The 45,201-nt window shown below is 62.9% G+C and carries 30 protein-coding genes, 1 tRNA gene and 1 rRNA gene; 8 read left to right on the top strand and 24 right to left on the bottom strand.

The genetic code is table 11. The features are described from left to right. The 8 genes from VF629_RS04475 to VF629_RS04440 all read right to left on the bottom strand — a co-directional run. A 16S ribosomal RNA gene (locus VF629_RS04475) occupies positions 1–97 on the bottom strand; the annotation flags it as partial. A gap of 1,019 nt (positions 98–1,116) precedes the next feature. Continuing rightward, positions 1,117–2,385, bottom strand: coding sequence for an adenylosuccinate synthase (locus tag VF629_RS04470; RefSeq protein ID WP_331057252.1), 1,269 nt, complete (start codon positions 2,383–2,385; stop codon positions 1,117–1,119). 75 nt (positions 2,386–2,460) lie between these two features. Beyond that, complete coding sequence (locus VF629_RS04465) at positions 2,461–2,811, bottom strand: STAS domain-containing protein (RefSeq protein WP_331057251.1); 351 nt, start codon at positions 2,809–2,811, stop codon at positions 2,461–2,463. Then, the gene (locus VF629_RS04460) at positions 2,808–3,386 is read right to left on the bottom strand and encodes a Fur family transcriptional regulator (protein ID WP_414653848.1); all 579 of its coding nucleotides are present in this window, start codon (positions 3,384–3,386) and stop codon (positions 2,808–2,810) included. Before VF629_RS04460 ends, VF629_RS04465 begins: the two co-directional genes overlap by 4 nt. Positions 3,387–3,491: 105 nt before the next feature. Then, the gene (locus VF629_RS04455; RefSeq protein WP_331057249.1) at positions 3,492–3,830 is read right to left on the bottom strand and encodes a CHY zinc finger protein; all 339 of its coding nucleotides are present in this window, start codon (positions 3,828–3,830) and stop codon (positions 3,492–3,494) included. Continuing rightward, complete coding sequence (locus VF629_RS04450) at positions 3,827–6,025, bottom strand: RelA/SpoT family protein (RefSeq protein WP_331057248.1); 2,199 nt, start codon at positions 6,023–6,025, stop codon at positions 3,827–3,829. The genes VF629_RS04455 and VF629_RS04450 overlap by 4 nt, the downstream gene beginning before the upstream one ends. Positions 6,026–6,210: 185 nt before the next feature. Next, positions 6,211–8,139: a prolipoprotein diacylglyceryl transferase family protein gene (locus VF629_RS04445; RefSeq protein ID WP_331057247.1), complete on the bottom strand. Its 1,929-nt coding sequence runs from the start codon at positions 8,137–8,139 to the stop codon at positions 6,211–6,213. A gap of 9 nt (positions 8,140–8,148) precedes the next feature. Beyond that, positions 8,149–8,937, bottom strand: a complete 789-nt coding sequence (locus tag VF629_RS04440; RefSeq protein ID WP_331057246.1) for a hypothetical protein — start codon at positions 8,935–8,937, stop codon at positions 8,149–8,151. 256 nt (positions 8,938–9,193) lie between these two features. Between VF629_RS04440 and VF629_RS04435 the strand changes: the two genes are divergently transcribed. The 3 genes from VF629_RS04435 to VF629_RS04425 all read left to right on the top strand — a co-directional run bounded on the left by VF629_RS04435 (position 9,194) and on the right by VF629_RS04425 (position 11,646). Further along, positions 9,194–9,275: transfer RNA gene (locus VF629_RS04435), tRNA-Leu, on the top strand. 89 nt (positions 9,276–9,364) lie between these two features. Further along, positions 9,365–10,690, top strand: a complete 1,326-nt coding sequence (gene tig, locus VF629_RS04430) for a trigger factor (protein WP_331057245.1) — start codon at positions 9,365–9,367, stop codon at positions 10,688–10,690. Positions 10,691–10,938: 248 nt separating this feature from the next. Further along, the gene (locus VF629_RS04425; RefSeq protein ID WP_196291698.1) at positions 10,939–11,646 is read left to right on the top strand and encodes a ClpP family protease; all 708 of its coding nucleotides are present in this window, start codon (positions 10,939–10,941) and stop codon (positions 11,644–11,646) included. Positions 11,647–11,770: 124 nt separating this feature from the next. Here VF629_RS04425 and VF629_RS04420 read toward each other — a convergent pair whose 3' ends face one another. From VF629_RS04420 to VF629_RS04385, 8 genes are all read right to left on the bottom strand, one after another. Beyond that, on the bottom strand, positions 11,771–13,408 hold the full coding sequence (locus tag VF629_RS04420) for a hypothetical protein (protein WP_331057244.1): 1,638 nt from the start codon (positions 13,406–13,408) through the stop codon (positions 11,771–11,773). 109 nt (positions 13,409–13,517) lie between these two features. Next, positions 13,518–15,683 carry a prolyl oligopeptidase family serine peptidase gene (locus tag VF629_RS04415; protein WP_331057243.1) on the bottom strand — a complete coding sequence of 722 codons (2,166 nt, stop codon included), beginning with the start codon at positions 15,681–15,683 and terminating at the stop codon, positions 13,518–13,520. 35 nt (positions 15,684–15,718) lie between these two features. Next, positions 15,719–16,801 carry an OmpA family protein gene (locus tag VF629_RS04410; protein WP_331057242.1) on the bottom strand — a complete coding sequence of 361 codons (1,083 nt, stop codon included), beginning with the start codon at positions 16,799–16,801 and terminating at the stop codon, positions 15,719–15,721. A gap of 62 nt (positions 16,802–16,863) precedes the next feature. Continuing rightward, positions 16,864–18,990, bottom strand: a complete 2,127-nt coding sequence (locus tag VF629_RS04405) for a prolyl oligopeptidase family serine peptidase (RefSeq protein ID WP_331057241.1) — start codon at positions 18,988–18,990, stop codon at positions 16,864–16,866. 246 nt (positions 18,991–19,236) lie between these two features. Beyond that, positions 19,237–20,676, bottom strand: a complete 1,440-nt coding sequence (locus VF629_RS04400; protein ID WP_331057240.1) for a T9SS type A sorting domain-containing protein — start codon at positions 20,674–20,676, stop codon at positions 19,237–19,239. Positions 20,677–20,706: 30 nt separating this feature from the next. Further along, positions 20,707–21,552 carry a YqiA/YcfP family alpha/beta fold hydrolase gene (locus VF629_RS04395; RefSeq protein WP_331057239.1) on the bottom strand — a complete coding sequence of 282 codons (846 nt, stop codon included), beginning with the start codon at positions 21,550–21,552 and terminating at the stop codon, positions 20,707–20,709. Positions 21,553–21,608: 56 nt separating this feature from the next. After that, entirely contained in the window at positions 21,609–22,139 is a 531-nt protein-coding gene (locus VF629_RS04390; protein WP_331057238.1) for a DUF6252 family protein, read from the bottom strand. Positions 22,140–22,194: 55 nt separating this feature from the next. Beyond that, positions 22,195–25,248 carry a tail fiber domain-containing protein gene (locus VF629_RS04385; RefSeq protein ID WP_331057237.1) on the bottom strand — a complete coding sequence of 1,018 codons (3,054 nt, stop codon included), beginning with the start codon at positions 25,246–25,248 and terminating at the stop codon, positions 22,195–22,197. A 161-nt stretch (positions 25,249–25,409) separates the two neighbouring features. Between VF629_RS04385 and VF629_RS04380 the strand changes: the two genes are divergently transcribed. Then, on the top strand, positions 25,410–26,177 hold the full coding sequence (locus VF629_RS04380) for a helix-turn-helix transcriptional regulator (RefSeq protein WP_331057236.1): 768 nt from the start codon (positions 25,410–25,412) through the stop codon (positions 26,175–26,177). 106 nt (positions 26,178–26,283) lie between these two features. On the opposite strand, the gene VF629_RS04375 is transcribed toward VF629_RS04380, so the two are convergent. From VF629_RS04375 to VF629_RS04360, 4 genes are all read right to left on the bottom strand, one after another. After that, entirely contained in the window at positions 26,284–26,448 is a 165-nt protein-coding gene (locus VF629_RS04375) for a hypothetical protein (RefSeq protein ID WP_331057235.1), read from the bottom strand. A gap of 54 nt (positions 26,449–26,502) precedes the next feature. Next, positions 26,503–27,261, bottom strand: coding sequence for a hypothetical protein (locus VF629_RS04370; protein WP_331057234.1), 759 nt, complete (start codon positions 27,259–27,261; stop codon positions 26,503–26,505). Positions 27,262–27,296: 35 nt separating this feature from the next. Continuing rightward, on the bottom strand, positions 27,297–27,932 hold the full coding sequence (locus VF629_RS04365; protein ID WP_331057233.1) for a GNAT family N-acetyltransferase: 636 nt from the start codon (positions 27,930–27,932) through the stop codon (positions 27,297–27,299). 483 nt (positions 27,933–28,415) lie between these two features. Then, positions 28,416–32,462, bottom strand: coding sequence for a two-component regulator propeller domain-containing protein (locus VF629_RS04360; protein ID WP_331057232.1), 4,047 nt, complete (start codon positions 32,460–32,462; stop codon positions 28,416–28,418). 208 nt (positions 32,463–32,670) lie between these two features. On the opposite strand from VF629_RS04360, the gene clpX reads away from it, so the two are divergent. The 4 genes from clpX to VF629_RS04340 all read left to right on the top strand — a co-directional run bounded on the left by clpX (position 32,671) and on the right by VF629_RS04340 (position 38,718). Beyond that, entirely contained in the window at positions 32,671–33,894 is a 1,224-nt protein-coding gene (clpX, locus tag VF629_RS04355) for an ATP-dependent Clp protease ATP-binding subunit ClpX (RefSeq protein ID WP_331057231.1), read from the top strand. A 98-nt stretch (positions 33,895–33,992) separates the two neighbouring features. Then, positions 33,993–34,457, top strand: coding sequence for a hypothetical protein (locus VF629_RS04350; RefSeq protein WP_331057230.1), 465 nt, complete (start codon positions 33,993–33,995; stop codon positions 34,455–34,457). A gap of 147 nt (positions 34,458–34,604) precedes the next feature. Continuing rightward, on the top strand, positions 34,605–36,152 hold the full coding sequence (locus VF629_RS04345; protein ID WP_331057229.1) for a CapA family protein: 1,548 nt from the start codon (positions 34,605–34,607) through the stop codon (positions 36,150–36,152). 25 nt (positions 36,153–36,177) lie between these two features. Further along, positions 36,178–38,718 (top strand): DUF3160 domain-containing protein, encoded by a 2,541-nt coding sequence (locus VF629_RS04340; protein ID WP_331057228.1) that lies wholly within the window; start codon positions 36,178–36,180, stop codon positions 38,716–38,718. Between the two features lie 96 nt (positions 38,719–38,814). Here VF629_RS04340 and VF629_RS04335 read toward each other — a convergent pair whose 3' ends face one another. The 4 genes from VF629_RS04335 to VF629_RS04320 form a co-directional block, all read right to left on the bottom strand. Further along, positions 38,815–42,306, bottom strand: a complete 3,492-nt coding sequence (locus tag VF629_RS04335) for a reprolysin-like metallopeptidase (RefSeq protein ID WP_331057227.1) — start codon at positions 42,304–42,306, stop codon at positions 38,815–38,817. A gap of 111 nt (positions 42,307–42,417) precedes the next feature. Then, positions 42,418–43,530 (bottom strand): lipid-A-disaccharide synthase, encoded by a 1,113-nt coding sequence (lpxB, locus tag VF629_RS04330; RefSeq protein WP_331057226.1) that lies wholly within the window; start codon positions 43,528–43,530, stop codon positions 42,418–42,420. 117 nt (positions 43,531–43,647) lie between these two features. Beyond that, positions 43,648–44,064, bottom strand: coding sequence for a 6-pyruvoyl trahydropterin synthase family protein (locus tag VF629_RS04325; RefSeq protein WP_331057225.1), 417 nt, complete (start codon positions 44,062–44,064; stop codon positions 43,648–43,650). An 86-nt stretch (positions 44,065–44,150) separates the two neighbouring features. Continuing rightward, the coding region (locus tag VF629_RS04320) for an iron ABC transporter permease (protein WP_331057224.1) at positions 44,151–45,201 on the bottom strand (1,051 nt) is incomplete at its 5' end.

The following is a 45,201-nucleotide window of genomic DNA, read 5'->3' as shown; positions in this document are numbered from 1 at the left end:
CCCGTGCGCCACTATCGTATTGCTACGACCGTTCGACTTGCATGTATTAGGCCTGCCGCTAGCGTTCATCCTGAGCCAAGATCAAACTCTCCATTGTAAAAATTCCTACACTCACCCGAAGATGAGCTGATGTCGAGTGCTGACCTTGCTCACATATTGACGTTATGTCAAATTCGTTTCGCTTGGTTTGTTTCACTGTGTTTTCCCGAAGGAAAAGCAGCAAGTAAAACACTTACTATTTTGTCTGTTTCCGTCATTCAAAGAACGTTTGCTACTTCCATTTGAAGTAACAGTGCGGGTTGCTTTTAAACCCTTTATCGTTGCAGTTGCAGTGTTCTGTTCGTTTTGGGAGTGCAAATGTAACAACTTTATTTGACTTATCAAGCTTTAGGCGAAAAATTTTTTATTTTTTCTCATTTTGCTTTTCAAGTTGTCCGCCTCCGGTTGAAGCGGGGTGCAAAGGTACGGTGGCTTTTTTCAGCTTTGCAAGCGGTTTGAAAAAATATTTTTCTCGCTGCTTTGCTACTGGCGCAGTGGATAGACATTCTACCGGCTGCTGAAGTTCCTAACCTTTCAAGATTTATAGCGGAGTGTAATTCCCCATTTGCTGCTTGAAGACCGTTGCAGTGGATAGACAAGCTAGCTACTGCGGGAGTTCCGGGCCTTTCAAGATTTTTTTCGGGGTGTTTTCCGAGTGCCCCGTAGTCCGTTTGACGATTTGGGACTGCAAAGGTAGGAGGACTTTTTGGCGGGGCAAGGGGTGTTTTACGAAAAACCTGCGAGTGGGTTGTAAGTGGCTGATTGACGCGGAGAAAAATTTTGCTAGATAGGTGCAGGTGGCGAGGCTGAGTGGGGTTAGCTAATCGAAGTTGGGCGTAAAAAGACTCGAATTGGTGAGCGAGGGGCATTTATTGATAGTGTTAGAGTTGAGAATTCCCTTTTACAAACTTCGCTTCTGCATCCGACTTACAGTATCAAACTGCTCTTTAAACTAGAATCAAGAGGAAAGAAAGCGGGGCGAATGCGCCGTGTACCTATTCGGTACAGCTGCATTCGCCCCGCTGCTTTCAGCTTACCTCTACCCTATTTGTTAAGGTTGCTTGGCTGAGCTGGAGGTTAGCGGTGAAGGGTGCTTACTCTATCGGGGCCGACGCTTACGATGCTGATAGGGACTTGGAGCTCTTTTTCCAGGAAATTGAGGTAGTCGATGAGTTTGGTGGGGAGCTGGGTGGCGTCAGTGATGGTGGTGAGGTCGGTGTGCCAGCCGGGGAGGGTGAGGTATTCGGGGGTGATGGTGGTGAGCTCGCCGGGGTCGGGAAGCTGGGGAGCGCTTTCGCCGGTGACGGTGCGGTAATGGGTGCAGGCCTGGATTTCGGTGAAGCCGTCGAGCACGTCGGCTTTCATGAGGTGGAGCTCGGTGACGCCGTTTAGCATGATGGCGTAGCGGAGGGCGGGCAGGTCTATCCAGCCGGTGCGGCGGGGCCGGCCAGTGGTGGAGCCAAATTCGCGGCCGGCTTGGCGGATTTGCTCGCCGACTTCGTCGTGGAGCTCAGTGGGGAATGGGCCGCTGCCGACGCGGGTGCTGTAGGCTTTGATGATGCCGTAGACTTTGCCGATGTGCCGGGGGGCGATGCCGAGGCCGGTGCAGGCACCAGCAGCGATGGTACTGGAGGAGGTGACGTAGGGATAGGAGCCGAAGTCGATATCTAATAGAGAGCCTTGGGCACCTTCGGCGAGGATGCGCTTGCCTTGGGCGAGGAGGTCGTTGAGAAGGTACTCGGTATCGATGAGCTGTAGGGTGCGTAGAAACTCGACAGCGGAGAAGAAATCGGCTTCGAGGGCTTCGATTTCGAGTTCTTTGTGGTTGTGGGCAGCAATGGCGGCATGTTGAGCTACGGCTTCTTTGTAGCGCTGCTCGAAATCGGGGAGCAGGATGTGGCCGACGCGGAGGCCGACGCGGCCAATTTTGTCAGAATAAGTGGGGCCGATGCCTTTGAGGGTACTGCCGATTTTGGTGTTGCCGCGGGCTTCTTCGCTGATGCGGTCGAGGGCACGGTGCGAGGGCAGGATGAGTTGGGCCTTCTTGGAGACGTAGAGGTTTTTAGCCCAGTCTACTCTCCTATCGGTGAGCTTTTGGAGTTCTTGGCGGAAAACGATGGGGTCGAGGACAACGCCGTTGCCAACAATGTTGAGGATGTGGGGGTGAAAAATGCCGCTGGGCACCTGGTGCAGGACGTGCTTGATGCCGTCGAAGGTGAGGGTGTGGCCGGCGTTGGGGCCGCCTTGGAAGCGGGCTACGGCATCGTAGGTGGGGGCGAGTACGTCTACAATTTTGCCTTTGCCTTCATCGCCCCACTGGAGGCCTACTAATACGTCTACTGGCATGTGTTCTAGGTGTTCGGCAATCAGCGGGCGCTGTTACCTTATGGTATTTAATGTGTTGTCAAAAAAACAGCCGCCCTACTGGGCGGCTGGGGTAAGCTGTTGGCGAGCGGCGGCTTCGTCGGAGGCAACCCCGAAAATGTTGGTTAGCTTGGTAAGGGCCAACATTTTCTTGGGGTGCTCGGCGGGGTTGATGAGAACCATTTCGCCGCCGCGGCTGCGGAATTTCGTGAGGAGCGACACCAGTACGCCAATGCCGGTGCTGTTGATGTAGCGGATTTCGGACAAATCGACGGCGCACTGGTTGAGTTCTTCGCCGAGGTGGTTGTTGATGGATTGGATGAGCTGGTCGGTATCGGGGCTGCCGATGAGGTCGCCGGTGAGGCGGACGAAAAGAATGCCGTTCTCGACGGTGCTGGTGGAGGTCATGCGGGAGGATTGGAAGTACGAGCGGCAGCCTGGGCGCGACAATCGCCGCAGATGCCGTAAAGATTTAAAGAATGGTGCAAGATATGGAAGTTCAAGAGGTCGCCGACCATGGTCTGGATGCCGTGGATGCGGGGGTCGCAGAATTCCACCACTTTATGGCATTCAGTACAAATGACGTGGTCGTGCTGACGGTAGCCGTAGCTCTTCTCGTACTGCGCAAGGTTGCGGCCGAACTGGTGCTTGCTGACAAGACCTTGCTCCACCAATAAGTCGAGGGTGTTGTACACGGTGGCCCGGCTGACTTGCAGGCCGCGCTCTTTCATGCCGGCGTAGAGCTCGTCGACATCGAAATGACCGGAGCGGGCATAAATTTCTTCCAGGATGGCATACCGCTCGCCGGTTTTGCGCAAGCCTTTGTTTTCAAGATGGGCCGTGAAAAGCTTGCGGACTTCTTCGAGCTTGTCGGTATTGAGGGTGGCTTGGGAGGCGGCGCTGGGCGTATGCTTGGCCGCGTAGCCCGTTTCGGAGGAGCCACCGGTTTCGTGCCCCGGCGCTTTCGCGGGGTCGGCGGGCAGGTGCGGAGGCGTTGCTAGAGGAGAATGCACTGTATATATAAGGTATACTGAAGCAAAGGTAAAAACGCGGGCCTGCTAGCTAAGCTGCAAGGGTCGCTTTAGGTTTCACCGTTCGAAGTAAAGGTGGTAGTGGTTGGCGCAGCCTGGGTTGAAGGCGGCTTGGCACGACGGGCATTGATTGGCGCAATTGAGGTAGTCAGTGATGCTGAGCGTGCCGTGGCAGTTGCCGCAGTAAATGGCTGGGTGGTCGAACTCAGCGCGGGGCCATACGGTGGACGGGTGACTTGCGGCTTCGTGGTGGCACTGGATGCAAGCGTAAAAGGTGCCGCAGCACTTGAATTTGATGGCGATGATGTCGCGCTCGGAGTGGTAATGGGCGCACTGAGTGCGCTCGTTTACGCCGGTGCCGCGGCAAGTAATGGCGGGTGCGGCCTTTGCTTTCACGAGTCGAACCGCTCTACTTGCAGCACGCCGTTGACTTTGCTGAGGCGTTGGATGAGCTTGTTTAGGTGGTCGGTGTCGTTGACAAACACCATAATCTGACCTTCAAAAAAACCGTCGTTGGCGTCTACGGTGATGGAACGCATGTTCACCTTGAGGCTGGTGCTGATGATGCGGGTGACGTCGTTGACAATGCCCACGCGGTCGGAACCCTTGAGGCGGATGCCGGCCAGAAAGGCCAATTCGAGTTGGTCGGTCCACTTGGCGCGCACAATGCGGTTGCCGTAGTTCGACATCAGGTCGACGGCGCGGGGGCAGTTGGTGCGGTGGATGATGAGGCCCTGGTCGGTTTCGAAGCCAAACACGTCGTCGCCGGGAATGGGATTGCAGCACCGGGCAATGCTGTAGTCGAACTTGTCGGTGTGCTCGCCTACCACCAGCATGTCGGGCCGCACGCCGCGAATTTTAGACACTTCGTGGTCGAAGGCTTTGGGTTCGAGCACGGAGGGTACGGGCTTGGCAGAAGTGAAAATCGACTCGCGAATGGTGCGCCCGTCTACCTGACCCATGGCTAAGCGGTAATAGAATTCTTGCGCACTGGGCACGTTGAAGTAGGCCAGCAGGCGGTTGAAGTTTTCCTGGTTGAAGGGCACGCCGATGATTTCCAAGCGCTTTTCCAGAAGGAATTTTCCATCTTCTGCCTTCGCTCGTTTGTCGTCGCGCAGGAAGTCCTTGATTTTGGACCGGGCCTTGGTGGTGATAACGTAGTTGAGCCACTCCGGCGTGGGGCGCTGCTTGTGGGAGGTCAGGATTTCGACTTGGTCGCCGTTGTGAAGCTGGTAGCTGAGCGGCTCTAGCTTTTGGTTCACCTTTGCCCCAAGGCAGTGCAGCCCGATGTGGGTGTGAATGTCAAAAGCGAAATCCAGCGCGGTGGATTTATCCGGCAGAATTATCAGCTTGCCTTTAGGCGTGAAGGCGTACACTTCCTTCACAAAGAGGTTCTGCCGGAATTCGTCCATGAATTCCAGCGCGCTCGAATTGTTCGATTCCAGCATCTCCCGCACCTTATTCACCCAGCCTTCGAGCGAGCTTTCGGGCTGGATGCTGCCAGTGTCCTTGTACTTCCAGTGCGCGGCGTAGCCTTTCTCGGCGATGTCGTCCATGCGGCGCGAGCGAATTTGCACTTCCACCCACTGGCCAGCGCGCGACATGACCGTGGTGTGCAGGCTTTCGTACCCGTTGGCTTTGGGCGTGCTCACCCAGTCGCGCAGGCGGTCGGGGTTGGGCTGGTAGAAATCCGTGACAATGGAGTAAACCTGCCAGCAGGCGGCTTTTTCCTGCTCCGGCGGCACATCCAGAATCACGCGAATGGCAAACAGGTCATACACCTCGTCGAAGGTGATGTTCTGTTTCTTCATCTTTTTCAAGATGGAGTAAATGCTTTTGGGCCGACCCTTGATTTCATATTCAAAGCCTTGCGACTTCAATTCATCATCAATCGGCTGCACGAACTCCTTAATAAAGCGGTTGCGGGCCGCTTGGCTCTGCCGCACTTTGGCTTTTATCTCGTTATACGTCTCCGTATCCGTGAACTTGAGGTACAAATCCTCTAGCTCACTCTTAATAGTATAAAGCCCGAGCCGGTGCGCGAGCGGCGCATACAGGTACAGCGTCTCCGAGGCAATTTTCAGCTGCTTGTGCCGCGGCATCGAGTCCAGCGTGCGCATGTTGTGCAGGCGGTCGGCAATTTTGATGAGGATGACGCGCACGTCTTCGCTCAGCGTGAGCAGCATCTTGCGGAAGTTCTCGGCCTGCTCGCTGGTGCCGTACTCGAATACCCCGGAAATTTTCGTCAGCCCGTCAATAATGCGGGCCACTTTCGTCCCGAACTCGCGCTCGATGTCGGAAATTTCCGTGGGCGTGTCCTCTACTACGTCGTGCAATAGCGCCGCCACAATGCTCGTCGTGCCCAGTCCGATTTCTTCTACCGCAATCTGGGCCACCGCCAACGGGTGCAAAATGTAGGGCTCGCCGGACTTGCGGCGCATCTCCTTGTGCGCCTCAAGGCTCTGATTGAATGCCTTTTTGATGAGCTTGGGGTCGCCATCCTTCAAATAAGGTTTGGCGGTGCGCAGCAAGCGGCGGTAGTGGCGCAGAATTTCCTGGCGCTCGGCTTCGGGGGAGATAACGGGAGGCATGGTAAAGCAAATAACAATGGGAAGCAGAAATTTGTCCGCTCAAGCGCGGCCCTTCTGCATTTTTCCCGATTCCGACGGCACGACGTTCTTCCTGCGACTAAAAGAGCATTGTACGCTTCAAAGCTTGCTGAAGGTAGCGCTTGTCCGTCGGGTTTGGGACGAATCCTGCGTGGTGGCCGCCGGGGTCAGGCATTGGCAAGCCGGGAAAAGCGTTTGGTGGAGAACGGGAAATCCATGCCCATTGCAAACGCTGCCAGCAGCGCGGCAGCGGCCGCCACCGGCAGCGAAGCCGGATGCCACTGCAGCCGCAGGTGGAAGCTTGTTGCGGGAAGCATGGTTACGGCAATTCCGGCCAGTACAGTGGCAAAAGCCAACCACTGATACAGTTTCAGCCCGGCGAACTGAGGGGTTTGGGGCTCGCCCCGGAAACTCTCCTCGACAAACCGCGCCATTCCCGAAAGTATCAAATACGCCCCCACCAGCAGCGAAACCGACACTTGCTCGTACGCCAAACGAAACAGCACCAAGCCAATCAACAGGTTGGAGAGCATGGAATACACAGGCGTGGCATGCACGGGCTGCCCTGCCAGATAGGCAAGGGCGCATACCCGCGACTTTGGGTGTGTGACCCGAATGCCCACCTTGGCCGAGCTGGCCCGCCCGTGGCAGCACCCCTGCACCAGGCAGCGCAACCGCCCAATGCCTTGCACCAACGGCAGCGCCACCACGAACGCCGCCAGCACTTCCAGCAACGCCATGTGCGCGAGCTGAGCCGATATAACGCAGCCCAGCACGCCGCCCAGCAAGCTGCCGTAATAGCCAAAGGGCCGCGAAAGCCCGGAAGAACTTTCCACCAACTGCCCCCAAAGCCCCGCCCCCACTACACCCAGCAAAACGGGTGGCAACAGCGCAACGCTGCTGGGCAGCAACGCCCCCGTAAGCAGCACGCCCGCAAACATTGCCGCCCCTGCATACACGCTGTGGCTGATGACGCGAAGCGGACCAATCTGCCACGCCGACCAGGAATTAGCAAACCGTTCGAACCAGCGTTGCAGGCGTTGCCAAGCGGTTTGGTAGCGGATTGTCCCCGCCGCCAGCAGCCCGCCCGCAACCACATCGAGCAAGCTGTGCATTCCCGTGGTCAGGCAACTCAAGGCAATGGCCACTCCCAGCAAGTAGAACACGGGCCGCAGCTGTGGCAAGCGCTGGCCCCAAAAGAAAGCGGCCACCCCGGCCCACACCACGTGAAACGAGGGGAATGCGGCCGTGGCCCCGTCGTGCAACCGCTCCAGTTGGAGCCATTCGCCCCAAACAGTAGTGGCCACAAAACTTCGTGGCTCGGCAACGAGCGGCAAGGCCAGGTGCAACACCACGCCCACCGCCGTGGCCAGCCAACCCGCGAAGGCAAAGTGCCTCAACGCCCGCTGGGAGCCAACGATGAACGGCGTAGCTATTGCAAACGGGTAAGCGAGCAAATACAACGCTTCGGTCCACTGCCACACCGGCCACTGCTGCTCGAAAGAGAGAAAGGTGCTGATAGGCTGCCCCGAGGGTCCGAGAAAAATGACGGCTTCGTACAGCAGCAGCCAAGGCCCAAAGACGAGGACTGCAACCCGAACCCGTTGCAGTAGCGGCGCCGCGGCTGCCTGCGCCAGCGGCAGGGCCAACAGCGCGCCTGCCGCTGGCCGATGCGGAAACCGCCGACGCAAATCCGCGTTTTCGAACCCATACACCAACGCCAGCCACGCCAAGGTGAGCACCGGCGCCACCAGCCAAAGCCCGCTGGCCGAACGAACCAGAAGCGCCACTCCTACGCACAACAGCGACGCCCCCACGTAGATGGGGTGCGGCAGCCAAGCATAAAGCCCCCCCCTGACAAAGCGCGCCGGCGGAAAGGCGTTCATTGGCAAGCCCCCGCCCTCAAACCACAGGCTTGCCATGGACCACCCCACAAACACCGCACCCCCCATCACGCACCCTGCCCCAACCCAAGGAATAGTGGGCACGGCCAGTGGAACAAGGGCCGCCGTCTGCACCGCCCACGCAAACAGCACCGCCGGCAGTACCAGACAAAAAGCCGCGCCATAGGCGAGCTTAGCTAGAAAAGCATTCATGGCCGAAGTTTACGAAGGCCATTCCACCCGCTCGTGCACCACCTGCCCGGTTGCCACTGCCTTTCCTCCTTTCGTGAGCGTGCCCCGCGACCACCACTTCGCTTCATCGAGGTAAAGAATGCGAGCGGGAAACAGCTTCCTGAACCACGGAAACCGTTTAAACACCGTGCTTCCCACCGCGCCCGCCCGCAAAGAATACTTTTCGGTAAACGCCAGCTCGTGCTCGCCAAAAACCAGCCCATCGTCCCCGATGCTGCCGGTGTCGGCGTAGCGCTGCCCGTTGTAAAACACCAAATGGCGGGGCTCGGCGCCCTCCCACCGTATCCACACCACGTACTGGTCGGGCGCCAAAAACCGGCCCCAGCGCAGGGCTTGCAGCGGCAGTTGCCACGGCACAATGGTCAGTGTGAGGCGCTCCACATAGCCCAGACCAATGTGGGCGATACCGTCGATAACAAGCCGGGCCGTGGCCGCCGGAAAAAAGCACTCCCACAGCACCGAGCCGTGTGCTGTTTCGAGCAGCAGTTCCCGCAGGGCGGGCGCCCGCTGCTGCCAGCTGCCGTGCAGGCGTCCTTGCCTCAAGGTGAACGTCGTTTCGTCACTATTCAGCTCTGCCCGTGACTCCTGCACGAAACTGGCAGCCGTTTGGCGGAAATCAGGCGGCCGAAAGCAAAGTAGGTTGGTGAAGTGGACAGCCAATTTTCCCCATCGCAGGTGGCTGTCGTAGCAAATAGCCAAGTACCCGGTAGTTGGGTCCACCACGTCGGCGTACCACTTGCTGAGGTGAAAAGAAGCCATAGAAGCGCCAAGGTAATGGCTCTCCGAACGACACAACAAATGCCCCCTAAAAAACTCAAGCGCTGCGCCCCTTAGGAATTATCAGCCAGCTTGAATTTCCTGATAATCTAAACAAAAACTACGCTGATGCACACAACAGGTCGTTGAAAGCCAGCAGATTGCAAAGCCAATCGGCTTTGCTTTGCCCAAACTTTGTACAAAACCAGAAACGCTGTACCTTTGCGGGCCCGTAGCAGTCGGCGTGCGGCACCCATATGCGGATATGGCGAAATTGGTAGACGTGCCAGACTTAGGATCTGGTGCCGCAAGGCGTGTGGGTTCGAGTCCCTCTATCCGCACTTTTTTCTGATACAGGCCTTCAGTCGCACAGGCTGGAGGCTTTTTTTTCAACCACTCAACCTGGCCAGCGGAAGCCGGCAATCCTGTTTTGAACATTACCCTCGACAAGAACGACGAGCAGCTGACCGGGCTGCTGACCGTGCACCTGACCGAAGCCGACTACGCGCCCACCGTAGACAAGCAAATCAAAGAGTACACCAAGCGCGCCCAAGTAAAGGGCTTTCGCCCGGGCATGGTGCCCGTGGGCATGGTGCGCAAGATGTACGGCAAAGGCATTCTGGCCGAGGAAATCAATAAAATGCTGGGCAAAGCGGTGGACTCCTATATCAAGGAGAACAACATCAAGCTGCTCGGCGAGCCCCTGCCCGTGCCCAGCAACGTAGACTTCGACACCGACAAGGACTTCGATTTCCAGTTTGAATTGGGCCTGCTGCCCGATTTCAACTTGCCCGAAAGCCTGACGGCCGAGCTGCACAAAGTGACCATCGACGAGGACACGCTGGCCCAAACCAACGAGCAGATTGCCCGTCAGTACGGCGAGACGACCAACCCCGAGGTTTCGGAGGCGGGCGACTACCTCTTCGGCAAGCTGAAGAAAGCCGACGAAGAAGGTGACGGCCGCACGGTGTTGCTGCCAATCAACAAGGTGGCAGCTGACCAGCAGGAGCAGTTCATCGGCAAGAAAGGCGGCGACGTGATTACGTTCGACCTGCAGAAGGCTTTCAACAACGACGCCGCTTCGATTTCGAACTTCTCAGGCCTGAGCAAGACGGAAGCCGCTGAGGCTGCTGGCGACTACGTGTTCAACGTGGAGAAGGTGAACCGCACGGCAGCTCCCGAGTTCAACCAGGAGCTGTTCGACAAGGTATTTGGCCCCGAGGCTGTGTCGAGCCAGGAAGAGTTCGACGCCAAAGTGCGCGAAACCATCCAGTCGAACTACGACCGCGAAAGCGAAGGTGCGCTGAACAACAGCATCGTGGAGCAGCTCGTGAACACCACGGACATCAAAGTACCCACGGAGTTCTTCAAGAAGTGGCTGGTGCGTGCCAACGAAGGCAAACTGACGCCCGAGAAGGTTGAAGAGCACTACACCGACTACGAGAAGGAGCTGAAGTGGAGCATGATTCGCAACAAGGTGGTAGAAGAAGCCGGCTTGAAGGTGAGCAACGACGAAATTCTGAACCGCACCCTCGACAAAATCATGGGCCAGTTCAACATGCCGAACATGCCCGACGAGATGCGCGAGTCGATGCGCAGCTACGCCGACCAGTACCTGAAGCAGGAAAACGGCAAAAACTACGTGAGCGAGTACGAGGCCATTCTGGCAGAGAAAGTGCTCGAAAACCTGCGCGGCAAAGTTGTTGTTACGGACAAGCCCGTAACGGCCGAAGAATTCCGGACCCTGCACAGCTAATGGCTGCGTGGTCCGATTTTGGGAAAGCCCTTACGGAAACGTAGGGGCTTTTTTGATGGCAGTTTTGGTTGAACGAGGTAGGAACGCAACATTTTGCGTCTCGTCGTTGAACAACCAGAACCGCAACGTTCAAGCGCCAACGTGCAACGACGAAACGCAAAATGTTGCGTCTCTACAACATTCGGTGTTGTTTCGCGTCTTACAACCATCACTCGCGCATGCGCAAGCAAGCGCCACATTTTAACCAAATGCTGAATAAACAAGAGTTTCGCAAGTTTGCCGTTAAGCATCAGGGCCTCAGCGGGCTGGGTGTTGACCAGTACATCCAACACGTGGAGGGCCAGACCCGCGGCGGCCTGATTATGCCGACCGGCATGACCCGCTCGGTGATTGAGGAGCGCCCCACGCGCTTCGCCGAAATCGACGTGTTTTCGCGCCTCATCATGGACCGGATTGTGTTCCTGGGCACGGCCGTAGACGACTACATCGCCAACATCCTGACGGCTCAAATGCTGTTCCTGGAGTCGGCTGATGCCAAAAAAGACATCCTCCTCTACATCAACTCGCCCGGTGGCTCGGTGTACGCCGGCCTCGGCATCTACGACACCATGCAGTACGTGAACCCCGACGTGGCCACGATTTGCACGGGTCTGGCGGCTTCCATGGGCGCTGTGTTGCTGGCCGGCGGTGCCGCCAACAAGCGCTCGGCTCTCCCCCACGCTCGCGTGATGATTCACCAGCCTTCGGGTGGCGCGCAGGGTCAGTCGTCGGACATTGAAATCACGGCTCGTGAAATCCTGAAATTGAAGAAGGAGCTGTATGACATTCTGGCGCAGCACACCGGCAAAACGTACCAGGAAATCCACGACAACTCGGACCGCGACTACTGGATGCGTGCCGACGAGGCCAAAGAGTACGGCCTGATTGACGAGGTGCTGGAGAAGAAGAAAGCGTAATTTGGGCTTGGCCTTTTTTGGCTGAATTCAGGCACAAAAGAGCCTCTACTTTGCGGTAGGGGCTCTTTTTTTATGCTTGAACATTTTTGCTTATCAAGCCATACATGGGGCACATCTTCCTTTTCTACGTGCCAGGGTCATAAATGACAAAGTTGAAAATGGATTGAGTCACACTGAATTGAGCGTAAGTATTCAATACGCTGAATTCGTAGATACCAATTTGACAAATGCCGCTTCGCCAGTTAGCGTAATGCACGGTTGGCCTCGACAAGCCTGTTGGCTCTACCAGCACAATCAGTCGGGAAGCAGTAGCTGCGGTATAGCCATTGACTTGCAAATCGTAACGCTTTTCGAAACCAGGGGTGCCGGGGAAATAACTGACCGTAACGTTGCCCGTCGAAGACACCAGCGTGCCGTCGCTGGCCACCCGGCCGTAGGCAATGGGCAACATGTTGAGGCTGCCGGTGGTGGGCGTGTTGATTTCACTGGTGCGAATGGCCCCGCCCGTCACGTTCAGCGCGGGGCCACTGCCACTTTGGGCTATTTCCACGGCCGCGCCGGTGTAGTTGGCGTTGTTCTGATTGAAATAGGCAGCCCGACCGGTGCCGCTGGCCTGCCCGATAACTCCCGTGGCGGCACCAGTTGTCGAGCCGAATACACCAATGCCATTTGTCGCCGAGGCCACGCCCGTAACGCCATAACCGCTGCTGCCGGTGGCCTCGCCCCGCACGCCGTAGCCGCTGGTAGTGGTACCCAGCACCCCGATGCCCGAACTGTTGGTGCTGGTTCCTTCCACGCCAGCCACGCCCCCGGCGCTCCCCGCCGACGTGGCACCGTACACCCCGGAGCTGGCACTGCTGTTGCCGCGCACGCCAAAACCGCTGGTACTGATGCCAATCGAGCCCACACCGCTGGTGCTGGTGCCGATGACGCCATAGCTGTCAACTGCCACGCCCTGCACGCCGTAACCGCTATTGGCCGAGGCCACGCCGCGCACGCCGTAGCCGTTGGTGGTGAGGCCCAGCACGCCCACGGCACTGCCGCCGCTGCTGTTGCGGCCCACCACCCCGCCGGTGGTGTTTTGGTTGGCGCTGCTGGTGCCGTCGACGCCGGCGCCTGTGGTGCCCGCGCCCAGCACGCCCGTGCCGGTGGCATAGCCCGAAACGCCCACGCCGCTAGCGGCGGTACTGCTACCGATTACGCCGGCTAGGTTGGCGGCGGTACCGTCGCTGATGCCCACAATGCCGGTATTCTGGCGGCTGCGGGCGTACACGGCGTAGTCGGCGTCGCTTAGGCCCACCACGCCGGCGTCTTCAACGTTGGGCACGGTGGTGCCTTTTACGCCTACCACGCCCTGGCCGGCGCCGGTGCCGTTCACGCGGCCCACCACGCCCTGGCCGCTGGCCGAAGCCCCGCGCAGGCCAATGCCCGCGCCCGAGTTGGTGATTTGAAACACGCTGCTCACGGTGCTGGCCGTGCCGCTATAGGGCAGGGTGAGGCCGCCGCCCGCCGTGGGGTCAATTAGCACCCAGCCACCGGTGCCGGCGTAGTACCAGAAGCCGGTTTGGGCGCCGCCGCTGGCCGTGCCGTCGGTCTGGTACACCATTAGGCCCTGCGGCGGGTTGGCGATGGCCGTGCGCTGGGCAGCCGTCAGGCGCGGAATCAGCAGGCCCTTGTCCGTGGCCCGGATGTCCAGAGCGGCTTTGGCGTCGGGCGTGGCCGTGCCCACGCCCACCTGGGCCGAAACCAGCAAGGGACACATTGCCCATAAGGCGAAAATGAATGAAACGTACTTCATAATGCGAGGCAGGCACTGGGTAGAGACCCGGCACGTGAAAATGGAATTAGTAGAAATCAACAGACCGGAAAGCTTATTTCACAGCCGTGGCAGCGGGCTGAAAATTGGGGTGGCCGGCCTGCCACAGGGCGAAGGCATACATGTTGGCGAAGTTGCGGAAGGCCACTTTTTTGTCTTCCGTGAAATGGCCGTTGTCGTAGTTTACCTGCATGAGCACGGGCTTGCCGGAGGCGCTGGCGCTTTGCAGGGCGGCGGCAAACTTGCCGGGCTGCCACACAATGACGCGCGGGTCGTTCATGCCGCCCACGCAGAGCACGGCGGGGTACTTGGTGCCGGGCACGACGTGCTGGAACGCATCCATCTCGTACAGGGCCATGCACTGCGCCGAGTCTTTCACGGAGCCAAATTCGGGGACGTTGACCGGGCCGTTGGGCGAGTTTTCCATGCGCAGGGCGTTGGAGCAGCTCACGTTGCTGATGGCGGCAGCGAACAAGTCGGGCCGCTCGGTGATGGCCCGCCCGATGAGGATGCCGCCCGCGCTGGTGCCTTCGCCAATGAGGCGCTGCGGGCTGGTGTACTGGTTCTTAACGAGGTATTCGCCGCAGGCAATGAAGTCCTTCCAGGTGTTGGGCTTGGTGACTTGGTAGCCGGCTCGGTACCACTTCTGGCCTTTTTCGGAGCCGCCGCGCGGGTGGGTTTCGGCCAGAACGACGCCTTGGTTGAGCAGGGCCAGGTTGCGCCGGCTGAAGTACGGCGTGGCCGAAACGCCGTAAGCGCCGTAGCCGGTCATGAAACACACGGCGTTGCCATCCTTCTTCAGGTCCTTGCGGTAGACGAGGGAGAGCGGCACCATGGTGCCGTCGTGGCTGGGCACTTCGAGCTCCTCCACCACGAGGTCGGCCACGCCGGGGTAGTTCATGGGCACGTGGAAAGCGCTGAGGGCCAGTTTCCGGCTGGCCGGGCTGTAGTCGTAGAGCTTGCCGGGGTCGTTCCAGGAAGTGGTGTAAATCAGCGCTTCGTTGCTGCTGCTCGCGTCGTAGGGCTCGATGCCGACGGTGCCTTTGCTGGGCAGCGGCACGTCGGCCCATTGCTTGGTAGCGGGGCTGTACTGCCGGATTTTTTCATTGATGCCGTCGCTCAGCACCACAAACAGGTAGTCCTTGGTTGCAACGAAGCGGGTGATGTTTTGGGGGCTTTCGGGCAGCAGCACGGCGGCGGTGGCGGGGCTGGGCGCGGCGGCATCCGTGACGAGGACGCGGCCGTTGGGCGCCCCTTTCACGCTGTGCAGGTAGAGCTTGCCGCCGATTTTGTAGTAGGCGTACACGCTGTCGGTGGGCACGGCCAAGCGCTTCCAGGCAATTTTCGGCTTGCCCACTTCCGCGGGCGTGGCCACCCAGGAATTCGACCGCCGGTCAACCGAACTCAATTCGCCGTAGAGTTGGGCCCGGTCGGCGGAGAAGTACATGATGGGGTATTGGTCGGGCCGAATGCCCATGGCGGGGTTTTTGGCCCGCGAAAACAGGTCGGGGTCGGCCGTGGGCGCGGTGCCCAGGCGGTGCAGGCGGCCCTTGGTATCGAGGTTGCCCTTGGGGTCTTTGGGGTCGGCAGAATTCTGCGGGGTGTAGAGGAAGCCGCTGTTGTCCGGCAGCCAGTCCACGGCGCCCCCGAATACGGCCGGGATGCTTTCGGGGCGAAACGCCTTGGTGGCGACGCTCATGATGCGCAGCGTGGAGAGCTCGGCCCCGCCCTCCTGCAAGCCCACGACCATCAGCTGGCCGTCGGGGCTGGGTGTGAAGGCCGTGAGGGCAAAGCTCTTCTGCTTGTTGTAGGCGACGGGGTCGAAGAGCAGTTTTTCGGGGCCGGCTTTGCCGTCGCGCATGTACAGCTTGCCCACTTTCTCGTTGGGCAGGGTGCGCCGGTAGAAGTAGCGGTTGCCGCGCTGCTTAATCTCGCCGTAGCGCACAGCCAGCAGCTTGTCGTACTCCTCGAACGTTTGTATCAGCTTGTCGCGGCCCGGAATCTGGTCCAGGGTCTGGGTGGTGTAGTCGCCCTGGGCTTTGAACCAGGCTTGCACCTCGGGGCTGTTGGTGTCTTCGAGCCAGCGGTAATTGTCCACCACCTTCTTGCCGAAATACGTGTCGGTGACGACCCGTTTGGGCGTGGCGGGCAGGCGTTGGGCGGCGGCGGGAAGTGCAGCCGTGGCCACCAGGATGGCCAAACTCAGCAAGCTCTTTTTCATGTGGTTAGGCAGTTAATGTGGTGGAGTGGCGGCCGCTACAGCTTGACGAGCTCGACGCGGCGGTTTTTGGCTTTGTTGGGCTCGGAGGTATTGTCGACCAAGGGCTTGGTTTGGCCGAAGCCAGCGGCTTGCAGGCGGGAGGCGGCAATGCCTTGGCCGGTGAGGGCGGCCGCCACGGTGCGGGCGCGGGCTTCGGACAGTTCCTGGTTGTGGGCGGGCGTGCCCGCGTTGTCGGTGTGGCCCTGCACGGCCAGCTTGAGGTCGGGATTTTGAGCCAGCAGGCTGATGATTTGGGTGATGGTGGGCTGGGCGTCGGGCTTGAGGGTGGCCTGGTCGGTGTCGAAGTTGAGATAGAGCGCAACGTGGCCAGTGGCGTCGAGGGCCTTCTTCATTTCGGCGGCGGGCAGCACGCTGGCTTCCATGGGCAAGACCTTCTTCTCCACCACGGTCAGCCAGTAGTTTTCGGGGTTGCTGGAGTAGGTTTTGTAGACTTCCACCCACACTTCCTTGTCGGGGGTGCGGAGCATGTACACGCCCGACTTCTCCTGGCCAGTCATGCCGTAGCGGCTGCGGTGGCGCGGGTCTTCGTACTTGAGCTTGAGGTCTTTCATTTTCTCCCCCGAGCCCTCAAACACGGTCACTCCGCCGAGGTCGTGCACCAGCTTCTCGTAGGTTTTCTGAGCTTGAAAGAAAGACGCCGCTTTGCCCAGGGCACTCACGGTCAATAACTTTCCTTCAACCGGAATAATCTTGGCTCCGTCGAAGAATTCGTAGCGGTCGAAATTGACTTCCTTATTGTATTCGCGGGCCGAGTTGCCGGGGGCCGTCTTCTCGTCCATTTTCACGTAGCCATCCAGCAGGCTGAAGTACGGGAAGGCGCCTAGCGTGGGCGTGACGATGGGCGCAGTGGTGGGGTCGAAGCCCGCCGACGCAGCCGGAACCGCAGGCTCGGCCGGGGCCGCGGCGGCGGGTGCGGCAGCCGGCGTTGCAACCGGTGCTGGTGCGGAGGCCAACGGAGCGGCTGCGACCGTTTCAGCCGGCTTGCTATCCGACGAGCAAGAGGCCACAATGACTAAGGCGCCGAGTGCCATGGCACGCGAGAAGTAGATGAAATTCATGATGAGGTGATTGGAAAGAGCAGTGTGGAAAGTAGGGCCGAGGCGCTCGGCCCTGCGGTTGCTTAATGACCTTCCTTATTCAGCCATTCCAGCATAAAAGCGTAAGTGTCGGCCCGGCGCTCGTTGAGTTGCTGGCGGGAGGCGCCCGCGCCGTGGCCCGCGCTGTAGTCGACGCGCAGGAGCACGGGCTTGCCGCTGGTGGTGGCGCTTTGCAGGCGCGCGGCCATTTTGGCCGACTGCCAGGCGTCGACGCGGCGGTCGTTGGTGCCGGTGGTGAGCAGCACGGCAGGGTAGCGGGTGTTGGGCTGCACGTGGTGGAAGGCGCTCATTTGGCGCAGGCCCCGGAACCCCAGCGAGTCGACCGTGCTGCCGAACTCCTGGATGTTGGGCACGCCGTTGGCCGTGGTTTCGAAGCGCAGCGCATCGAGCACGCCCACGTTGATGACGGCGGCGGCGAACAAGTCGGGCCGCTCCGTGATGGCCCGGCCGATGAGGATGCCGCCCGCGCTGGTGCCCTCGCCGGCCAGGTGCGCCGGGGTGGTGTACTTCTCCTGCACCAGGTATTCGCCGCAGGCAATGAAGTCTTTCCAGGTGTTGGGCTTGGTGAGCTTCTGGCCGGCCAGGTGCCACTCTTCGCCGTTTTCGCCACCGCCCCGCACGTGGGCCACGGCCAGCACGCCCCCGCGCTCAAACCACGGCAGGTATTGCGGGTCGAAGTAAGGGTACTGAATGCTACCGTAGGCTCCGTAGCCGGTGAGGAGGGTCGGGTTTTGGCCGTTGAGGGCCAAGCCGCGCCGATGGACGATGGACAGCGGCACCAGCGTGCCGTCGTGGCTTTTCACCAGCACTTCGCGCGCTTCGAGGTTGGCGGCCGCGGCCAGCGGGTGCTGGGGTGCCAGGCGCGTGTCGGCGAATTGTTTGGTGGCGGGGTTGTAGCGGTAGAGCAGGCCGTTGCCGGTCCAGGCGGCGGAGGCGATGAGGGCGCCGGGCAATAAATGATTGGTGGCCAACACGAAGCAAGCCGGCGCATCCGGTGCCGCAATGCGCTCGGGCTTGGCTGAGTGCTGCCATGCCACGCGCCAGGTTTCGTCGAGCCCCCCGCGAATCTCAGAGACGTAGAGCCCGTCGGCGGCGGGGCTCATGTTGTCGAGCAGGGCCGGGCCGTGCGGCACCACGGTTGCGGCCGTGGCCAGATTGGGCTGCCGCAGGCTGGTGCGGATAATCTTGAACCGGGGCGCCTGCTTCGACGTGAGCAAGTACAAATCGTCCTCGTGCACCACAAAATTCCGCACTTGCTGAGTCCGGTCGCAGATTTTCAGCCACGGCGTGTTGGGCTTGCCTATCGTGGCGAGCGGGGCGCGGTAGAGCGAGATTTCGCCGGCGTCGCCGTGCTTAATCAGCGCCAGCGCGTAGGGCGAAGGCGTGTGGGTGAGCGTGAGGACCATGGGCGTGTCGGCCGGGTCGAGGGGCACGAGCTTCGACGAGCCTCGCTCAAGCACCAGCTGGTCGCGGGCGAGGTCGGTACCGAGCTGGTGCAAGTACACCTGCTTGTTTTTTTGCAGCTCGGTGGCGGGCGCGCCGGGCGCCAACGGCCGCATGCGGGTGTAGAAAAACGAACGGCCGTCGGGCCGCCACTCCGGGCGGGCATATTCCCAGTCGAGGCCCCGCACCGTTTCGGGCAAATCCTTCCCAGTAGCCACGTCCCGGATGCGCAAAACGGGCTTTTCCGAACCATTGGCCGCCACGGCGTAGGCCAGGCGGGTGTTGTCGGGCGAGGGCTCAAAATAGCTGATGCTGTAGCGCTCGGTGGCCGTGCTGAAACGGTCGGGGTCCACGAGCACGGTTTCGGCCCCGCCCGGGCCTTTCCGCCGGTATAGTTTGGGAGTTTGGGCACCGGGCGGCGTTTTGAGGTAGAGGTACACGTCGCCGGGCAATAGCTGCACGGCCCGGGGCGCCGCGGGGGCGGCCGCATCCAGCGCGCTAAGCCGGGCCAGCAGTTCGGCGCGGTGCGGCAGCTGCGTGAGGGTGCTGTCGGCGTAGCGGGCCTGGCCTTTCAGAAAGGCTTCCAGCTCGGGGCTGGGCTGCTCCATCCAGCGGTAAGGGTCGATGATGGAAGCGCCGAAGTACTGGTCGGTGGTGTTGCGCACGGCAGCCACCGGGGGCCGGCCCGGCTGGGCCGCCGTGCGCAAAGCAGTACCTACAATGAGCAATACCGCCCCCCACGTAGCGCAATTTCGGAGAAGGTGTACACACCGGTCCGACGCCCTAGGCGTCCGACTGGTCGTTTGTTGGCCGCAATCGGTCGGTCGTATCGGGCGTACAACAACCAGTCGTATGCCCATGGCTTCGGCCCGAAACCGGTACACTAATTTTGAAACCGCTAGAGAGAAAACATGCATGTCTTGGACTGCTTCTAAAAAGTAGAAATTGTGTTGCTAGCGCTGCACTTGTAGCTTGAGCGCGCCGCTGGGCCCCTCCGCCGAATGGTAGCGCAGCCAGTACACGCCCTCGGCCAGCCCGGCCACCGGCAGCGGCACAGTGGCTTGCGGTTTGTTCCAGGTGGTGGCCCAGACCAGGCGGCCGTCGGCGCTGTAGAGCTGGAGCTGCAAGCCCGCCGGCACTGGGCCGCTGGCTTCGATGGTGGCGGTAGCGTGGGCCGGATTGGGGTACACGCCGAGGGTGAATGCCGCGCCCGCGGGCAAGCCCACGATGCTGCGCACCACAGAATAAGTGGCGGTGCCGTCCTGGTCGACTTGCTTGAGGCGGTAGTAGCTCAGCCCTTGAAAGTCGTTGGGGTCGGTGAAAGTGTACTCGTGCGCGCTGCTGGTCGTGCCCTGCCCGGCCACAAAGCCGACGCGCCGGAAGGTGGTCTGACCGTCGTCTTGCCGCTGCACTTCAAACCCCAGGTTGTTTTTCTCCGACGCCGTGGCCCAGCGCAGCTCGGCGCGGGGCTGGTTGGCCGGGCGGCGCGCTTCAAAGCGGGTCAATTCGACGGGTAGCGGGGCTTGCTGGTCGCCCACGATGTAGGGCCCCGCCAGCGTGAGGCCAGCCAGGGTGCGGCTATAGGGGCTGGGATTGGTGGCGTTGCTGTAGGGCTCGGCCAACACGTAAGCCGACCCATTCCAGCGGCCCAGGGCCGACTGGCTGCGCTGGAAGCTGGGCAGCTCGTCGGCCGCCACCCATTCCACGCGCAGCGTGAAGGGCACGGCGTCGGGCGGGGCCACGTTCCAGCGCAGGGCCACGGCGTCGGTGGCCAGGGGCGCGCCGCTGTTGCCGCCGCTGAGGGCCCCCGCTCCCACCCCGGCTGCGTAGGTGCCCGTGCCGCTGCTGCGCGTGAGGGCCACCGGCCGGTAGCTGCCGCTGGCCGGCCCCACCGGAAACTGCACCGCCGCGGTGCCCACCGGCCGCCGCAGCTGCCCCGTCCCATCGGTGACCACAAACCGAGTGCCGCTGGCATTGGTGATGGCGCCGGCCAGGGCAAAATCGAACCCGGCCAGTCGCAAAGAACCGCCGCTGAGGTTGAGCGCCCCGGCGCTGACAGCCGTGCCCAGGATGGCCCCGGCGGCGTTGCTTATTTCGAGCGTGCCCAGGCTGCCAGTGCCCGAAGAGGCCACGTTTTGCAGCGCTGCGCCGTTGAGCAGCCACAGGCCCGTGCCCGTGCCGATGGCCCCGGCATTGCCCAAGTCGCCGGTGAAGCGCACGGTGCCCTGGTTGTCGAGGGTGCCGGCAGCCGCGATGCCCACGTTGCCGGTCACGGTGATTTCGGCCGTGGGGGTCACCGTGAGGATGCCGCCGGCCACGGTGAGCTGGGCGCGGGCCGGGGCGGCAAGCATCAACAGGCAAAGCACAAAAGGCAGCTTGGATAAGCGTTCCATGATGGGAGGAATTGGGATGGAAGGCGCGGCTCAGCGGCGGCTGGTGGCGGGCACGGCGGGTAAGCGCTGAGCCAGCAGCCAGTCCCAAAAAGCGGGGTCGGTGTACATCTTGTCGGCGATGAAGTGGCCTTCATTGGGGTACTCGGTGTACTTGGCCGGGTGGCCAGCCGCTTGGAGGGCCGCCACCAACTGGCGCGACTCAGTAACGGGCACCACTTCGTCTTTGGCGCCGTGAAACACCCACATGGGCGTGCTGCCCAAGGCTTTGGCCGCGTTGGCGTAGGCGTATAGCGGCTGGCTTTTGTAAGCCGTGAGCATGGGCGACGGAAACGCTTTGTCGAACCAGTCGGGCACTTGCACCCCGCCCGCCGCCGGGGCCACCGCCGCAAACTTGCCGGGGTACTTGGCCGCCAGGTACCACGCCCCGTAGCCCCCCATCGAGAGGCCCGTGACGTACAGGCGCGCCGGGTCGGCTTTGAACTCGGCTATGGTTTGGTCCAAGGCTTTGACGGCTTGCTCGGCGCCTTCGCCAAACCAGATTTCCGGGGCTGGCTCCTGCGGAAACACCGCCAGAAATTGGCTGTACACCGGCTGTTTCATCGAATACAGCTGGATGACGCTGCCCAGGTTGGGGCCGCCCATCTGCTGCTCGTTGTCTTGGCCCCACTGGCCCACGCCGTGCAGGTAGAGCACCACGGGATAGGATTTGCTGGGCTTGAAATTCTCGGGCACGTACACGCGGTAGGCGTAGGTGCGGGCCCCCACCGTGACGGTGCGCTTTAGGAAGCCGGTTTCAGGCCGGGCCACCGGCGCATTCTGCGCCCAAGCCAGCGGGCCTAGCAGCAACAGCAGCGCGAGTACAAAAACATTCTTCATTGCAAAGACTCAAAAGTTTATTACTTAAAAAGTTGACTCGCCGACATCTAGTCGCCTTACCTAAACTTGGTGAAGCTGAAGGTGCCATTGGTCACAGGGTGGGTGCCGGTGGCGCTGGTGTTGGGCACCGCGCCGGCCGTGAAGCTGAACGTGCCGCTGAGCTTCTGCCCCGATTTGTCGTACTGGCTCACGGTGACGGTGCCGTTGCTGGCGTTGGGGCCGTACAGCGTGAGGTATTGCGTGGCCTGGGTGGGGGTGCTGCCGCTCAGGGTGAGGCCGGCGGCGGGCAGGTTGTCGAGCACCGAGCCTTTGCGCAGGTCGTAGGTGCCGGCGCCTTTGGCGTTGATGCCCAGCAAGCTCAGCGATACGATGTTGTTGCCATCCGGCGAGCCGGCGGTGACGATGATTTTGTCGCCCGAGTCGACGATGGCCGACGCACCCACCGTGCTGGTGTAGGTGTTGCCGCCGTGGGTCCAGGTCACGGTGCCGTCGCCGGTGCCCGCGTCGTCGGCGTCTTCAGCATCTTTTTTGCAGGCGGCCGAGGCAAACAGCAGGCTGGACAGGAGCAGGAAAGGAAGGAGTTTCATGGTAGGTTGGGAAAGCTTGATGCGAAATCGGTGGGTTTGGCCGGGAGAGCCGGGCTTAGCGGACCGCCTGGGCCACGGGCGCGGCGTAGTGGCCAGCTTGCTCCAGCGCGGCAAGGCGGGCGTCGAGGGTGGTTTGGCTGGCCTGCACGGCTTGCAGTTGCTGGCGGAGCTGGGCGTTTTCGGCTTTCAGCTGGTCGTTTTGCCGGGCCAGCTCCTGCACGCCCACCAGGGCCACGCCGGCCGGGTCGATGGAGCTGATGCTGGTGTCGTCGAGCCCTAGGTGAAAGAGGCGGTAGAAATCCTGGGCCATGGGGCCGAGGTGGGTTTCGCCTTTTGTGCCCTTGTAGGTCCAGCGGCTGAGGGGCAGCTGCCGAATGAGGCCCAGCACCTGACCGCCTTCCACGGGCTGGATGTTTTCCTTTTTGGTGATGTCGGACGTGTTGGTCCAGGCGCCGCCAGCGGTGAGAAAGGCGCCGTTGCCGGTGGTGGGGCTGGTGCCCACCTGCAACACCACGCTCGTTGAGGCCGTGGTGGTGCGCCCGAAGGCCCACTGGAAAGTGGCGTTGCTACCAAACGCCATGGTACTGCTGGTCGACACCTTCGCGCCGGGGCCGATGGCTGTGGCAGCAGTCAGGGTAGGGTCGGTCACGTCGGAGTTGTTGCCCAGCAGCAAGTTACTGTTGCCGGTGGTGAGCGTGGCGCCGGCCTGCGTCCCCAAGCCCAGGTTACCGAAGCCGCTCAAGTGGTTTTTCCCGGCTTCGTCGCCGATAAAAATGTTGCCGGCACCCGTGTTGCTGATGCCCGCCCCGTACCCGACAAACACGTTGGAGCCGCCATTCGCGGTGGCCTGCCCGGCCTGGAAACCGATGAACACATTGCGGTCGCCGTTCGTGATGCCAAAGCCGGCCAGCCGGCCTACCCCCACGTTGCTTTCGCCGCCGCTGAGGCTGGTGCCGGCCAGGTTGCCCACAAAGGTGTTGTTGGTGCCGGTGGTATTGTTGCGCCCGGCCTGGTAGCCGTCGAAGTGGTTGCCGGTGCCGGTGGTGGTGCTGCGCCCGGCCTGGTAGCCCGCGAAGTGGTTGCGCGAGGCGGTGGTGTTCGACAAGCCCGCCTCGAAGCCGCTGAAATAATTGTTCTCGCCGATGGTGTTGGCGTAGCCGGCCTGGAAGCCCACAAACGTGTTTTGGGTGCCCGTGTTTGCGCGGCCCGCCTGGTAGCCCACGGCCACCAGGCCGTTGCTGGTGTTGCTGCCGCCGGCATCGGCCCCTACCAGGGTGGCCTCGCTGAAGCTGTCGTTCAGCACCCCGGAGCCGGCCCCGTCGCCGAGCAGGGTGTTGTTGCTGCCGGTGCGGTTGCGCCAGCCCGCAAAGTTGCCCATGGCGGTGTTCGACTGCCCCGTAGTGAGGCTGCTGCCGGTCAAAAAGCCCATCAGCGTGTTGCCCCCGCCCGTGGTGTTGGCCGTGCCGGCCTGGAAACCCACAAACACGTTGGCGCCGCCGCTGGTGTTGGCGTTGCCGGCCAGCATTCCCAGGAAAGTGTTGTTGGGGCCCGTATTGGCCCGGCCGGCCTGGTAGCCCAGCGCCACCAGGTTGTCGGCGGTGTTGTTCTGGCCGGCTTGGCCGCCCACCAGCGTCACGTTGTCGGCGGACACGGTAGTGGTGCCGCTCACGTTGCCCGAGCCGGCCGCATTACCCAAAGCGGTGTTGTCGGAGCCGCGCAGCTGGTAGCCGGCATTGTAGCCCAAGTAGGCATTGCGGAGACCGTTGCCGTTGTTGTAGCCGCTGGCCGTGCCCACGAAGGTGTTGTTGTCGCCGCCGGTGCTGGAGTAGCCCGCCTGGTAGCCGAGTAGCACGTTGTTGTCACCAGTAGCGGCGTTGAAGCCGGCCTGGGCGCCGGCAATAAAATTGCGGCTGCCGGTCGTGTTGCCGTAGCCCACATTGTTGCCCTCGAATTGGTTCTGGCTGCCCGTCGTGTTTTTGTATCCGGCTTGAAAGCCGGCAAAGTGGTTGTCCCGGCCCGTGCTGTTGCTGAAGCCAGCCGCATACCCGACGAAGAAGTTGCGCGCGCCCGTGGTGTTGCGGTAGCCCGCCCGGTAACCCACCATGTGGCTGAAGCCCCCCAGCCCCCCCACGTTGGTGCGCACCCCGGCCCCGGCCCCGATAAAAAGGTTGCCGTTGTCGGCCTGGCTCGCAAAGCCGGCCGAGTCGCCCAAGGCCACGTTGTAGCTGCCGGTGGTGTTGCGGTAGCCGGCCTGGAAGCCTTCCAAGGTATTGCGCGTACCGGTAGTTGTAGAGTAGCCGGCCCGGTCCCCCACGAAATGATTGTAGCTGGCGGTGGTGGCCGCCGCCCCGGCACTGTGCCCAATGAACAGGTTGCTACCGCCGCTGGTGTTGGCGCTGCCCGCCGAAGAGCCCACGAACAGGTTCGAGCTGCCGGTCACGTTGTCGTTGCCGGCAAAACTTCCCAGAAAAATATTGTCCCGGCCCGTGGTGGTGGCTTCGCCGGCATTAGCGCCTACAAACAGGTTGCCGACCCCGCTGCCCGGCGTGTTGATGGTGCCGGCGCTGGGCGTGAGGGCGTTGCCGGTGCGGTAGCCCACCAGCACGTTGCCCGTGGCCCCCACCGGCCCCGAGATTATCGGATACCCCAGCCACCACGCCCCGTTCAGCCCCAGGCGGGCCCGCTCGGTGCCTCCGGTGCGCAGCACCAGCGGCTGTTGGTCGGTGGTACCCACGTAGTTGGTGGCGGGGTCGGTGGCGGCGTTGCCGCTCAGGCCCCAACCACCGCCAGGCGCCGCCGCACCGGTGTTGAGCTTGGTCCAGGCGGGCGCGGCGGCGGTGCCGGCGTTGTAGTAAAACCCTACCCCGCCGCTGAGGCCAGCATTGCGGTTGAACACCAGCAGGCCAGTGGCCGGGGAGGCAATGGTGGCGCCGTCGGTGAGCGCCGTCAGGGAAACCTGCGGGATGAGCAGGCCCTTGTTGGCAGCCCGGATGTCGAGGGCAGCCGAGGCGTCCGGGGTAGTCGTGCCAATGCCCACCTGGGCGCTGGCCCGGTAGCCGAGCAAGCAAGTAGCCGCCACAAGCGCAAGCGTGCGTAAGAAAATTATCATACAGAAAAAGGTGAATGGGTGACCCGCCTACCGACAGGTAGTTTTGGGCAAAACTATTGGCAGCATATTCCTTTCTAAATAGGTAATCCTACCTATGCAATCCTTTATATTCGCAGGGAAACCCGTTGGTTTTCGGGGCCTCGCCAATTCGATACGACTCCATGCAAAGCCTTGCTTTAAAGCACGCTTGCCAGCTTAGCGACGCGCTGGCCGTGCTCTACGCCCAGCCCGACCCGGCCACGCTGTTCGACCGGCTGGCCGCAGCGCTGCTCGACTTGTTTGGGGCCGAAACCATTTGCTTCGACCACTTCGATGCCCAGGGCACCATGCGGTTTTTGGGGGCCTGGCCGCAGCATTTGTTCAGCACTGAAATGCTGCACGATGCCTCGCCCATCATGACGCAGCACCCGCTGTTCGAGGAGCTATTTGTGCGCCAGAATGCCCTGCCGCTGCGCACCAGCGACTTCGCCGCGTTGCCGCGTTTCGTGCGGACTGATTTGTATCAGCTGCTCTACCGGCCGTACGCCCTCACCCATCACCTGGTGTTGGCGGCCCGAGTGCCGGGCTGGGGCACGGTGTCGTGTGCTATTTTCCGCAGCCGCCAGGATTTTACCGAAGGCGAACGCACCCTTTTGGCCTTCGTGCGGCCCCATTTGGAGGGGCTGCTCCGCTGCTCCGGCTTGGCCGGGGCCTCCGGCGCACCCGCCGGTTTTGCCCCAGCCGACCCGCCAGTCCCGGACTATTTTGGCCTGACCCGGCGCGAAGCCGACATCCTGTTTCACTTGGCCCAGGGACGCACCGACAAGGAAATCGGCCGGTTGTGCAGCATCAGCCCGCGCACGGTGCAAAACCATTTGCAAAACATCTACGCCAAGCTGGGCGTGGACAACCGCACGGCGGCCAGCCGGCGGACCATGGCATTCTTCTGAGTCGTGAGTCATAAGCTGCAAGCAGGAAGGCGGACATGAGGCATTGATGGTTAGTGCATTATCAGACACTTACCGCGTAAGGCCTGCCAACAGGTGGCAGTGCCATTCAGGCGCTTACCACGGCCAGCCGGACGTGCACGGGCGGCGAGGCCGGGTCCGTGGGTGGGGGCTGGGGCGCCGGGGTGGTGGTGAAGGCCCAGCCCGCTCCCCAGGCAGCGGTGACGGTAGAGGCCAGAAAAACCAGCTCCAAGTGTTCTACTTGTGGTTTCATAGCGTAGCAGAAAAGAAGGTGAGGTGACGCGCAGTACCCTGCCGGGCCCCGCGCTTAAAACTTGGCCGACAAGCCGATTTTGAGGTAGGTTTGGTCGTAGCCCAGCTCGGCAAACGCCCCAATGCCGGGCGTGAAGAAGTAGCGCCCGCCCACGAACAGGCCCGCCGCCACCTCGTTGCCGCTGGTCGAGCCGATGTCGTACACGTTGCTGCCCTCGAAGGAAACCCCGGCGTGGCGCAGGCCCACCCCCACCCCGCCATAGGCGTCCAGATTCTCCAGGAAGGGGTAGTGGAAGGCGCCGCGCAGCGTCACGATGATGTCGGTGTATTGCCATTTGTCGCCGCTGCCGAGGTCGTAGCTGGCGCCTTGGTAGCCCACAAAGGCCCCCACCCCCAGCACGCCCGGTCCCAGCGGCAAAATGCCGCGCTCGTACGACACGCTCAGCGCCGGCGACACCGACGAGCTGCCGCCCAAAAAGCCGGTGCCGTAGCCGTAGCGGTTGCCCAGCCCGATGCCCAGGTTCACCACGTTGGTGCCCACGCCAAACGCGCCGGCCGGGGCCGCAACGGCAGCGCTAGCGGCGGGCGCCGGAGCCGAAGCAGACGCCGAAGTAGGCGTCGGAGCGGGCGCCGGCGCCACGGGCCGGGCCGGCGTGGCAGCAGCAGCGGCAGGCTTTACCACGGGTTTTGGGGCCGGCTTGGCCACTGTTTTGACGGGTGGCTTAGCAGCTGGTTTACGCGTTTGCGCTTGTGCGGTGAGCGGGGCAGCGGCCACGCACGCCGCAGCCCACAAGGGTAGAAATGCTTTTTTCATGAGGAATAAGGAATTGGGAATGATGCAGAAAAGGACTAGTGAAAGGGGCCGTCGGGAGTGCTGGGGCGCACCAGCCCCCAGTTAACCGGGGCGTTGGCCTCGGGCCCCAATTGGCAATGGCCCGTGAGCTGGAAGCCCAGCCGTTGGAAGAAAATCAGCTGCTCGGGCTGTTGCGTGTCGAGGTAGCACGGCGCGTGCGTGGCCTGCATGGCCGCCAGCGCAGCTTGCAGCATGCGGCGCCCCACTCCGCGCCCCCGGTAGGCGGGCGCCACCACCAAGGCCACCAGGTGGTAATGCTCGACCAGCCCGGTGCTTTGCCGCTGCAAGGCGGCGGCAGTTGTCCGCACCGAGCGCAGGCGCTGAAAACCTGCCCAGCCGAAGTGCCACAGGGCCGCGGGCAGCAGGCCGGCGCGCACCAATTGGTACAGCGTGGCCGTGGGCTGCTTGGTGCTTAGCCACACAGCCAGCGCGCTGCCTTCTGCGTTGGTATACACCCGCCCAAAGCGCAGGCCGAAGCGCAACAATTGCCTCAGCACCCACGCCCGCTGCGCCGCCGCCGCCGGGCCCGTGCAGCAGTAGCGCAGCACCGGCAGCTCGGCGCACGCCGCCACCAGCAGAGCCGTGGCCCAACCCAAATCGGCAGGTTCGAGACGACGGACGGACGCTGACATGACCACGGGCGAGAGCCTAGAGGAGGTGGAGCAAGCCGGCTGGCCGAAGCAGGGAGTAGCACTTTTTTACGCTCCCAGCAATTGACTTCGCAGTGGCTGCTTGATGAAGTCAAAGCACGCCCCTCCCCTGGTACATAGCCATACTCGAATGTTGCGAAGGCTTTTGCAGGCGTTGCAACGCATGCGCGAGTGTTCCATATGCTTTCGCATTTGTTACATCGCCTTCGAATTGCAACAAAAAAACTAGTAAAAACCAGATTTTACTACTCCTGTGCTTCCCGTCCCATTGGCCCTTTTTACTAGCACTTTTCCGGGCGACCAGAGATGGTTCGAATTAATGCAAGCGCCCCCAGGCCCCATCCTGCAGGCCCGAGGAGTTAGCTCAATTCTGTCTACTGGCTCTCACTGCTCACGCCGCTCCGACCAGTGCCGCCACAACGGCTACCGCACCGAGCCCAGCCCCGGCCATTCTCCCACTATCAACTACCCATTCGGCTGCTTCACTTCGGCTGGCCCGCCCACTTGCCGCGACACCGCGCTGGGCGGGTAGCCAAACTGCCGGGAGAAGGCCGTAGAAAAAGCCGCCGGGCTGCCAAAGCCCACTTGGTAGGCCACCTCGGCCACCGTCCCCACTTGCGCCTGCAACAGAGCCAGGGCCCGGTGCATCCGGGTGCTGCGAATGCACTCGCCCGGCGACTGCCCGCTGAGCGCCTTGAGCTTGCGGTGCACCTGCGTCCGGCTCATGCCGATGTCGGCCCCCAGTTCGTCCACCCCAAACGCCTCATCGGACAAATGGCGAAGCACCGACTCGTTCACCCGGCGCAGAAAATCCTGGTCGAGCGAAGGCAGGCCCGCCACGGCCGCTGCGTGAGCCGCCAACACCTCGGGCGCAGGGACCAGTGGTCCGGTGGGGGCAGCGGCGGGCTCGCCGGCCCCGGCTGCCAGGCGGGCCTGCAGACGCTGGCGCAAGGCCAGCAGGTTGCGCACCTGGGCCCGCAGCTCGCGGGGGTTGAAGGGCTTGGCCAGGAAACTGTCGGCCCCCGTTTCAAGGCCTTCGAGCTTGGCATCGGCGCCCGACTTGGCGGTGAGCAGCACCACGGGAATGTGGCTGGTGGCCGCGCTCGTTTTCAGCGCGGCGCACACTTGGTAGCCATCGAGGCCGGGCATCATCACGTCGCTCACCACCAGGTCGGGCACTTCGGCCTGGGCCAGGGCCACGCCCGCCTGGCCATCGGCAGCCAGCAGCAGTTGGTAGCCATCCGGGGCCAGCGTTGCGCCGATGAATTCGCGTACCTCGTCGTTGTCCTCAATAACCAGCACGACCGGCGCATCGGCGTCCGCCACGGCCGTTCCGGTTTCGTCGGGTGTTTCAGCCGGAACGGCAGGCCCCGGCGGTACCCTGACAACCGGAGTCTTTGCGTCGGGCGGGGCCACGGGTTGCAGCACCCGGGGCAGGTGCACCGTGAAGGTGGAGCCCACGCCCACCTCGCTGGTCACGCTCACGTGGCCGCCGTGCAGCGCCGTTAGCTCGCGCACCAGCGCCAGGCCGATGCCCGTGCCCGCCCCGTAGCCGGTAGCAACGGACTCCGAAGTCTGATAAAACCGGTCGAACAGGTGGGGCTGGTCTTCGGGCGCAATGCCGGGCCCTGTGTCGTGCACGGCAATGGCCACGCCTCCACTGGGGGCCGCCACGCTGGACGGCGTTTCGGTCACCGTCACCGTCACCAGGCCGCCGGGCGGGGTGAAGCGCACGGCATTGGCCAGCAAGTTGGTTAGAATGTCATCGAGCTTGGCGGCGTCGAACACCAACGGCACGGGCTGCGCCGGCGCATCGCAGCGCAAGACCAGGCCACGGCTCTGGGCCAATGAGCTGAACGAGGCCGCCAGTTGGCGCACGGCCGCGGCGGCATCGCCGCTGGTGGGCAACAGGCGCAGGGCCCCCGCTTCCAGCTTGCTGAGGTCGAGTAGCTGGTTGATGAGGGTGAGCAGCTTGCGGGCGTGGCGCAACACCAGCCCGCCTTGCTGGCGCACGGCGGGGTCGGCGGGCTCGGTGGCCAAATTTTCGGCCGGCCCGAGAATGAGCGTGAGCGGCGTGCGCAGCTCGTGGCTCACGTTGGTAAAAAAGTCGGTTTTCACCCGGTCCAGCTCCTGCAGGTGGGCCAGGGCTTGGTGCTCAAGCCGGCGGTCGGCGCGGTCCCGCTCCCGGGCCTTGGTAAAGGCACGCACCCCGTAAATAATCAGCCCAAAACCGCCCGCATACAGCAGATAAGCCCACCACGCCCGCCACCAGGGCGCCCGGATGGTGAAGGCATACGCAGCGGGCTGACGGTTCCACACGCCGTCGTTGTTGGCCGCCCGCACCTGAAAAGAATAGTCGCCGGGCGGCAGGTTGGTGTAGGTGGCCGAAGTGGTTTTGAGCGGCCCCACCCAAGCGGACTCAAAGCCCGCCAGCCGGTACTGGTAGCGCACTTGGCTAGGGTTGGTCAAGCTCACTCCAATGTAGTCGAAGGTGAGATGGTTGAGTTGGTGCGGCAACGCCAAGTTGGGTGCCAAGACCGTGTCTTTGAGAAAGATGCGCAAGCCCGACACCAAAGTGCGCGGTGCCGCGCGGTTCGGCCGCGCCAGGGCGGGGTCGTAGTGCATCAGCCCGTTGATGGTGCCCACCCACAGCTGCCCACCGTCGTCCGGCAGCACGGCGTTCTGGTTGGTTTCCTGGCCCGCAAAGCCCTCGGCCAAGCCATAGCTGCGAGCCCGGCCCGTGCGGATGTCGAAGCAATCGAGCCCCAGGTTGGTGCCCAGCCACACGTGGCCCAATCCGTCGCACTGCACAAAGAAGGGGTTGTTCGACTGCAAGCCCGTTTGCGGGCCAAACGACTGCAGCCGGCGTCCGTCGTAGCGCAGCAGTCCGCGCCCGATGCTGCCCAGCCACAGGTTGCCGCGCTCGTCCTCGCTGATAGAGCCGATGCTGAGGCGGTCGGGCTGGCTCGGCACCGGCTGGAAGGTGTCGGTGGCCGGGTCCAGGCGCACAAGGCCGCGGTTGTCGGTCCCCACCCACAGCAGGCCGTTGCGAGCGCGCAATATTTTCCACAGGTCGTTGGTACCCAAGCCACCGCGCTGGGCATCAAAAGTTTGAAAGGCCTGCGTGGCGGGGTCGAACACGGTGAGGCCGGCCTGCCGCGTGAGCAGCCAAATGCGCCCCCGCCCGTCCTCGGCGATGCTGGCCACCGACTGCCCGCCCAGCGCCGGACGTTGGTTGAAAACCGTCCACTGGCGCGTGGCGGGGTGGTAGCGCAGGGCCCCGGCTCCCGTCAGCCCCACCCACACATCGCCCCGGCTGTCGCGAAACAAGCACCGCACAAACGGCTGTGGGCCAGTACCCGGCAAGCGCACCGGCCGGGCCTGCTGGCCCGTCGGGGCGGCGGGCCTCAGTTCCGTGAGGCCGTTGGGCGTGCCCACCCAGTAGGCACCGGGCCCGATTTTCAGGATGCTGTGCACCTCGTTGTTGGGCAGGCCCTGCGCGGTGGTGAACTGGGCAAACCGCTCGTCGGGCAGGTGCTGGGCCATGCCGTTGTCGTGCACCGTCCAGAGGCTGCCTTCGCGGTCTTCCAGCAAGTCCGAAGCCACTTCGCTGTCGAAGCTGCCGCCGCCGGCCACGCACTCAAACCGCTGTCCTTGCGCAGGGGCGCGGCTGAGGCCCGTGGCGGTGGCGGCCCACACCCGGCCGGCGCGGTCCTGCAGCACGCGCCGCACGTTGGCGGTGCACAGGCCGGCCTCGGGGCCAAAGCGGCGCGCGACCCACGGCCGGCTGCCACTCAGGCGCAGGAGCCCGTCGGTGGTGGCCACCCAAAACAAGGTGTCGTTCACCCGAAAAAAACTATTGATGCCCCCCGACTGCAAAGCCGGCGGCAGGGCCCGGCGCGGCGCGTCCAGCAAGCGGCCCGTGGCAGCGTCCAGCACGGCCAGCCCGGCGTCGGTGGCAGCCCAGAGCTGCCCGGCCGGGCCCGGTGCCACAAAGCTCACGTTATCAGAAGGCAACCCTTGGGAGCGGTCCAGCCGGGTGAGGGCGGTGTCGCGGGGGCCGCAACGGAGCCGCAGCAGGCCCTGGCCTTCGGTGGCCACCCACGCCACGCCGCCGGGGGCCAGCCAAATGCGGCGGGCGTGCAGCGTGGGCGCCACGCCCGGCAACCGGCAGCGGCCCACTTGGCCGGGGCGCACCCAGGCCAGGCCGCCGTATTCGTGGCCCACCCAAATGGTGCCATCGGGCGCAGCGGCCACGGCTCGCACGTGGTTGTCGGCCAGGCCCTGGCGGCCGTCGTACACCCGGAACTGCTGGCCGTCGAACACGCACAGACCGCCTTGAGTGCCGGCCCACAGCCGGCCTTGGCTGTCCTGGCAAATGGCATATATTACGCTCTGCGGCAGGCCGTTGGCAATGGTGTATTCGCGCAAAGCCAGGGTTTGGGCTGCGCCGGGCAGCACGCCAAGCAACCCCCACCACACCGCGAGTGTCTTCAATAGTCTTTGCTCCATAAACATCCGAGGTAGACCGGAAACAAAGCCTTGCGGAATGAACTTTGTGAGGCGCAACGCTTTTTAAAGCTACGCAATATTCAGCAAATGCCGTATTTGCAGGTAAACGTACTGCACGATTTTTCCCATCGCAGACGTTGACCTTGTTGTACCTTTGAGCCCGCTTGTTCGAAACCAGCTCCCTCCACCCTATCTTACTCTTCTTTCCGTGGCCGAAATATCCTGTTCCTTTTGCAATAAGAGCAAGCGCGAAGTCGCCGTTATGATTTCGGGCATCAACGCCCACATTTGCGAAAAATGCGTGGGCCAGGCTCAGCACATTCTTGACGAAGAAGCCAAGGCACTGAACGACAGCAAGCAGCCCAAGTTCAACCTCATCAAGCCCAAAGCCATCAAGGAGCACCTCGACCAGTACGTGGTGGGCCAGGACGAGGCCAAGCGCGTGATGTCGGTAGCGGTGTACAACCACTACAAGCGCCTGATGCAAAAGCCCAGCGAGGACGAGGTGCAGATTGAGAAGTCCAACATCATCATGGTGGGCGAAACCGGCACCGGCAAGACGTTTTTGGCGCGCATGCTGGCCAAAATCCTGCAAGTGCCCTTCTGCATTGCCGACGCCACCGTGCTCACGGAAGCCGGCTACGTGGGCGAAGACGTGGAAAGCATCCTCACCCGCCTGCTGCAAGCGGCCGACTATAACCTCGAAGCTGCCGAGCGCGGCATCGTGTACATCGACGAAATCGACAAAATTGCCCGCAAGAGCGACAACCCCAGCATCACGCGCGACGTGAGCGGCGAGGGCGTGCAGCAGGCCTTGCTGAAATTGCTCGAAGGCACGGCCATCAACGTGCCGCCGCAGGGCGGGCGCAAGCACCCCGAGCAAAAGATGATTTCGGTGAACACCGAAAACATCCTCTTCATCTGCGGCGGCGCCTTCTCGGGCCTCGACCGCATCATCAAGAGCCGGCTCAACACCAAGCCCATGGGCTTTGCCAAAACCAACCTGGACGAGCAGGTGGACACCGAGAATTTCCTGCGCTACGTGTCGGCCCAGGATATCAAGAGCTTCGGCCTCATCCCCGAGCTCATCGGCCGCCTGCCCGTGCTCACCCACCTCAACCCACTGGACCGCAGCACGCTGCGCCTAATTCTGACCGAGCCCAAGAACTCGCTCGTGCGCCAGTACAAGCGCCTGTTCGGCATGGAGAACATTGAGTTGAGCTTCACCGAAGACGCGCTGGAGTACATCGTGGAAAAAGCCGACGAGTACCGCCTCGGCGCCCGCGGCTTGCGCTCCATCTGCGAGAGCATCATGACCGACGCCATGTTCGAAATGCCCTCCGAGGAAGAAGCCGACAAGCTGCAAATCAACCTGAGCTACTGCCGCAGCAAGTTCGAGAAATCGACGCTGCGCCACATGCGGGCCGCGTAGCTACCATGCAGGCGGCGCCCAGCCATACATAATGGGAAGTTCGGTTTCGGCCGGGCTTCCCATTTTTTGTAACCCTTTCAAAAGGCAGATTTAGCTCTATGGGAATATTTTCTGCGCTCTTCGGCAAACCGATTTTGCAAGACGAAGTATTTGGGCGGATTGAAATGCAGACTTTTAGCAGGATGGTGCCCCCGGTGTGGTACGGCGCGGCAACGATTCCCTTCGCTCCTGCCAGCAGCGAGGTATTTTGTTGCATCGCGGCTGACCGGGACGGACCCACGGACGCCCAACGCGCCTTCTTTCGGCACATTGAAAGCACGTATCCGGCGTTGGTCGAAAAGCTGGTTCCTATCATTGAGGAAGCGTTTCAGGCGTGGCAAGTTGGGTTCACCGTCTCGGATTTTGCGTCGGAGTTCAAGCCCGTAGAAATTACCATTCCCATAATTATTGGCCAACCGATTCAGTGGAGTTGGTCTTTCGAAACCGTTCACGAGCCCGACCACCTGCTGGCGGTATGCATGAGCGACGGCACTCCACTGCCCAACGTTCAGTTTGTGGAATGAGCCCAGCACCTTGTGGTACCCGCTACAATCCGCTTTATCTTGGCTGTCCGCCTCGTTATCTAGGAACTACGCAAGTGGTTGCTGCCCGCGAAGGCCACGCCGTTGATGACGACTACTAAACCACTCGGCTTCCTGTTTCTTTTCGCAGTGGCTTTGCCCACTTGGCTTTGGCGAGTGCTGCTGGGAGCGGGAGTGCTGGGCGGCACCCTCACCGCCTGCCAGGCTCCCCCACCCGCCGCACTCCGGGTGAGCGTGGTGGGCGACATCCTCCTGGCCCGCGGCGTACCGGCGGCCCTGGCCCGTGACAGCACGGCCCTGGCCCGCCGCGCGCGCCGCTGGTGGGCGGGCAGCCACTACGTGATTGGCAATCTGGAATGCCCGCTAACCACCCACCAGCAGCCGGCGGCGAAGCAGTTTGTGTTTCGGGCCGCGCCGCACTGGGCGGGCTGGTTGCGCCGGCTGGGGCTCACGCACGTCTCGCTGGCCAACAACCACACTTTCGACCAGCACCTGCAGGGGCTGGAGGACACCTTCGAGGCCACGCGCCGGGCCCGGCTGGGCGCGCTGGGCTACCAGCCCGATTCGGCCACCGGCTGCCTGCCCACGCTGCTGGGCCCCGATAGCAGCGTAGCGGTGCTGGCGTATTCGGCGTTTCGGGTGGGCGGCGCGGGCGAAGGGTGCGTGTGTGGCCGCGACTTTGCCGCGCTGTGCGAGCGGCTGGCGGCTTACAAAACGCTGTTTCCCAAGCGGGCGGTGCTGGTGTACCTACACTGGGGCACCGAATACGCCGGCCAGCCCACTGAAGAGCAACGCGAGCAGGCCCGCACCTTCGTGGACTGTGGCGCGGCAGCGGTGGTAGGCGCGCACCCGCATGTGGTGCAAACCGTGGAATACTACCGCGGCCGGCCCATTATCTACAGCCTCGGCAACTTCCTGTTCGACCAACGCGGCGCGGCCACGACCCTTGCGGTACAGGCCGATTTTGACTTGCGCGACGGGCACGTGGTGGCCACGTACCTCCGGCCGTTGCAACTGGTGCGTGCCGTGCCACAGGCCGCCGATGCCCGCGCCCGGGCGGCCCTGGTGGCTCGCATCGGGCGCGCCTCACCCGCGGTGCAACTGGTGCCCGACGACCGAACTGGCGGCTGGCGGCTGCAACCCACCGGCCCGGACGCGGCGCCGGATTCGGCGTTGGGCTTTTTTGAGCGGCGGGCGACCGTGGCGGGCCCGGCGGGGACGGCCACGGCCCGGCTGCGCCGGCTACCTCGTGCTCGCCAGACGCAAATTTGGGTGCCCACGGCCACCGGCGGCGCTTCAGTGGTCAGTTTTCGGTTTCCGATTTACGCTTTCGGCGCGGGCGACGTGGACAACGACGGCCACGCCGACCTGCTGGTGGGCCCCGTCAAGCCCACCCGGTTTGATAGCGCCTGGCACCGGCGGCTTTTTGTGTACGCGCTCGATTCGGCGGGCCGGTTGCAGGCGCGCTGGCGCGGCTCGCGGCTGACCTATCGGCTGCTGTATTTCCGAACCGAGCCCGCCGTGCGGGGCCGCACGTATGTTCGCACCCTCGAGCAAGCCCCGGACGGTAACTACTGCATTGGGCGCTATCATTGGCAGGGCTTTGGGCTGGCACTCGATGGCTTCATTGCCCGCCGAAAGTCGTTGGATGCGGCGTATTTGGCTTTTGTTAGATGAGTTGTTTTTCTATTTAACTGCTTGCATGAATCGTAAAATTCTACTGTCGCTACTCGGAATTTTGGTGGTGCTGGGATTAGGCACGGCCTACTTTTTCTGGCAGCGCCGCGCGGCGCCGCTGTCGACCGACGCACCTGCCCACAATCCGGCCACGGCTCCACCGGGCACCGTCTTTCACGGCAATGGCTTTGGCGAGCAGGTGCCGGTGCAGCTCACCGAGGACAAGGCCGAGCTGGCCAATGTATACGCCCGGCCCTACATCAAAGAGTATTTCGATGGCCCGAGCGAATACGACGAGGGCGACTTTGTGAAGCGCAAGCCGCTGCCGGCCTTCGACTACAGCCAGAACCTGACTGGCAAGTCCTACCTCGACCTGGTGCTGTTGCGCAACACGCTGTACGCCCGCAACGGCTACTGCTTCATGAACGCCACGCTGCGGCGCCACTTCGACAAAACCAACTGGTACAAACCGGTGTGGAGCGAGGCGAGCGACTCAGCCGGGAATGCGCTGCCGGCCAGCGTCATCCCGGTACCGCTCAACCGGCAAGAAGCGGCGTTTGAGCAGAAGGTGCAAGCCCTCGAAACCAAGCTGCTGGCGGGCCGAGTGGCTCCGCAAGGCGGGTTCCCGATGATTAACCCCGATTTCATCACCAACCAGCGCGAGTTTGCGTTGCCGACGGCCCTGCGGGCGGGGCTGGCCCGAAACAACTTCGCCATCGTGCCCACCAAGGAGGAGCAGCTGTTCTACCTCTACGACAAGGGCGAGTACGCCTTCACGCCCGCTTTCGTCACCACCGATTTGTTCCTGCAACTGCTGCACAAGTATCTGAACGGCATCCTAGAAGACGTAGAAGAAAAGCGGCTGCTGCCCGTGGTGACCGCCATGTTGCGCCAAGGCAATGCCCAGGCGCGCACCCTGGCCCAGCAAAGCCAGCTGCCCGCCGCCCGCAACGCCGCCGAGTGGGCCGCCGCTTACTACGCCGTGGGCCAGGGCCTGCTCACGGGGCAGCCAGGACCGGTGCCGGGCGCTTACGCCATCGACGCCCAACTGGAGGTAAGCCGCGCCACCCAGGCCGTCGACAAAGGGTCATTGCTGCTGGAAGACTCGCTGTTTGAATACCAGGCGCTGAAACCGCACGGCATGTACACCCGCACCGACACTACCAAGCGCTACTTCCGCACGGTGAAGTGGCTGAATACGGCCCCGGTGTTTCTCGACACCGACGCGGGCCTGCTGCGGGCCGTGGCGCTGGCCAAAGCCCAGGCCGCCGACCCGGCCGCCACGCGCGGCTTTCAGAACTTCACCCGCGTGCTCGACGTGCTGGCCGGCGACGAAGACAACCGGTCGCTCACCCACCTGCTCCGGCTGCTGGCCAGCCCGGCCTACGCCGGCAAAACCCTTGACGCCTTGGCCGCGCCGGCCGTGCTGGCCCGCCTGCGCCCCGCGCTGCTCGCCGCCGGTACCGACCGCATCCGGGCCAAGGGCACCCGGGCCCTGGCCCAAACCGCCCTTGACCGCCCCAAGCTGCTCTTCACCGCGGGCCGCTACAGCTTCGATGCCGAAATCCTCTCGCGCCTCACCGAAGTCACCGACCCGGCGCCCAAGCGCCCCTTCCCCAAGGGCCTCGACGTGTTTGCCTCCTTTGGCAACGCCACGGCCGAGGCGGTGCTACTGAACCACTACCGCGAAGCTGCCCGCTGGCCCGCCTTCCCCGACACGCTGCGGCAGCTCCAAAAGCAGTTTGCCGGCACCACGGCTTGGGACCGCAACCTCTACACCAAAACCCTGCAAACCCTGCTCAGCCTTAATAAGCCCGCGTCGCCCGCGCCCGGCGCGCCGCTTTTTGCCGCCACGCCCGCCTGGCAGAAGCGCAACCTGAGCACCGCCCTCGGCGGCTGGGCCGAACTCAAGCACGACTTGCTGCTGTATTCAGAGCAGCCGCAGGCCGCCGAGATGGGCGGCCCGGGCGGTGGCGGCCCGCCCGACCCCATCGTGCTGGCCTACGTGGAGCCCAACGTGCCTTTCTGGGACGCAGCCCTGAGCCTGCTGGCCTTTCAGGACCAGTCCCTCACCCGCCTGCAGGCCAACACCCCGCACCTGAGCGGCCTGAACAAGGAGCTGCGCGAAAAAATGAAAACCCTGCGCAAAATTGCCCAGCAAGAGCTGCGGCACGAGCCGGTGAGCGAAGACGACATGCTGGAGCTGGCTCAAATCGGCGGCTGGGCCGAGCAGCTGACGTTCAACATCCTCAAAACCGACCGGCTACCCGACCGCGAGCGGCACCTGGGGGTGGTGGCCGACGTGTACGCCCACAACGCCGACGTGCTGGAAGAAGCAGTAGGCGCCGTGGATGCCCTCTACACCGTGGTCGAAATCAACGGCACCACGGTCGTGGCCGTGGGTCCGGTGTTCAGCTACTACGAGTTTCAGAGCCCCACCCGCCTCACCGACGAGGAGTGGCAGGCCAAGCTGAACACGGCCCCGCCGGCCCGCCCCACTTGGCTACGCGAACTCATGGTGCCCGTCCCCAAGGTCAACACTAAGGGAGTGGAGAGGGTGTATTAGCCTTCGCAGCACAACCGAAAAATCAACTCACGCAAAACCAATTAAAAAAAGCCCGCCTGACGATTCAGGCGGGCTTTTCATTTTTAACTGACCTTCCTATTCCACCACTACGCGGCGCACGCTGGGAGCCCGGCCATCGACTTGCACGGTGAGCAGGTACGTGCCCGATGCCAGCCCGGTGGTGGCCAGCTCGGCTTCCTTGCCTCTGAAGCTGTGGGTGCTCACCACCTGGCCCAAGATGGTGCGCAGGGTGAAGCTGGCGTTGGCCGCGGGCTTGACCAGCGTGACGTGCAAGGCGGTTTTGCCGGCCACCGGGTTGGGCCACACGCTGAATTCGCTTTTGGCGGCAACGGTGGTGGACGTAGTCGTAGAGCAGACCGCACTCAACGTGAACGGTCCCGTTTCGTCCAGAAAACCGCTCACGAATATGGTATAGGACGTACCCAGCACCGAATTGAAGGACACCCTGGACGCCAGCGAGTTGGCCTGGCAGCTGCCCGCGTCGTCGTTGCCAGCCACGCAGGTCAGGCCGGTGCAGCTGCCCGAGTAAACGAAGAGCTTGCTGTCGTAAGCCGTACCGGAGTTGCAAGTAGACAGGGTGATGCTGTTGCCCGTGCCGGTGATGGTGTAGAATACTCCGCCCCCGTCAATGGGCTCGAAGCAGTCGGCGGTGGGGTCGCCAATGGCCGTGGCGCCTATTGTGGTTCCCGCCAGGGTTTGCCCGCAGGCAATGGGTAGTGCGTTGGCGCACAAGTCGTTGGACGGCGGCACAATAAAGACCGTGGCCGAACTGCCCGAGCCCCCCGCAGCCGTAACGGTGATGAGGCCCGAAGTAGTGCCAACCGGCACCGTCACGGTGATTTGGGTGGGTGAGTCGACGGTGAAAACGGGCGCCACCGTGCCGTTGAACGTGACCTGCGTGGTGCCCGTGAACCCAGTGCCCGTGAGGACGACCACCGTGCCCACCAAGCCGTTGCGCGGCGTGAACGACAGGATTACGGGCGCCGGAATCACGGTGAAGCTGGCCGCCGAAACCCCAGTTGCCACGGGAGTAGTGACGGCAATGGGGCCCGTGGTGGCCCCCACCGGAACTGTGGCCGTGATTTGGGTAGACGAATTGACGGTGAAGGCCGTGGCGTTCGTGCCGTTGAACGCCACCCGCGTAGCACCGGTGAAGTCGGTGCCCGTGATGACCACGCTAGACCCGATGGCCCCGGAAGCCGGCGTGAAGCTGGTGATGACCGGCGGCGGGCCCACAATAAACGCGGTGGGCGAAGTAGCCGTGCCCGTAGGCCCCGTGACCGTGATGGTGCCCGTGGTGGTGCCAGCGGCCACGGTAGCCGTCAGCTGCGTGGCGGAGTTCACCGTGAAGCTGGCGGCGGGCGTGCCGTTGAAATTCACCGCCGTGGCGCCTGTGAAGTTGGAGCCCAGCACCGTGACCACCGTGCCGGCCAGCCCGCCGGTGGGCGTAAAGCTGGTGATGGTGGGCCCCGCAGCGGGCGGGGTAACGATAAAATTGACATCCGAGATGTCGAAGAAGTAGTTGTCGGCAGCCTCAATCATTACCCGAGCCGACGACTGCGCGATGGCGGAGCTGGGCGCTACCACTACCGCCGAACCATCGTTGGGCTCGTTTTGGGCCAGCAGCACCGGGTAAGTTAAACCGCCGTCGAGGCTGAGGCGCAGGTTCACCGTGGCACAATTCACGGGGGCGTTGGAGGTGCCGGCCACGTTCCAGGTCACGGTTTGGGCCGAGCCGCCGGTCCAGGACACGGCCGTGTTGGGTGCGGTTACCACGAAGGGGCCGGCGGTGCTGGTCACGTTCAATTCAACCAGTTGGCTGAGGTTTACCCCCCCGATGACGCCGGCGGGGCCGCTGTGCTGGTCGCGCACCGTGCACCGGAACTTGAGCTCCCGCGTCACGGTGGGCAGCCGCTCGCCAAGTTGCGTGGTGTTGGCTACCAAGTTGCTCAGGCGCGGGAAATAGCGCGTGCCCGACGGCGTGGGGTTGAACGAACGGAACAAGGGCACGTTGTCGCCGGGCACCTGGGCCGCGGTGGGCGTGCCGGGCGAGCCCAGGTCCAACTCTTCCCAGGAGTACGTGAGGGCGTCGTTTTCGGCGTCGGTGGCGGTGGCCGTTAGTTTGAAGGGCGTGTTGGCGGGCAGGGTTTTGCCGCTGGCGGGCGCCGTTACCGTGGGGGCGGTGTTGCCGGTGGCTCGCGTGCTGGCGCAGGTGGTCCGGTCAATAAAATCCTGGATTTCCTCGTAATTGCCCGTGTGGAAAACAGCGTCAGAGCTCGGCTGCAAGTCGTTGGGCGAGTTGCAGATGCCCGCGTAGGCCATGATGGTGGAACCGGAGCCCGGCTCCCAGGCCGTGAGGGGGTTGCGGTTGGCAATGTTGCACTGGCCGCCTTCGCCGTTGAAGGGATGGTTGGCGCCGAACTGGTGGCCCATTTCGTGCGCCACAAAGTCGATGTCGAAGGCATCCCCCACCGGGTTGGCCGCGCCCGTCACGCCACGGGCCTTGTCGTTGGGGTCGCACACCACCCCGAGGTAGGCCACTCCCCCACCGCCGGTGCTCACCACGTGGCCAATGTCGTAGCTGGCATTGCCCACGATGCTATCGACCGTGATTTGGTTCTGGTCGAGCATGGCGTCCCCGTTGTTGTTGGTGTAGCGCCGCGCCGGCTGCCGCCCGGTACCGCTCAGGAAAACCAGCTGGTCGTTGTTGGGTATCAGCACCAGGCGCACGGCCAGCTCCTTCTCGTACACGCCCACCACGCGGTTGACGGTGGTGGCCTCGGCGGCGAGCACGCTGGCCAGCGTGTTGCCTCGGGCAGCAGCGTATTCGGGGGTGCAGGCCAGGGCCAGGCGGTAGGTGCGCAACACCGGTCCCGTGGCGAGCGCCGCCGTGGTCCGGTTGGCGCGGGCCGTGCGCCGCTGCGTGGCTGCTTTCACCGCCGACGCTTTGGGTTCGAAGTCGCAGGGCTGGGCCGCGCCGGCTGCGGCCCGGTTCATGTCGCGCTGGTAAAAGCTGAGGTAGTGCCGGGCATCGGTCCGGCGCACCGGGTCGATGTAAAAGCTGTTGCCCGCGCCGGTCAGCACTTGGGCGTGGAAGCCCTGCGGCGTCAGGTCGAGGCGCAGGGTGGCGGTGGCGTCGTCGAGGCCAACCCCAACATAGGTGGTGATTTCCGGAAAGCGGGTGGCCAGCTCGGGCGCGAGCACCGAAGTCCGGCGCAGAGCAAAGCGGCCGGTGCCGCCGTTTGGCAAGGGCAAGCCCAGCACCAGGGGGGCGGCGCCGGCCTGGGTTTCGGGCGGGGCGGTGGCCAGGGCAGCCCGCAAGCCGTTCACGTCCAGGGTCAGGGCTTGGTAGTTATACAAAGCAGCGGCCAAGGGCGTACCGGCCGCGGCGCCGCGGGCTTCCGCATCGGCCTGGAAAAACTGCGGGGCGTGCTGGGCATAAGCGCCAACCAGCGAACACAATACCAGGCACCCTACGGCCCCCGCGCGGCTCAACAGGGTTCGAAAGGCCGCTGCCTTGGCGGCCAGCCACGTGCTGGCCGCCGGGGCCGTGTAAGGGTGCTTCATACAGCAAATGCTTCGGTGGAAGTGGTAAATTTAGGCAGGCGCACCGGTAATGCGCCCGCTGTTCCACCTGCAACGGGCGGCTATATGCAACGTACGTTGCGCGGCCTTTGGTTAGACTGTTTGCAGATACTTCACCATCAGCTCGGCCGTTTTGCGGGCGGCTTGCTGCTGGCCCAGCTTCTCGCGCAGCTCGGCGTAGCCGGCCTTGATGCGGGCCATGTAGTCGGCGTCGGTCAGCAGGAGCTTGAGTTCGTCGAGCAGGTTGCGGGCGTTGAATTCGCCCTGAATCAGCTCTTTCACCACGGCCCGCCCCGCAATGAGGTTGACCAGCGAGATGTAGGGTACCTTGATGACCATCTTGCCTATGGCGTAGCTCAGGGCGCTGGTGCGGTAGCACACTATTTGGGGCACACCAAACAGGGCAGTTTCCAGGGTGGCGGTGCCGCTCGTGACCAAAGCTGCCTTGGCGTGGCTGAGCAGGTCGAAGGTTTGGTCGAAGAGGAACTTGATGCCGTTGCGCTCGAAGTGCCGGTAGTAGTTCGGGTCGAGGTTGGTGACGCCGGCCACCACGAACTGATACTCCTGAAAACCGGGCAGAATGGCAATCATCTCGTGCAGCATTTCCTCGATTTCCTGCTTGCGCGAGCCCGGCAGCACCGCAATGATGGGCCGGTCGCGCTCCAGGCGGTTACGCTCGAAGAAGTCGGCGGTGGGCTCGAACTCGGCCACGGCGTCGGCCGTGGGGTTGCCGGTGTAGTCCACGCCGTACCCAAACTTCTGGTAAAATTCCTCCTCAAACGGCAGGATGACGAACATCTTGTCGACGTTGGCCTTCACCTGCGCCACGCGGCCCTGGTTCCAAGCCCAAATCTTGGGCGAGATGTAGTAAAACACCTTGATGCCGTTGGCTTTGGCAAACTTGGCCATGCGCAGGTTGAAGCCCGCGTAGTCGACCAGAATGAGCACATCGGGCCGGAAGGCCAGCAAATCCTGCTGGCACTGCTTGAGGTAGCCCCGGAACTTGAGCACGCTGGTGGCCGCCTCCACAAAGCCCATGATGGCCAGGTCCTGGTAGTGCCGCACCAGCTCGCCGCCCTGGGCCTGCATCTGGTCGCCGCCCCAGTAGCGGAACTGCGCGGCGGCGTCCTGCCCGCGCAGCTCGCGCATGAGGTGGGCCGCGTGGAAATCGCCCGACCGTTCGCCGGCTATCAAATAATATTTCAAGTTGTTACGTCATCCTGAGCGCAGCGAAGGACCTTATCACGTCCGCGCCGCTGGGGTTAGTAATTCTGACAAAAGCGCCCGTGATAGGATGCTTCCTTCGTCAGCATGGCAGACGGCCTACCCGCCGTAGTATTCCACGAAGTTGCGCGGCGTTTCGTACAGCTTTACGCAGTGCAGCTGGGCCTGGGTGATGGCCGGCAGCTCGCGCTCGAGGATTTGCCAAAAGGCAATGGCCAGGTTTTCGGTGCTGGCCATTTGGCCGGCCATGAAGGGCACGTCGAGGTTGAGGTTTTTGTGGTCGACCTGCTCGGTAATGTGCGTGCGGAGTAGGTCAGACAACGCTTTCAAATCCACTACAAAGCCGGTTTCGGGGTCGGGCTGTCCTTTTACCGTCACAATGAGGTCGTAGTTGTGGCCGTGCCAGTTGGTGTTGGCGCACGGGCCGAAAACCTCGCGGTTGCGTTCGTCGCTCCACTTGGGGTTGTGCAGCTTGTGGGCGGCATTAAAATGTTCCTGACGGCTTACGTATATCATTCTGCTAGTTGTCAGTTGTTAGTTGCTAGTTGTCAGTTTAAAAAGACACTTTCGCACCCTAACAACTGACAACTAGCAACCGACAACTAATTGTTTTTCCGCAGCAAATATACGAAGAAGGGTACCCCGAACAGGGCCGTGACCAAGCCCACCGGCAGCCCGGCCGGCGGGTAGAGCAGCCGCGCCAGCAGGTCGCAGGCCAGTAGAAAGCCGCCGCCCAGCACCGCACAAAACAGCAGGTTGTAGCGGCCTGTGGTGCCCAGCAGGCCCCGCGTGAGGTGGGGCGCCAGCAGCCCCACAAAGCCTACCGGCCCGCACAGCGCCACCACGCCCCCCGTGAGGCCGGCCGCCAGCCCCACCAGCAGCCAGCGGCGCTGAGCCACCGGCAGCCCCAGGGCCGCGGCCCGCTCCTCGCCCAGCAGCAGCAGGTTGAGGTCCTTTTGCAGAAAAGCCAGTACAAACAGGCTGATGCCCAGGGCTACTGCTGGGTACGGCAGCACGCTCCACCCGGCCCGCTCGAAACTGCCAAACGCCCAGAACACCACGCTGCGCAAGCTCCCCTCGGGCGAGGCCAGAAAGGTGAGCAAGCTGCCGATTGCGGAGGCCAGCGCCCCCACGGCCACGCCCGCCAGCAGCAGCGGCGCCGGCAAGATGCGCCCGCGCCGGGTGCCCAGCGCCACCACCAGCAGCGTGGCCCCAAATGCGCCCGCCAGCGCCGCCACCGGCGGCAAATACACGCCCGCTAGCGTGAGCGACGGCACCAGCACATAGGAAGCAATGGCCCCGAGTGAGGCCCCAGAAGCCGTACCCAGCAGGTAAGGGTCGGCCAGCGGGTTGGTTACCAGCGTTTGCAGGAGGTAGCCGCTCACGGCCAGGCTAGCACCGGCCAGCAGCGCCAGAATGATGCGCGGCAGCCGCAGCTGCACCAGCACCAGTTGGGCAGGGTCGGTGGGGTCGTAGTGTAGGAACGTATTCAGGATGAAGCTGTAGGAAGTGGCGTAGCTGCCCACGCGCAGCCCCAGCACCAGCAGCACCAGGACCAGCACGAGGCCCACAGTTAACCAGAGCAACGGGCGGGAAGATTTCAACGAAGAACGAGTCAAATAGAACGTCATGTCGAGCGCAGCCGAGACATCT

The sequence above is a fragment of the Hymenobacter sp. genome, assembly GCF_036388155.1.
GTDB lineage: Bacteria > Bacteroidota > Bacteroidia > Cytophagales > Hymenobacteraceae > Hymenobacter.
The sequence above is the reverse complement of the archived record's forward strand: the minus strand, read 5'-3'. Positions and strand labels throughout refer to the sequence as shown.

What these genes read in the sequence shown, in the direction of transcription:
- VF629_RS04470 (WP_331057252.1), bottom strand. Translation starts at nt 2,385, where the DNA reads ATGCCAGTAGACGTATTAGTAGGCCTCCAGTGGGGCGATGAAGGCAAA.
- VF629_RS04465 (WP_331057251.1), bottom strand. Translation starts at nt 2,811, where the DNA reads ATGACCTCCACCAGCACCGTCGAGAACGGCATTCTTTTCGTCCGCCTC.
- VF629_RS04450 (WP_331057248.1), bottom strand. Translation starts at nt 6,025, where the DNA reads ATGCCTCCCGTTATCTCCCCCGAAGCCGAGCGCCAGGAAATTCTGCGC.
- VF629_RS04445 (WP_331057247.1), bottom strand. Translation starts at nt 8,139, where the DNA reads ATGAATGCTTTTCTAGCTAAGCTCGCCTATGGCGCGGCTTTTTGTCTG.
- VF629_RS04440 (WP_331057246.1), bottom strand. Translation starts at nt 8,937, where the DNA reads ATGGCTTCTTTTCACCTCAGCAAGTGGTACGCCGACGTGGTGGACCCA.
- VF629_RS04425 (WP_196291698.1), top strand. Translation starts at nt 10,939, where the DNA reads ATGCTGAATAAACAAGAGTTTCGCAAGTTTGCCGTTAAGCATCAGGGC.
- VF629_RS04420 (WP_331057244.1), bottom strand. Translation starts at nt 13,408, where the DNA reads ATGTGTCCCTTGCTGGTTTCGGCCCAGGTGGGCGTGGGCACGGCCACG.
- VF629_RS04415 (WP_331057243.1), bottom strand. Translation starts at nt 15,683, where the DNA reads ATGAAAAAGAGCTTGCTGAGTTTGGCCATCCTGGTGGCCACGGCTGCA.
- VF629_RS04410 (WP_331057242.1), bottom strand. Translation starts at nt 16,801, where the DNA reads ATGAATTTCATCTACTTCTCGCGTGCCATGGCACTCGGCGCCTTAGTC.
- VF629_RS04400 (WP_331057240.1), bottom strand. Translation starts at nt 20,676, where the DNA reads ATGGAACGCTTATCCAAGCTGCCTTTTGTGCTTTGCCTGTTGATGCTT.
- VF629_RS04395 (WP_331057239.1), bottom strand. Translation starts at nt 21,552, where the DNA reads ATGAAGAATGTTTTTGTACTCGCGCTGCTGTTGCTGCTAGGCCCGCTG.
- VF629_RS04390 (WP_331057238.1), bottom strand. Translation starts at nt 22,139, where the DNA reads ATGAAACTCCTTCCTTTCCTGCTCCTGTCCAGCCTGCTGTTTGCCTCG.
- VF629_RS04385 (WP_331057237.1), bottom strand. Translation starts at nt 25,248, where the DNA reads ATGATAATTTTCTTACGCACGCTTGCGCTTGTGGCGGCTACTTGCTTG.
- VF629_RS04380 (WP_331057236.1), top strand. Translation starts at nt 25,410, where the DNA reads ATGCAAAGCCTTGCTTTAAAGCACGCTTGCCAGCTTAGCGACGCGCTG.
- VF629_RS04375 (WP_331057235.1), bottom strand. Translation starts at nt 26,448, where the DNA reads ATGAAACCACAAGTAGAACACTTGGAGCTGGTTTTTCTGGCCTCTACC.
- VF629_RS04370 (WP_331057234.1), bottom strand. Translation starts at nt 27,261, where the DNA reads ATGAAAAAAGCATTTCTACCCTTGTGGGCTGCGGCGTGCGTGGCCGCT.
- VF629_RS04365 (WP_331057233.1), bottom strand. Translation starts at nt 27,932, where the DNA reads ATGTCAGCGTCCGTCCGTCGTCTCGAACCTGCCGATTTGGGTTGGGCC.
- VF629_RS04360 (WP_331057232.1), bottom strand. Translation starts at nt 32,462, where the DNA reads ATGGAGCAAAGACTATTGAAGACACTCGCGGTGTGGTGGGGGTTGCTT.
- VF629_RS04350 (WP_331057230.1), top strand. Translation starts at nt 33,993, where the DNA reads ATGGGAATATTTTCTGCGCTCTTCGGCAAACCGATTTTGCAAGACGAA.
- VF629_RS04340 (WP_331057228.1), top strand. Translation starts at nt 36,178, where the DNA reads ATGAATCGTAAAATTCTACTGTCGCTACTCGGAATTTTGGTGGTGCTG.
- VF629_RS04335 (WP_331057227.1), bottom strand. Translation starts at nt 42,306, where the DNA reads ATGAAGCACCCTTACACGGCCCCGGCGGCCAGCACGTGGCTGGCCGCC.
- VF629_RS04325 (WP_331057225.1), bottom strand. Translation starts at nt 44,064, where the DNA reads ATGATATACGTAAGCCGTCAGGAACATTTTAATGCCGCCCACAAGCTG.